Here is a 57,671-nt window from a genome sequence, read left to right as displayed (position 1 = left end):
AAAAGTCTTCCAATTGATGAATATGATGACCTTTCTGATGATGAAATAATTAAGTATGTAAAAGAAAATTCAACTGCGAAAGCTACAGGTAAATACATACTAGATATAACTTTAGATGAATTAGGACAATCTACTCAAGAGATAGAGGTTATTCTGGAGAATGGTAAAATTGAATATTATTATCCGAAGGGATCTAATCTAGATGGCGAGATATTAACAGAAGAAAAGACAATTACTATGGAGACTGATCACTTAGTGACCTTTGAACAAGGGTCGAATAGTCAAAAAATCTTCAATACAACCTATTCAGGTTTAGCATATAACAAGGATTTTAGTTTATTTACTCGTGTAGATGACTCGTTTGTTGGTTTTAAATTGGATGATCCAGACACAAAAAATGAAAAAGTGACGATCGAAGGGAAATAAAATAGGAAGCTGCTGTCTGTATTTACAGGCGGTAGCTTTTTCAAATTAATTGAACTCCATAATTAGTCCTACTTTTCATAAATCTCTTATTTTCCTTGTTCTTCTAATAAACATAACCGCTGCAACATCTAATTTTATGATAAACAAATACCCAATAAAATAGACCTTAACAACATATCTATCTTATTGGGTACATTTTACGTTTGTGCCGGTAGTTTTTTTGTCTTACAAATTATAAGGGCAATTCATATTGATGATCGTGATGATTGTTCTCAAGTTTCACGAGTTGACGAATATTGTACTTTATGCAATCAATGGAGTCCATCTCAGAAGGAGCGGCTATCTGAGGAGAATTGAGTGGTACTAGGCGGCGGAATCTCCTGCCTATATTAAATCCAGTAGAATCGGTAGAAATAAAAGGAAATTCATTTAGCAATACACTTGAGCCTCCAAGCCAATGGAATCCTTGTTGGTCCCCATATTTCGAAAATATCTCTTGAAACAGCTTTCTCTTGGCTGGTGTTGAATGCATAAACACCGTTCCTCCTATTCCAATTAACTGATGCTCACAAGAGTTTACTAACTTATCTAGCTCGTCCCATCCAAAACCTTGATGCCATACAGGATAGGGCGGGAATCCAACATTCGCACTTAAGTATTTCAGGTTACGTTTTGATTTTTCGATATTACTATCTTCGTCTAAATTGAAGTACCCCATTATATACTCTTTAATGCTGATCAGCAGCTCACAATATTGCTTGAGACATATATCATTTATCTTTTTGTCCGGATTTGATTTGTTTGCTTGCCGCATTACGCTGAAGCTTCCAGAATCAATAATCACATTCAATCCAATGTCTCTGCAGTGTCTAAGTGTTGCTAAGAGCTTATCACGCGATAGACCCCGAAGATAATAATTACTCATTAAAATAAACTTACCGCCCTGACTTTGGACGAGCAATCGATCTTTCGCAGAAAGTTCCATCCCCGAAAAATAGTATCTCACACCTTTAATAACTAACCTTAATGTTCGATTAGCGAGCCTAAGTATTCTGGACATATTTTTACTCAGAGCTGCATTCAATACAGCCATTAGATGTGAATTGAAGCTGTGAAACTGCTCTAAATCCTTTCTCGATACATTGCGATGGAATAGAACAAACGCGAGAGCCTGTTTAAATTTCAAACGGTTTAGTTTATGAATAGATTCAGTAGAATCTACTCGAAATATGATATCTGATGAAGTTATCCCAAGTATAGTGATAGTCCGGCATAGTCCCGTTTTAAACGAATGCTGACCAGTACGTATTGATTTTTTAAATGATCTCTCAATTTTCTTTGCTCTATCATAGAACGAGCTTTCCATGTATCGATGTTTCATAAATCCCCCTGAATAGATAAATTGTATATACAGAAGAGTATCATCCTTTATGTAAATGACAACTTTATTGTATTCAAAAGGTTGTTAAAACAAATTTAAATTACCTTTATATATGAGAAGGTAATTAAGACTTATCTAAGCGGAGGAATGACGCTACAGAGCAAGTCCCATTCTTTAATTACGTTTCTCTAATCTAATTTGAATAGGGGAATAATTATATGGCTACTAACTATGAATACAAACAAGTTGAAGGAGCACCACTTTCGGTTTTTTCTCCGTATGGTCCACGTATGAAGTATATCAAAACGAAACTCTCCAACATCAAAAGTGAAACGATCCTAAAACCGATGTCGCAGACTACATTTATGGGTATCAACGGCGGATTCTTCTACCCAGAGAATGATAACTACAATATTCCCCCGCTTGAGGGAAGATCTATCGCATACTCTTCTACGGATACCGGTAATGTCTCTGTAAGCTATGGTTCACCACTTAAAACCCGAACACTGCCAAAAAATTATTTACGGAACGGCTCATCCAATCAACTCTTTGCTCGTAAGACATTAGTAATCTATACAAGTGGAGGGACAACCAAGGCTGCATATATGTATGCCACAAACACAGCAGAGGTTTTTGCCCAGTATAGTAATGTTAAAACAATTATTGGAGGTAACAGTTTTACTTCTTCTGACTGGGGTATTGCTCAATTCAATGTACCTTTGCCAAGAACAGCGATCTCATGGAAAGGCGATGATGTATATCTCATTGCAACACCAGACGCTATCACCATCAATGATCTAAAAGCGTCTATTGAACACATTGGCTTAGATCCTGTTAATACCATTGTTCTTGATGGTTCAGGTTCGTCTGCTATTCGTGTACAAACTAACGGTTCGTGGAGCAACAGCTTTATTGGTGGAGATCGACATATTTATAATATGGTTCGTTTGATTAATGCAACTTAATATAATTGATGCAAGAAAGCCTCTACAAAATGTAGAGGCTTTTTCCAATAAAAGTATGATTTTAACGAAGAATCATATATAATAAAATGAATTGAAAAAAATAAGGTAGGTGCTTCATTTGAACAGTACTAGCCCAGGATTACAACATTTAGGTCGTTTTATCCTCTCCAATGTAATTACTGCATTAACCGCTGCTGTCTTGTACACCATTCTGATTTTTGCTGGACCACAAAGTGATGGTGGGATGGATAGTGCATTCACAACAGGCATATTCTATATATTCTTAATTAGCATTCCAGTTTTTTTACTTTCCATAGTAAGTACTTCGCTAATTGTGTGGGTGAGAGATCGATTGTTTAAGAGGAAAATAAATGGGATTGCCTTAATTCTAATGTATTTGTTGGTTGCCATCGCATTCAGTATTGTATTTTATTTCATCCACCAGTCGTTCTTTGAGACAAACGCGGTTTTGGGAGTATCAGCACTATTACCGCTTTTGGTTTTTGGTATTCTATACGAAAATTACATCATAAAAGCACCTAAAACATCATAAAGCTTTATTTTTTGTAGATTTTAAGGTAAAATGAACCTAATTTATGAAATCTACACTCTTCAATGTATCTGTGTTTATGTACTCAACAAATGAGATGATAAAATTACAGCGACATGATTGGACTGGTAAGCGTTATTTATCAGGATGAAGAAGAACATTGTGAACACTTTTAGTAAGTGAAGACAATATGAACTTGGCGAAACACAGGGAGTCATTCCTTATTAAAGCCATTGTTTAATCAACCGGTTACAGTCTTAAACTAACAACGAATTTAAACTTTTTGCATCCAAAACGCATGACATCGCTTTCGCGAAGTCGTGCGTTTTTTTTATTGCATAAAAATCCAAGGAGGCGTGTAATGTTGATACTTTTTAAAAGAAAGAAATTTGATTGGACATCGGTGACTAATGTAGTACCTGGAATGCCATCTCTTAAGATCACCTTTAATAAGGATAAGCAACAGGAATGTATCTATGTATCTTCTGAGAACAGTGTGAAACATGAGATTAGGAAAGCATGTTCTGCAGCCGATCAAAGCACTGAGGTAATCATTTGGAAAAGGGTAGGATTGGATATGAGCGATGCTTCATGGGACCGTTTATGCTTGGCCATTTATCAACCAAGCAAAGGTCACAAATTGAAGATCCTAATGCAACATGTACTTCAAGGTTTAAAAAAACGTAGCAATCTTTGGAAAGCTTCAGTCATTCGTAACCTTGAACTTGATTCATTCGACATGAAACTGATGTTCCAGGTCTGTATGAAAAAGTATGGCTACCCTATGGGTGTAGACACTTCAGGTTTGATCTCAGATAAATACGGCAAGTTAGTATATAAACAATCAACCCAGTATGGTTTGGTCATTCAAAGTAATTTGTATTGTGTTACTATTCACGAAATTATTAAACATATCGGCTTAACTGAGAGCATACAGCGTTTGCTTAAAGTTAAAGTTGAGATTCCAAAATAAAAAAGGCACGGTTACTTTTTTCAGTAACTTGAGCCTTTTTTGTTAGCCATAATTCGAAAGGATGTTCATAAATGAAAATTCAAATAAAAACTAAATTGTTGTTAGATGGGTTGGTCAAGGTAAAAGAAACATTAGATAAGTCCACAAAATTCCCGATTTGCACTATGATCAAGTTTCATGTCACAAAAAAAGGTCTTATATTAACCACGGATAATACGGTTAACTCAACGGAGCATATTATCAAAACTAAAGACCAGGAGTTAGAGGTTTTTGACATTGGATCAGTCATGATCCCTCCATTAATTATTGATATTATCAAAAAAATGGGATCAGGTGTCTGTATTACTGTCTCTGATCATCCGAACGAAGAAAGCACAGATCAGAGGCTTATCAACTTGCAATCCGTTGATACAAAGATAAAAACGGAGATCAATATGCAGGGTATTAGTGCTGTTGAATTTCCAAAATTCATCTCAAAAAAAGGGAAACCATTGCTGACGCTTGAATCATCGCATTTTATTGCAATACTAAGTAAAACCGTATTTGCAGCCAGTACTGATGAATCGACTCCAATTTTTACAGGAGTGCATATCAAGCAAAATGATGGTGAACTCATATTTTCCACAACAAACCGGCATCGATTAGCAAGAGCCAGCTATAAGACCGATTCACTTGTTGAGTTTGGCAATGGCATGGTCGTATCCGCTGAACCATTAAGCAAGATTTCTAAACTTATTAATAGCAACAAAGTAGATTTATATAATGTGGATAATCGTCTAATTATACAATCAGGTGATACGACATATACCACGACACTGCTGGAGGGAACCTATCCAAACATCGATAGGATCATACCCGTTAATGAGGATTATAAAGCAAGCTTCCTAATTCATCGTACGGAGCTACTCGCTTCCCTGGAGATGCAATTTATTCTAAAAGGGGATAGTAGTAAAGGCGGAATAACAATTATGAAGACCAATCCTGAAGGAAGTATCGAATTAACATCTGACGATACCTCTTTAGCTGCAGGTCGAGGAGAAATCTTCATCAACGAATTTTATGGTGATGAGATGTCCGTATCGATTAATACGAAATATTTCATTGAAGCTCTCAAAGCTTATCAGAGTAAGATGGTTAGGGTCGTGCTAACTGGAGATTTAGGCCCTATATTAATTAATCCGGAAGACTTAAATGGTGATGTACAGCTCATTCTGCCGTATAGAAGCAGTAAGCAAACAAAATAAGAAATGAACAAAAAAGGTGTTTCTGCTGAGTAATGCAGACACCTTTTTCTACTTTCTGATGACAGAGGATGATCTAAGTGAATGAAGTAAAAGTATTATTCGATTTGGAACGTTTTGAGAAAAGACTCACCGAAAAAAGTTTGGATAACAACTTGGTTAAAACAGAGAATGTCTACAGGATCATTGACTACTACTTCTCTGGAGCTAGACTTGTGAAGCATGTCGATTTTTCCTCATTTAACATGAGCGACATCAATCAAGCTTTTGACAGGGCTTTTTACTTGGATTCGCATGAAACTGCTGATTCCTGGGGCTACCAAGAACATGCCAAAAACAATTGGTATAACCCATTTTATGAATACGCCATTATAACTCAACATTGCCATTCATTCGCGTATCACAACAAAAAACTATTAATTCACGAAGACGATTTTATCTAAAGGAGTGTAACATGCTTTTATTTTATGATAACGACGTTGATAACATAAGAGCTTCGATGGACAATCTGAGAATGCTTAAGATTGCTTACGATTTCGGAGTAGATCTTAATCAACTTAAAACAGGAGAAGAACAATGGATTATAGATAACTCATATCATTATGGTGTGGGAGGATCTTGTCTTTTTTTCACTCTAATTAGACTTATGTATTCGGAGATTGGGATTACCGTGGACGATACGAGTGATGATAATAAAGACGAAATTATTTATCAATTCAGTGGAACAATTATACGAGACTTGATGAGTGAAGACGATTTTGGGTCCAATATGAGTTCTTTTCTAACCATTGTACATTGTGACTATAGTCCTTCTCACATGGAAATTAAACTAAGCCAAGATTTTAAAATGATCGTTTTAACAATTGAAGACTATGCTGGATACTTCAGTTTTTATCTGGAGCACATAATTAAAATGGTCGTTAAAATGAAATCCCTAATGGAAAGGAATTCCATCATTCGTGCGTAAATTTAACGTATCCTGGTCTCAACAAAGAGATTTTTCAATTCCAATCTGTCATGTCGAAGTCTCAAATGAACTTGGAGCAGTTTTAGGGGACTATGAGATGACCTTCAACGACTTTGCTGAATCAATTATCGATGCAGAACTTCGAGAGTTGAATGCAAAAACTATTGTGGGCCATCGAACGAGCACTAAAAAATTAAGTATTCATGGTGTAAAGCGCTCCACGCTTATAAAAGAGCGGATTGAAACGCCACTCATGAATAAAGGCTGGATTAAATATATAAGAAACGATAAAACAAATACACATATTGTGGTGTGCGAAGTCCAAAAACAACTTTGGGATATGTATTATTACAAAGATAAACTACAAAAAGTGGGCCATCCTAGGCTTTTATTTATCTATCAAATTGAAGTCAGTGGCAGGATTCAAGGAATGTACTGCTTTGGCGTTCAAGATAAAAACATAACCGGCGAAACAGAACTTTTCAAATACCCTTATGCCAATGTTAGCTTCGGCAAAGTCTGTATGGGTTCTAATCAGTTACCGCAATTAACCAAGCTGGGTCAATGCGTTACTATGCATAACCTTTTCTTCGGATCACAAAGTACGAATTGTTATTATAATGAATCCAGAAATCTATCAGGTATCATTGAATTGAGAGAACTATACAGTAAAATGGAATCTTCTGAATTCCCTGATGAATGGCTTGTGAGTGAAAACATTACCTTAGATTCTTTTTTAACTAAATTCTAAAAAACAACTAGGAGCTGTCGACAAATGACTCATAATTCACACGATAATGTACAAACGGATATCTTTGCTTTTTTATCTCCTGATGATCAGGAAATATTAAAACCCGCGGTACAGCAGCAACATGATTTAAAAAATCGCAAAAATAAACTTGCTCAAAGCAATGCACCGTTCAAAAAGGTGACGGTGAAATACGAAAATCTCAACGTCAACTTAAGTACCTGTATTAAGTATGATGGAGTACTTACACCCATCACAGAGTATTTCGAGACTGAGGAAATCGAGACCGGGATTCGCGTAAGTGATACGGATGAACGGAGGCCAATAAATACGGAAGACCTTAGACTTAAGTTGGCTGAGGAATACGGAGAAATGTGTGATAGTGATTATGTCACTCTTACTATGCCACCGACATCTAACATCATTGTTCCCCAAATTCACGGGCGCAAGAGAGGCATGAGCTTAGAGGACCGGCATGGAATATACGCTTCTCTGGAGCAAGCAAACCTAGATCCGAAATATAATATGTATGTCCCTTCAGCGGATGGATACGTTTATCACATTAAAAATGGAGATCTGTACACATCGTGTTCAAAGGCAGGGCGTGTACCTATTGCTAAACAACTCTATGAGGGGATCAACTTTAATAAACCGTTGATACCTTTCCAGCTACTTAGCGAATTCATAAGCATATCAAAAGAGTTTACGAAACATGAAGTCGAAGTCTATGGGGAGATTTTTTTGTTGGATGGGAACTATACTCTAAGTATACCTCCACAAGAAGCCTCGAAAATGAATGTTCAACCAATTAAAAACAGTATAGCTGATGGTAGTATCAAGGTCATGGAAATACACTCACATCACAATTTCCCGGCCAAACCATCTCCGCAGGACGATGAAAGCGAAATTGGCACTTGTATATATACAATCATCGGAAAATTGGATGAGTTATTTCCTGAGATAAAATGCCGGGTACATGTTAATGGTAAATTCTTATCCATTAATCCTTCTAAAATATTTTCCTCTCCTTTCCTCCAAAACACTTCATCATACCCTCAAGTTAGAGTGGTTAAATCTGACGTAAAACATGAGGATTCTCAAAAATGATTACATTCTCCTCTGATTTCAAACCCTATTTTCAGATTGTACAATTAGGATGTGGAGCAAACGGATCAGCGGTAATACAACAAATTACACAGCTGATGAACATTTTCGGGATCAGGGGATCTTACATGATTGCAGATCCCGATACGGTTGAAGAACATAATCTCAAAAATCAATTGTTCCTTCCTAAGGATATTGATCAAAAGAAAGCAACGGTCTTGGCTCGACGGTATGGGAATCACTACAATGTACCTGTGTTTTCTTACACTCAGGGCTATGTCGATTCAGAGCAGATACTTAGTAATCTGTTTAATGATGACTATCTTAATTTGGGTTTTTGCCAACTTAAAATCCCTATTTTAATCGGATGTGTCGATAATAACTTCAGCCGGCAGCTCATGCATAGATATTTCCTATCTCAAGAAGATCTCATCTATATCGATGTAGGTGTAGAGGGTTCTCGCGTGCCACAAGATGAAAGAACAATGTCTCAATGGACGACGGAAGAGATGACGGATTTTTTGGCCACTGGTTGGACCGGGCAGGTCGTGTGCGGGCTGCGTTGGAAAGGAGAGACTATCCTTGATCCAGTGTGTACCGAATTCCCGGACATGTTAGAAGATGAAGATCCGATAGGACCTTCGGAAATGGCTTGTTCACAACTGATTAGTAAAGAACCTCAAAAACTACTCACAAATAAATATGCCGCATTAGAAGTGGTATCCTATTTCAACTCACTTTTCAGTGAGTTATCCCTTCCAAATCACAAATCATATTTGACGCTAAAACATAAATGTAAAGTAAAGGTCTATCCAGTGGAGTTTTCTAGACTTTTAGGCACGGAATAATAAAGAACACCAAAAAAACGTAGACGACTTATGTCTACGTTTTTCTTATACCAGGAGAGGCGGTAATTATAATGAACAATAATCATTCTCATCAAAATGATGGCGTTGATATATACCAGATTGAAATAGTAAGAAAAGAATTGGAAGCACTAGCTGAAGAACATAACTTTAACTTCCAAAACCAATTTGTAATTCAGAAGTCGGTTGAACTCGATAGACTTCTGAATAGATACAACAAACCGTCCACTTAGTCAGGTTAAACCGTCTCCAAAAGGAGGCGGCTTTTTTTATTGAATAAAAACAGCGAATACGATAGAATAAAGTTAATTATTAGATTACTCTCCTCATTGGTTCACACATATGACATGCACGTTATTACGATGTTGTCTGAAGGGTGAATATAGGACATGATTATAAGAACATTAATTATGGAGCAATGATGAGTTACGCGTACATAGGATTATATGATGGCGTTTTTTAGAACAAAAGGTGATCTATTTTTTGAATTCACAATTAATCATTCCTTTTGTTTGAAGTGTACTAAACGATCTTATCCAAAAATTAAAAAACTTGCCTAGCGCATATATCGAAAAGCGAAATTCTCTTCAGAGGATTTCGCTTTTTTTGCGTTCTGAGCATGAAGGAGAAGCAAATGAAGAAACCCATTGCAGAGAGTTACGTTGTTCTGAAGGTAAATGCAAAAAGGTGGGAAGAGCAATTTAAATTACCGAGCATTGCCGGTTTTTGCTTCCTGAAAACAAATGGATATTTTCGGGCTTATCTGCTCGAGAATGTACGTGTTGATGAGAAGCAAAATCAACAGATTAATTGGAAAGCAGAAGTTGATCTGACTATTGCTTTGCACGTCATCACTGAGGAGAATCTATCTGCCGGGAAAATTCGACACATGAATCCCAATAACGAGAACAAAGTCAGCGAGTTGATTGCAGCCATTGAGAATGACATAAGTTCTTCCAATCTGTTTGCGGCGGACTTTGAGTTAGTATTCTAAAAAAAAGAATCGGAGTGATTTAAATGATTAACGTAGAAGATAAAGAGCTGGATGTTCAATTAAATGATTATAATCAGTATCATATCGGATATAACTATGGAATTGAGGCATCAGATGAATTTGAAAATGATCTAAATAGAAACTTCGAGTTAGGGTTGTATCTGTACAATAACAATTTCATAAGCAAGCGTAAAATGATTGATGACATTGTCATACAAGCACTTTTTAAAGGAACACGATTTGAGGACTGTAGTAACTTTGAAGCTGTGTTGGAAATGAATAATTATGATCGGCAGGAAGTATCGATTCAGATTCTAATTGATGCGCCAGAGTTGGACATAACTGACTCTGGTTTTATTCCACCGGTTTCACTGCGGTGCATTTCCAATCAAGATATTTTTTATATCAGAAGTGCTATGGAAGTTGAAAACAAATATATGAACAATAAACAATATCATCTGCACAGCGTTTCACTTGATGATGTCTTGCCTTACGGTCTGTTAAAGCCAAAGAGTACTCTATTCTATGGCTATGAGGATAACATGCTTTATATTGTCTCAGAGGTTGAAATCGTTTGTCCTTGGGATATCGAAACGACATCTGAAAATGAGTATGTAGATTATTTGCGTCTTTTAAAATATGGCTCAGATATGGAAGCAGAAAAAAGAACTAGTATTGAAGTTCGAACAGATGTATATGATTATCAAGTGGAAATAGAGACCGATCACGTATCTTCACTTGAATGGTTTATATTCTCTAGGTCAAAAATGGCTCAGGCAATCGTATGGGATGATGATGGAAGTAAGATTGATATCGAGATTTATGATAATTACAAAGACATTATTCTTCCAATATGTTATGCAGGAGAGTTCATTTCATCAAAGGATCGCATTAACGGTAACCAACTATCCTCTGATTGTGATACTTGGGGCACGGCAATGAATGCGAGAGCATATACATCCTATGTATTTTATATCGAGGATCAAGAAAAATATGGTGTGGTGACGCATTCATATTATGTATATTGAGAAAATAAAGCCGAACACCACTGTGTTCGGCTTTGGTCTTTACAATACTAAATAAGTGCTGGAGTGATATCTGTGATGAATGTAAATACCAGAGAAATCTTATAAACATTAAATGTAAATCTCAGTGATTTTGAAGAATATATTGAATATCATATTACGGTTTGCTATGGAGTCGAAGCAAAAAGAGACTTCTTAAATCTATGTAATAGCAATCTACTGTAAGCAGTTTATTTATACAATAATAATTACATTAGCAAAGAAAAGATGATTGATGACATAGTTATTCAGTCATTGATGAAAGGAACGCGGTATGAGGATAATTTCGACATAGACTCTATGGTTAATGAATGTTTCTACGACAAAGAAGAGATACGTCTTCAGATCGATTATGAAACTCAAGAGTACCGATACAGTTCTTCAATTATCCCGTTTGTCATAAGTCGTATCTCAAATAAAGACATGTTTATGCTTATGAAAGCAATGTAATTTATATTATTACTGGCCTGGGAAGTAGATATATTGAGGCTGAGTAGTTAGTGGATTAACTAAGTTTATCGTCAGATATAAATTGAGACATAGGAATTTTGAATCAACCTAATATATTTTTAAAAAGAGCTGAACAAATTTGTTCAGCTCAATTATTTTTCGAAAATTCTGTTTAAAGAAATGCTATTAAATTGAATAGGTGTCAGGAGAGATATAAATGGATAAAGAAATGCTTTTTTCATTAATTCCAAGAGAAGTTATCAAAGAAGATGAAATAGTAAAAACAATCGAAGAGCAAAGAAGATTAATTAAAGCTGCTAGATCGTTTGTTTCTAAACTATCGGTGAATCGATTTTTATACAAAAAGTTAGCAAACTTTGACATTGAAGAAATGCTTAGCTTATTTTCAGATTTAACTCATGCTGATTTCGTTATACAGGAAAATGAGTTGTATTTGAGTGAAATTGATATAGACAGTTTTGCTGTAATTTTAGAAGAAGAGTTCAACTTAGAAAGTATGTATGAGCTAGATAATATTTATATCGAGAATCTTTTAAATGGTACAGATATAACAAAGAATGAAATAAATCTTATTGACGAGACCAGACTATTCCAGGATATTCTTCTGAAATTCACGTTTTACAGAAGCGGAATGTCTATGCTCGATACGCCAAACCTATCGTTAATGTTAACTGCAAAAAAAGCGTTACTCAGCTTTTATCTCGCGGAGAAGAATGTTGAATATTTGCTAAACGCTGAAAAAACCATCTATAATACTTCAATTTTAATGTAACCTTAATAACTATGGCAGAGTACCCCTGCCGCAGTTTCCCATGCGGGAGACGCGGGGATACGGTGATTACAATGTAACCTAATACATTTAAAAAAAGAGCTGAACAATTTGTTCAGCTCTATTATTTTACTAGGGGCAGATAAGGAATGATACTAGAATGCAGTTATTGTGGTCTAACCGGGCCGTCAGAAGAAGCCGAGATAGACAGTTATAACCAAGGGTTTTGGTGTGGAAATTGCGATTCTTATACGTATTTTGACCCATCCAAGGCGCATAAGTTTACGTTATTACTTGAAACGAAATCGAAACTTCCCAATATACCACCTGTGGTAAGTAGTGACATCAAGTTCAAAAAGCAATTGTCATGCTTTCGGTATCCAGGCGGTAAATCCAAAATGATACCAATAATTTACTCCAAGATCAGAAAGGAACAATGTAAGCAACTTGTTGGTGCATATGCAGGTGGAGCTAGTGCTGAATTAGCTTTGCTAGAGGCAGGTGTCTTTGAGAAGTTAGTGTTAAATGATTACGATTTTGGAATTTATGCGTTGTATTGGACAATCAAGCATGCACCGTATGACTTGATATATAGACTCCAATCTAGCTCGAGTCCTACAGTTAAGGACTATTTTCATGCGCAAAAGATTATTAAAAAGGATTATCCTAATTGCAATATTTTAGATGCTGCCTGGTATACGCTTATTGTGAACCGACTGGCATACTCAGGCATCTATAAAGCCAATCCACTAGGTGGGAAAAATGGTAAACGATCTGATTTATTATCTAGGTGGAATCCCAATGGTCTAATTAAGCGGATAAAGGAAATCCATGAACTTAGTGATCGGATAACCATTTTGAACGAAGATGCCTGTAACCTCATAGAAGAGTATTATTGGCACGAAGAGACCACAATATTTGTCGATCCGCCATTCGTCCAAAAAGGTGAAGATTTATATCGTTGCTACTATCAGAAACAAGATCATATTGACTTATGCGTCCTACTAGAATCGCTACATAGTGGCATGCCTGGAGCTGATATTATTGTCACTTATGATAACGATCCTTTAATACGAGATCTCTACTATATTCCAGAAACCGAAACGATACATCGATATTATTCCATATAAAACAACGGAGGATTGAAACCTATGAATTTAGTAATGAAAAAGGTCTACAAAGTTACAGAGAAAGCACTCAAACCAAGAGTTTGGATTTACTCTCTAGTGTGTGAATCTGCGGGTTTTTTGCCTGGTCAGAAGCTATACATCTCTACTGATCAAAATGCAAATGAGATTATAGTACAGAATCAACCAGTAACTGAGGATGATCATGTGGTCCACGTATCTTCGAAGAGAACTTCGAAAGGAGCTCAAAGACCAATTGTAGATACTGCTAAGGAAAGCTATAGATCCATTATTGATGTAGATCATAAAGTGGAAATGTGTGTTTATAAAGATAATGACTTAAGTAGAGTGATTATAAAACCACTTGAATTTTCGTTATTCAAGAAAGAATCGATGGTTAGAACGAATGATGAGCGAATTAGTACCTTTACTATCTGTAGTGGCGCGGGGTTTGTAACTTCAGCCTTTCAAGATTCTGGTTATTTCTCTTCCGTTGGAGCTATCGAACTTGATGAAGATAGTGGAGCGGTATACAGACATAACTTTCCCTCAACCTTTCTATTCTCTGGGGATTTACTGGATTGTAATACTGTTACTGAAGCTGATGTGACTGTAGTGACATTACCGTGTAATGAAGCGTCCCCGTTAGGCAACCACGAAGAGGGCACCTTCAACAATCTTTCATTAGCTGCCTCTGAATTGATCCGGGCTACAAAATGCCGAGCGATCTTCTTTGAGAATGTTAATGATTTTTATAAGACTTCAGCATACCAAACGTTAAAGGAACTACTCTCAGACGAATTTCCTTTTTGGAAAGAGTCACATATTGAAGCGATAGACTTTGGTTCAATTGCAAGGAGAAGCAGAACCTATGTAGTAGCCGTTAGAACTGAGGAAGACTTTACTAATTTCTCATTCCCTAAACCGCCAGAACGCATCCGGAGGAAAAAGTTAAAGGAGTATCTGGATGGAAAGCACGTGGCACAACACTGGAAACCTCTAGAGAATTTTATGGATAGCTTTAAAGCAAAAGCGGATAAAAATAACAGTTGGAAGGATCGTAGCCTAAGCAAAACCTTTGTAGATCCTCAAGTGACTGAGATCCAATGTATACCTAAAAGATATCGTGCACAGTCGGCATCAAGTACTTATTTGGTATCCGAGGATAAGCAGTCATTTAGGTTTTTGACGATTGCAGAAATCCGAAAAATACTCTCTGTTCCAGATTGGTTTGAGTATCCCGATTACATCAGTGAAACTCGTAAATACGAAATGATTGGACAAAGTGTGGACTGTAGAGTAATTAAATCTATAGCCAACAATATTGCTGCAATGTTCTTTAAAGGACTGCGAGCACTTCAAGCATCTTCGTTACCTGGCGTGCGTAATAACGCGGTAACAGAGAACAGTGAAGGACAGTTGGGTTATATCTTTTAGGTTTAAACAACTACAACATAAGAAGGCTTGGCATTCAATTGCCAGGCTTTTTCTATTCTTATTTAGAGGAGTGTTTACTATGAGGAATGTAGATGGACAATTATCGTTTACGATTAATGATTGTAATGAAACGGAATACAAGGTCGAAGCTGAGATGATTGTATTGAGGGATCGTGACTGTACTATGAATAGCCCTATAGTTCATGGTAATAAACCGGCACTAATATATGGCCAGAATATTTGCATTCAACCTAGTGTACCCGGAAGAGAAGATACTCCTCATATGAGGAAACACTATCTGGGTCATCTTGATCCGTTAGAATCATATACTACATTCTTTGTATTATTTTCTGGCGGTAAGGATTCTGTAGCATCGGTACTGAATCTACTTGAGACGGGAGTCCCTCGATCTAAAATTGTTCTCATCCATCATGACATTGATGGTGGGTCTGAAAGAAAAATGGATTGGCCGGCTACCAAAGCTTATTGTATAGCCTTTGCAGATGCGTTCGATCTCGAGATTAGATTTTCATTTAGAGAAGGCGGATTTTGGGGTGAGGTGTATCGTTACGGGTCCAAAAAACCGGTCCAGTTCCAGGATGCGGATGGATCAATGAGACGAATAGAACCGGTTGCCTGGCAAAGAAGCCAAGAGCTTAAAATGTTAATGGATTCTGCAGAGAGAGAAGATGATCTGGAACTATTTAAACAGTACGATGAGGAGCTGCGAAGCTACGGCTATCGATTCCAGTTCCCAGCAAAGGGGGCCAATTTACAGACCCGCTACTGTAGTGGAGTTCTCAAGATCGAGGTAGGGTCTGTTGCGATTGCCCATCAAGTGGATACAAAAGAGAACTGCAAGATTATGGTGGTCAGTGGTGAGCGAAGAGGGGAAAGTACTAATCGCTCTAAGTACAACATGATGGAACTCCATAGAACACATGCACCTCAACGACGTAAGCGCATCGTCCATCATTATAGAAATGTGATTGACTTCTCGGAGAAAGATATCTGGGAGGTTCTAAAGCGAAATAGAGTAGTTCCGCATCCATGCTATGTTGTCGGTTGGGGGCGTGCTTCTTGTGCGTGTTGTATCTTTAGTTCTCCATCCCATTTTGCAGGTATAAAAGAAATTCTGCCAAGTTATTATGAGAACATAAGATTAGCAGAAATTGAACTAAACTTTACACTTGATAACAAAAAATCAATTGATGAGTTTGTGGGAAGTGCTAAGAGCTGTGTGGACCACAATGAACAAAAAGCAATACATCAGCTACTTACAGGAGAAATAGGTCCTGAAGATATATTGTTGGATCATGTAGAAGAATGGAAGTACCCCTCGGGTGCATTTCGTAGTGGAGTCGGAGGACCGTGCTGATGTAATGTTATGGCTCGACTCAGATGAGTACTAAATAAAAGCTAAATTCTCAAACTAAATGATAAAGAATTCTAATACAATAGAGCATTCAAACTAAAGGAGAAATATCTAATGAAAACGATAGAAATTGTTGAAAATTACGAAGAAGCAATGAACAAAGCTGCTGTGATAGGATTGGATGTTTCACACTTAGATCCAGACGCTGCTATTATGACGGTGAACAGTTTCTTAGTAATGGATGAAATCACTGTGCCTGTAAGACCGGTTGATATCAGTGCCCTTAAAGAACATGACTTTTTATCTTTAAAGGACCATGTTACCTTGGATATTGAAGAGTATCGAATCGTCAAAATACTTGAAGAGAACCTCAGAAAATATTTAGTCCTGGTAAAGGTTAGCGAGGAGAATGAAACTGAGCACAATTTGTATTTTTATGGTTTTGAAGAGAATCAACATGAGCTGATCATTTTAACTGAAGAAGAGTGGCCAATGGTAGAGATGCTATATGACCTTTCACTTCAGGAGCCAGTAATAGATCTTCAACTAATTTAGGTTCTCTGGGATGAAAAGTAAAAGTTGAGTATTATAAATTGATCGTTTACAATAGTAGTACTAATTACTTTATCAATATTCTTCCTTAAGCAGGCATTCAGGCTGTATACATGAATTGATCATGATGACAGATTTAATATGTACCTGCAGCGGACCCTTTAAAAGGATTGGAAGAATTACGTGTGTACTTACATTCTTTAGTGAGAAGGCACGTTAGTGAGTTAGATTATGGTCTTAAGCAGTAGAACAAATGACTGTTAATACCGACTTTTAACTTTGCTTCTAACCGAATACTAGATTTTTCACAAATTATACTAATCCATATTAGGACTCAAAAGACGCTAGGCTACTGAAAAAGTAGCTGATGCGTCTTTTTTTATATACATAAAAAACCTTAGAAAGAAGGAAAAAAGATGAATAAGCCTATGGATTTTCAATTATTTCTTTGTGATGCTTCAGTCATTTTGCTTCATGGTTTAAGAGACCTTGGATGCAAGACGAATATGTTCGCAATAAAAAAAGAATCAGACAATACCATATGGTATAGCAGCTATCATCCGGAGCTCTGTGATATACAGATCCCTTGGGTAGCTGTATCAACGGATCTGGACCAAATACTTTTACATCCTATAGATCAATACAAGCGTGATCGGGATAAGATTTCAGGCATAAACAGGTTTTACATCCTAGAAATGCTGAGAAGAGGTACGAAAAAAAGAGAAGAATTGAATAACCAACGTGCTAAGTTGATTGAGGAGCAAACCCGTCAACAAAGAATTGATAAAGAAAATCTTAGTAAAACACTTCAGCTTCGTACACGAAATTTAGCATCAAGACAATATAGAGCGTAAGAGGGGTTTCTCAATGAATGATTTTTTTCTGCAATTACAACAATTGGGTTCATTTTCTCATCACGATCTCATAGAAGGATACGAGAATCTAGGACACGTATGGGACGTGTATCCGGAATATAACAATAACGAGCAATTCTTTTTCGGCTGGGTGTATGAAAAACAAAGTGTGAGCGGTTCTCATCGTATCATTCTAAAAAATACAGGTGATAACTGGCTCAGTTTTTTAACGCCATGCAACCCTGAAGCTATGAGTGAGTTTTCTCAGGCTGCCGTGCACGTACTAAATAAAAAAGGGGCCTTATCTCATGTGTATTGATTATCAATTACAAAACTATAATTTCTCTTCACCCTGTCCTATGGATTTTAGGTATTTTCTGAATCATAGGTTTAATTGTTCAGTGTCTGCTAGCCCCGTTTATAAGTTAAAGCTTAAAAATCGGGTACTGCATAAAACATTATTGAAGCTCAGAAACTTAGGAGATCTTTTTTATAAACATTGTATTCTGGACGCTTACGAGGTATCAATCAATGAAGACAACCTACTAATTGAAGAGTTAAATATTGCTGGTGACATCTACCAGATAGTCAATCAGATTGATAGCTATCAAAAAGAAGATTTCTTTAAGATGACGTGTGAAATGTTCAATATCGTTATGTTCGGCAGCGTCAAAACTCATGAAGACGTTATCTGTAGAGATCATTTATTTACTCAACTAAGTGAGATAAATGATCAAAGTCAATATCAGATAAGGTTTTTGGATGTATATCCCAACATCAATCAATTTGTTCTGTGTCGAAGTACAGTAACAGATGTCGTTTTAACATTAGGTGGCGGGCCGGCAACCATTTGCGGAACACGAAAAAAGTACTCTCGGTACCAATGCGTTTATTTTATGCGTCCATTGGAGTCATGGGATGAGAATTCTATTATGAAATCTCATTATACGAAGAAGCATCTACTTGAAGAACAAGCTCTGGAACAAATAGTGCAGAACTTTAAAATTAATTATGATTACTCCAACTTATGGAGTTCAATAAGAGTCAACATTTAGGTGGGTGCATAAGATGCAGCCACTTTTTTGTTTCTAATTTTCGACTAAAGGAGAAAGCAAAATTGTTGAACATATTACAGAACTTAATCATGGCGTTGCCTCAATTAGGTGCAACCGTAGTTGATGGCATAAACACGTACACAATTACTCGCAAACCAATTCAAATCGAATTGAACTTTAAATCCAAACATACAGTCGCTTCCGTTAGGATTACCACGCCAATACATGAGCGATCATTTACAGCGGATGAATCTAATCCTGAACTCCTGATCATGTTGAATGTTGTCCTGGATTTCATAATCTTAGATATTGAGATCTGTAATCATCAAGACATAAAAGAAGATGTTAAAATCGATCACATTCTAGATTGTATCGATCAACATAAGGGGAAACCCACAAAAGATTCTTATCTTAAAAAGAAGCGATTGTTGCAGAGCCATTTGGATCTAAAACATGTAAAAAGGAACCATGAACGGAATCTGAATCAATCGTTGAATCCGCTATTCCATATTAGGGACCTCATTTATCGGAAGCAGTTACTTTTAGACGACATTTATATAACTAAGGTAGATGGATGCTTCAGAGCATATGGAGCAACCCAATCACAATTTTATGGGACGGGTCAATCTGTACCAGCTGCAGTAGAGAACTATAAACGACTGAATAAACCAATTCAGAATAGCTCACCTTTTGAATTTGGGGAGTTAGATGAAAGTGAATTTATGGAAATTTTAGTGGCACCACTATTAATGGGAGGTTTATTCAATGATTAGGACTAGAAGAGGAAAACAGGCTCGACTTAACAAGATGAAAGAAATGAATTTTATGTTAAACCAAATAGGGCAGTGGCTTATGGATCTAGCTCTTGTCAAAAATGATCCAACCTTAGTGAAACAAGCCGAAAACTGCGGTCTTCCAGCAGTTACTTTCTTAATAGAAAATCCGAAGATGCTTTACAGAATGAGCAATGAGGATATTGATTGCATCGTGCAGCATGCTTTGTACAAAGCACGTAATATGGACAACTTGTTGGTGATAGACCTAGCAGAGTTGCATAGATGATTCTCAATATAAACTTAAAGGACAGAGGAGATATCTATGCCAAAGCCTAAACCCATAGTTCTACATGTAAATAGTAAAGGCCGTAAAAAACATCTAATGTTTCAAAAGATCATATCAGGTTCACTGGATTGTTTCTTTCTTTCCATGAACGGCCCTCAAAAAACCGCGATTTATAACCGCGGTTTTTTGGATGGCAGGAAACATTTTATTCAACTAGAGGATGAATTCCCTTTATATGTTGAGGCTAAATCGATATTGATTTTACCTAAGGAATTTCTTAAAGATGGAGTAATCAGTGGAACCTCATTGATAGGAGTTCTTTCTCTTGATAAGTTATTCGTTATTGATAATCAAGAAGCAACTACCTTCTTTGAAGTAGAATGTGGTTCATGTGAATTCTATGGTTCTCACGATTGTTTTAAAAAGTATGATTGCGCGACTGAAGATCGAGAACGTTATAAGGATTCTTCGTGGTTTGAGCATATCAAGTCTCGTAAAAAGGAGCTAAAGCGGAGTAAGGCATTTCCTGTTAACAGGTTGGATGAACAACCTACATCAATGCCACAGTATCCATAAGGATTGATGTAGGATTGGTTCTTTAGTAATCCATAAAACCATTACAGCTGAAGGTAAGGGGATAGAATGCCTTCTAGCAAGTGTAGACGATCTACCCTAAGGTTCGTCTTTATTGGTTGCCCTATTTAGAAACTGTGAGTTTCTAAATAATGAGGGCTAATAAATGCATTTACAAAGCGAAAAAAAGTTCACAGCACTCTCTTTCTTTTCCGGAGGAGGATTGTTGGATTATGGGATGAAAGAATATTTTGATTTCATCTGGGCAAACGAACTTAACCCACAACCGGCACTATGTTACAAACATAACGTCGAGAACCATATTGTTGTTGGAGACATAGAGAGTATCATCGATCATACCCCTTCAGCTCTCCCAGAAGTGGATGTAGCCGTAGGTGGACCACCATGTTTTGATTTCACATCCAACAACACTGCCGGCAAAGGGCAGCAGGGAGAACACGGAAAGCTCATTTGGGCGTATTTTAATGGCATTAAATTAGTTAAGCCCAAAGCGATCATTTTTGAGAACGTTATAGGATTATATAAGAAGCATAGATCTACTCTTGATGAGCTACTTAACTCTTTCCGCGCTATAGGTTATCAAATATCCCTTGGAAGCTTAAATGCTGAAACATTTGGTGTTGCCCAGAGCCGTGATCGATTATTTATCGTTGGTATTCGTAAAGATTTGGGTTTTACTTTTAGGTTTCCTCAACCACCACACGTTCATAAAACGGTTAGAGATGCACTAAGTGATCTACCTGCCCCTACAGCAGTAAACCAACCTATTCTTGTTCCGAACCATGTAGTGACTTGGACAAGTCCAACACCAGAACGTATTCACGATCTAATGCTGCATCCTCGGAATCAGTGGATTGGAGCAAGAAGGTTACAGTGGGATAACGTAAGTCCGATGATCGGATTCAATATAGGTAAGGACGGACGAGCTTTTCTACATCCTGAAGAGGATCGAAAGATTACAGTCCGAGAATTTTTGAGGCTTATGGGCGTAGATGATTCATTTGTGATTCCGGATACCGTTAAAATTACCAATCAGTACAAACTTATTGGTAACGGAGTAGCTGTGCCGGTAGCAAGAGCTCTTGCCGAGACTCTACATCAACAATTAAGAGACGCACTTAGTAATTAAAAAGGAAGAGGGACTTAACATGACTTTACTATCTGGAGTATGCATTATTCTCATATTACGAAAAGTTGCCTCCTGGCATTTTGAAAAAACAATGGATAGATGGAGCTACATTAACACTCATGCTGGAGAAACAGGGTCAGAAATTGCTGAATGTTTAATCCAACGTAATAATATACAGGCTACCCGTGTTCATATTACCGAGGGTGTTAAAACAGGTGCATATAGCCGTTATGGGAAAACCATCTTGTTATCTAAGGATATCCATGATAGTCGTTCCGTAGCTGCTATAGCAATTGCAGCACACGAAGTTGGACATTCTGAATGTGACCGTGATAATGGGTTGATAATGTATGCTCGTTATTGTTTAGTCCCATTTGGTATCATCCTATCAAAAGCTGTGCCTATCCTCCTGATCATGTACTTTTTTATAAATTGGATGGTTTACATCCTTGTAGCTGCTGTGCTTGCCATTATGTGTCTTCAGCTTATGAGTGTATGGATTGAACATGATGCAAGCAGACGTGCCCTGAAAATGTTGAAGAAGGCCAGAAAGTACAATGATAGTGAGATCCGCGCTATAAAGAAGACATTAAACGCTGCATTAATGACTTACCTAGTTAATGTGTTCAATTTTAAAATAGGTTAAAAAGAGCGGAAGTGTGGATTGGAAAAGTCGGGGCTTACACTGAAGATTTAATCGAATCTAGAGTTTTTAGTGATAGTGAGAAAGAAGAAGATATGGCAGCATGGGAGAAGCTTTATGAATCGAAACATGGTGAAAAATTTGAATACAAGGAAATTGAATTTAATTTAGTGTTAGCCGAGAAAGCAATCAAACCCGGCTGAAAACGATCTTCATGTACTCTTGCTTGAGAATACATTTAATTAATTGTATGATAATATCATACTTTTAATTAAACAACTCAAACACAAAATTCCATCTAATCACGTCTGTGATTGAAATTAAGAGAATTTTGATAGGATTTTATTCATTATACCTTACGAAATGATGAATTGAATGAACCGTGAGTTAATGTATGTACATAGAGAATTTCTCTCTAATGAAGATACAAGTGGCGTAAGATGTCTTTAGATGAGCAGTAGCTTCAGCTACCCATCAGTCGGATATTTTAGCTTATAGGCACTACCCTAATAATCCAAAACTTAATCTAGAGTAATCATATCTATAAGAGTTCACCCTTTTCTACAGTGGTGAGCTCTTTTTTTATGCTAAAAAACGGTATTCAGCCTTTAAAGGCTCTATATAAATTAAAAATTCTTGTGGAGGAGGGCTATATTGGAGAATGTTCCACCTTGGGTAGTTTTACTAGCTGCAGGGAGTGAGTTCGAACATCACCTTACCAGATTACTTCATGAAGAACATCTAAATGAAGATGAGGTACATCGCCTGCTAGTTGTTGAAGGAGCGGATTTGGATGTGGAAGAGCTTGAATTGGAACAGATCCGAGTTCTTCTCGAGGAGTTTAACGCAGCGGGCAACATCGAGGAACTTGAAGAAAAGTACGGTGACAATTTGAGTAATGAAAATGTGGCCTATGAACAATTGATGTGCTATTACGATCAACTGTTTACTTACTACACTAATAAAGAAAAATTGGAGGGTTCAAAATGACAATGAATAGAGCTGCGATCCTGTGTATTGTTGAAACAGACGAAGGAATTTCCCCTAAACATTGGACCAAGTTAACGGAGCTGCTACATAAAGAGCCAGAAAACGAATGGATTCCATATGTATTAGATGGAGAAAACAATTCAATTGCATATGGATACATGCTAAATGAGTTATATAGTGATCATTTCCAGAATGAAATGAAGGAAACAATCCTGCCCATTCTGAATGATTCAAATCTTGAGAACAAGGACGATCTGTACACTACTGCTTCTGGCTATATCATTTATTTAGCAAAGCATGTTGATTGTATCATTTCCGGAGAAACCTACACGTAAGGAATTGTTTCGAAAATATCTAAAGTGTAGAATAAAAGAATAAGAGTAAGTACCGAGGAGATAGAAAAGTGGATAACAACCTTAAAGCAGACTTTGTATCAAGTATTACTGATAATGAGTATGATGAATTGTTAGTGCAGTTTGAAGATTGTGATTGGTCGTGGATGGAGATGGAGCGTCCAAGATATCGTAATGTTCGTGAGAAACTGGGCTTAATATTGGAGTTAATACAAGACAGTGATCAAGTTATTAGAGATCAGATGCCACCGCGAACAAAATATGAAATGAACGGTGGAATTAAGATTGCCATTCGGAGAGGCGCGCGGCTTCAGGAGGTAGATGTATACAACCTTTATTTTCGGTTTCGCTCCCATCTTCCTGGTGATGGTCTTGCACTCATGTACAAGTCCCCTCGGACTAATAAAGAAATCATTATCCTGCTTCCAGATAGAACTGAAATTCGAATTGAAAAAGAGAGAATACTTTATAAAGAAGAGGCCCGTAATCTTGTCTTTAAAGGCCTAATGGACCCGGATACTCAAAGTGAATTGCTGGAGAACCTTTCCTTGCTGAATCTACACGAACGTTGTGCACAGTCATTGCAACATGAATATGGGCATGTTCTTAATGTTAGAGCGTTTGAAGCGTTGAATATCTCTCCAGGGGATGAGCAGAATATATACAAGTGGTTCCTAGAATCCGGGTACTTGCATAATGTAGATAAAAGGTATCCTGACTTTGGATCTTTACGTGCTTTAGACAAGCTCCATGTTCTGAAGGAGTCGCTGGTGGAGGACTACCGCATATCATTGAATATTAATGCTGAGCGTGGTAAGTTTATATTACCCAATAAGTATAGCTTCTCAGGTGATTTTCAGAAGCCCTTATTATTAAAAGAAGGAGTGGATCTTATGAAGCGGATGTTGAATAAACAACTTCAAGTCACTGCTCGTCGGCCTGCCTCCTCATCGGACTATGACACAATTAAAGCATATCGATCGGTTGTAAGTCGAAGAGAAAAATTAAACTGGTCAGCTGGTAATCCATCCATTACTGATGAGATTATCAATCGTGACCTGGATGAGCTGAAACATTTGGCCTCGAGCCAAGTTGCTTCAACAAAATAATAGATATGCCTCGTACTCAGTACAGAATAGGTGGTTTTTAATGCTTAGAATATTTCAACTTCACTGGCTGAATGGCGAAATTAATCGCATTAAAGGTGAGACTATACAGGAAGCTTGTATTGCTGCTGGGTACGGATCTGGTTCCATTCGAGCACTTGATTATTATAAGGAAATTGATGAGGTACCTTATAACGAGAAATGTTTCCATTATACAGATCAATCTGGGAAACTTAGTGAAATCATCAATCCTATATTTATGGACCAGATTAAAACTCAAAATCCTTGTGTCGGAGATGAAGTAACAGTTAATTTTGCTAATACGACTTTTAAGTACACTCTTGAAGAGATAACGAAATTTAGTTATCGATTTGGAGAACAGATCATGTGTTTTAATTAACTACAAGACTAAAGCAACGAATAACAACATAAAAGGGGAGGGAGCTCCTACGCAGATAACACATTGCGAGGGCTCCCTCGTTTTGTGTTTCTGCAGTTAGAGCGAGTATAGTGGATAATAGTGAAAGATACGTTTTTAAAGACTCAGTGAGTAAAATAACACCGGTGGAGAACCTAGCAAAACATAATCCATCGTCACGGAAGATTTGGAGAATGTTGAAGAAAAGAAAATGGAACTATTTTGGAACTGTTCGGAACTGGACTTCGGTATTTGAACACTCCGGACAATTTATTACAATTCATCATTTTATCAAAAATGATCCTCTTCAGGAGTTAATGGGCATACCCGATCGAATCCATTGGTCCGAGTTCTTAGATCAATCTGAGTATAAAGAGATCATACTATTCATACACGGCTTGGAAGAACAACTTAAAATGAAATGTATGATTCCTGAGCAAACTTTTGTTGATGCTTTAAAAGACCCTTACAACCCTCTAATGAATTCTCCTAAACATAAGCTTATGCTTTGGTTTACTGGAGAAGAGGTTACACTACTGGTTGAGATATTCTTCAACCCGCAACTATTCCCCCCATACGGCGTTAAAGCCCCAATGAACTGGCCAGATATTTCCCATAAAGTAGAATATGAGACGCAATCCCTATTTGCTGCGTTGGATTACATTGTACAACCTGAGGTTACATCCCCAGACGCGATGACCATAGAAGAGAGTATCAACCCAGATACCCTTCAAACTTCGAAGTTGGCCATTGAACGTATATTTAAAGAATGTACTAAAGTTATCGTAGCATATTCAGGAGGTAAAGATTCTAGCGTTATCCTGCAACTGTGCGTAGAGTTTGTTTTAGAACATTCAGAATACCAGGACAAGCTCTACATTGTTTCAGCAAGTACGGGTGTAGAGAATCCACTTATTGAGAAGCATATTCGGGCTATGCAAGACGTTGTTACGATTAAACTTGATGATTTATTTGAGGATGGTTTCGATGAGAGTCGATTTGTAATTGTTGAACCAAAATCGGATCAGACCTATGTAACGTGTGTGTTTGGAGATGGATTCATTCCACCATCACCCACATTCAAGTGGTGTGTAGAAAGATTGAAGGTTAACCCTGGTAGAGAAGACTTGTTAGAACGGTTTTCTGATGAGGAACTGGTATGCCAAGTCTTAGGACTCCGTACGCTTGAGTCCTCCAACCGGTCCAAATCGATCCAGGATCACTTTGGAGATGATTTGTATGGAATCCATGTTCTACGTGGTTTAAAGACGGCCCCCCCAATCAGACATTGGTCTGGAGCTGACGTGGCTACTTACCTTGCAACTAAGCCATCACCGTGGAATGAAGAATACTCGAACCATAGGTTAATCAATATCTACGGTATGGCATCAGGAATAATGGAATGTCCAATCGGAGCCATGATACAAAACGACAATGATGCGATCAAAAGCTGTTCTGGTTCCTCAGCTCGTTTTGGTTGTTGGGCATGTACAGTCGTGAAGGAAGACCATTCCCTTAAAAATTTGGTGGAGGCATATCCGGATGAGTTAGGTTCTTACTATAAGATGCGAGGTTTACTTAAAGGTGTACAAGATATTCGGTACGGTGGCTGTACTGGGTATTACAGAAATCATGGTGGATTTAGCTCAGGTTATGGAGATTTAACCATTGATGTCCGGATCAACTTACTTCGGTACTGGTGGGAACTAAACATCCCTCTACCGGAAGTAGAAGTAATTGAGATTATCAAAAAAGTAAAAGCTCGTGAGGGACCAGAAGGGTTAGCAGTTTCAAATCGTTTTTGGGATATGGTGTATCGTTTCCTTCCGGTTCATCCAGGTATCAACCACAGGGCGATGTATGATCCCACCTGGGAGCCAAACTATTTACGAAATGAAGATAATAAAAAAGAAAAATTGGTCTCCGTAGGAGTAGATCGAGTAACTCAAAGAGATCTGAGTTGGATTGCCAATTATAGATTCGTAAGTCAACAAATTAAAGCTATAGATATAAATGATCGTGTTGAGATTGTTTTGCAAAATCAAATAGTGCGAGGTGAAATTATTGAGGTTCAGATAGAGAATGGCATTCCTAAAGTTCTAAAGCTTCAAATGGCCAAGCGACTAGTGGAGCTCCCGGTAACTGTTATTAAACAGATCAAGGTTACCGAAAGTCATGCACACAGAGTTTCATTACATCAACAGATGTTAGATTTCAGTCTGTGATTATCTATTTGCAATTACTTGTATTCCCCAGTAAAATTACACTATCAATCTTTTTCTTCTATTTCGTTTTATTTGTAATCCCATGTACACTAAACCAGTGATGATGGTCTATTTCAAGTAATGAAGGACTTGAGAGCAAATGCAATCTGCTCTCAAGGAGAACGGAATAAACCTTGAACATTCAGTTATTCACTGATGAGGAAGGTAGGGTAAAATGTCTGCACTATTACTGAGTCCAACGACTTGTAATTAGTATTACATTGGTCCGAAAAGAAAGAGAGTTTCCTTCAAACATCAATTTAAACAGTCATAGGACTATTTCAAAAGCTCATTATCATTTCGATGATACTGGGCTTTTTTCTGTTCTTGTTGGTGGATTCTTTGAAGGAGAGTACAAAAAGGAGTGATATTTTGAAAGTTGAGCGGACACAGGAAGGTGGACTGAAAAAACAAGAATGGTTTTTTATAATTACGTCGGATCTTAGTGGACACAAAATAAATGTGTCTGTTCGTGATTATTTTTCTCTGAAAAGAGAAAGTAAACGCCATGCTTTTAAGACTTGTGAGTCTTATGAGCAATCCAGGTGGTACAAAACTGGTCCAGATAGAGTGAGTAAGGAGAATGTACCTTTACCACAGGATGTGTTGGACGAGGTAAAGAAAAGGCTTGTTGCAGGCATAACATTCAATGTATCGATTGATTGATCGAACGAACTATTCATGATCATGAATAAGCTTCACCCATATATTAAACCAAACTGCATTCATTATTTGAGTGCAATACGAAAGTCTCTATTTTGGCCATAAGCCGATTTAGGGACTTTTTTTATTTTCTATAAAAGCGAGGGAATACAATGTCCAGAGTAATAACTATTAAAAATTTAGATTCCGTTATGCAGTTAAATGTCACAGGTGACTGGGGACCCGCGGAAAACTCAATTAGCTATCCTGGTAGTCGGGTTGAGTATACGACTATTGAAGGGACCAAACGATATGGTATATCAAAAGGATGCAACGGATTTAATCATGTTCTTGTGACCATGGAAGACAACCTCCATACTTCATTCATTGAAAAGGGCAGACTGAAATTGACAGATGATTCAAATAAACCATTGGAAATTCCTAACGACTGTATTAAGAAGTATCTAAAACTGTATCCGTACATCGGAAACGAAAGTGTAGATGAAATATTATCATACGGCAGGTCATTTCATTATGAGCCTCTGTACTTCTTCCTAAACAAGAAGTATCACATTATTCTACAGAGACCTGATTTCGAATGGTTACAGTGCGCTGCCAAGTTTCCATATTGGCAAAGGATGTTTGAACGATTAACGAAATTCAAATTACCCGATCAATGTACCAGTGATGAGCTGCTTCAGTTAATGATCAATCATCACGAAAAGAATGAACAAATAGATCAAGTCATATTTGACTTAGAGTTCGATCAATAAAACCGTATCGACGTAGAAAACTGATGAAAAACATAGCTGATATAAATGTAACAACAAACGAATGTACTGGGAGATGTTATATGTGAAGGATCAATTACTAATAGAAAAAATAAATGAATTGGAAGGTATCAAAACGAGAGTTCTGAACATGTTTCACTTACATGAATTGTTTGTAGATGATGTTCTAGTCGGGTATATTCGAGCAAAAGATGATAAGGGGATAACGGTCATTCCTGCACATAAGTTTGCAGTAGATGTTGGCAAAAGTTTTGATGTAAGAGCAGAAGCATTTCATCAGATGATTGATAATTTTAGGACTTCAAAATGTCTGAGTCTGTATCCACTCAAAGAAGCCAACTGGAGGTTGAAATGATATGTCAGTAGATTATCAAGCAAGTCCCACTGAGACACTTCAGGATAATTTGCAAATCGTATATAAAGAGTATTTAATGCTGGATAGACTAAATAAATTAAGTGGAGAAACAGCTATACTCTGCTACAAGGATGACTTAGTTGATCTTTCTATACCATTCTCTTTTTTACATATGTGGTATACGACTGTTCTGATGAATTCTAACGTGCCAAAACCTATTAAATTGGGTTCAAAGGATTCTTACCTTATCATCCGAAATTCTATTCATGAATTGATTGAGTGTAACGATAGCTATACCTTCAATTATGTTGGGGGTAATACTTTTTCCAGGTTCAAAAAGGCTCCTGAAGAAGTCTGTTTGGGAAAAGCCAGTTTCTCTTTAGAATCCATTATAGGAAATGAGGAGGGTATTTTCCCAGAGATTGAAGCTGCAGAAGTAGAGATGCCCTTTGAACAAGTGAAAACGCGTCTATTAGGTGCAACAATGAAAATTCATATACCCATATCTGATGACTGGATTCGTTCTATTGTGAGCTTACCCTTCACTCTTACGGGGTTCGAATTAAAAAGAAAAACAATTACACTTCTAGGGACGAATGGGGTGGCTGTTACGTTGAAAGGGTACGCCGGACTGAGGTCATATAGGGATAACGTATGTATCTCAGTGATTGATAAGAAAAAGCGCAACTATGATGTTACGCTGTGTAGCAAATATTATGATCCGAGATAGATGATTTACCACTAGGGGTGCTATTCAACCACAACGGTTGAATAGCACCCTTTATTTTTTGCTTTTAGATCTATCATTTCGTTGGATTTCCCTCAATTCTTTTTCTCTTAATTTTGGTTCGTAGTATGTCTTCATCACAATTTCGTGTATTTTAATATACCGACCAGATAATTTAACCAGCCCGAGATCCTCAAACTCTTTTAACTTACCAAGCTGGCGGTCTTGCTTAATAGTTCCAAGGCGTAATCCCCATTTGGGTTCTGCTTCATTTGTAACCATGACTTTATCCATAGCCGACATACAGTTGAAACATAGTGTCATATGTACAGGCTTGGTTGTCTTATATTGAAAATTCAATAGCGTAGGATCTTCATTTTCTTTAATCCAGTTGTTGCACTGGGTACACTGTTTTTCAGATTTAAGAAATGTAAATCTTTCTAATCGAAATCGCAAATCATTAAGTTCATGATTCAGCAAGCTTTGAACAACATAATTAATTTCTGTAGGGAGTTTGCTACTGATTACTTTATATTCTTCAATTGTAGACTCCATCTCCGTAATCTTTTTCCTCATGTCCTCTACGATCGACAAATCAAATCACCTCATATTTAATGAATTATTCTAATTAGATTATTATTATAGACTAATTGGAATAAAACATTCAATAGCGATGTTTTAATATATTCTTGAGGTTGATATGTAGCAACATAAAAGGGATAGAGTCCTTTTATGTACAGTCGAACTATTAGAAACAAGCTAAATGAGTAAGGAAAATAGAATTTGTGAATATCTCTCTATGTGAATGGATATAAATGAAATTAACTATAACTTAATCATAGGGAGCGATACCAATGGAACAGGAACAACGTAAAGATGCTTGGGATGCTGATGCAGATCTGTACTTAGCGCAAACAGTCTTGAAGCATATTGAATCAGGAAGCACGCAGCTTAAGGCATTCGAAGAAGCCGGCGAAAAGTTATCAAGAACAAGTGGTGCTTGTGGATTTCGATGGAACGGAGCTTTACGAAAAAGATATGAAACAGCAATTGAAAAGGCTAAACTAGTTCGGATTCAAAATAAAGATCAACAAAAGATTATCATGATTAATGAATCGAAGCCTGTACTGGTGGAAGAAACTAAAGCAATAAAAATCGAAAATGGCGTAATTACATCATACCCATCTGATCTAGATATACTATCAGCTGTAAATGAGGCTATGGATCAGGTGAGTAACAGCATGAACATCCTCAGACAGATCATTGATACATTGGAAGGCCGACTCAAGACGGTAACAGATAGAAACACACAATTACAAAGCGAGTACGCAAATCTCCAAAATGAGATAATTAATGCTGTAGATATGAAGGTTTTCTTAAGAATTGCTAATACGTTAGATTCTAAACAATTCATTGGATAATAAATTGATGAAGTAGCTGTTAAGCTACTTCTTTTTTGTTGTATAGATAAATTCATTCCGTATAATATTAATCCGATGTATGTATTACAGATTTGAGTCAGTTTGATTAGGTAAGCATATGAGAGACTGGACACTGGTAATGGATTCTTTCAGGTGTTGAAACTGTCTTTGTTTGAACGGCATGTACATTGCTATAATATGGGTAGAGGATTGACACCAGGGGAGGATTTCTTTTGAATAAACAACAGCTTGTATCAGCAGTATCGGTATTGTTGAATAGAGGGCAGGATGATAACACCGGCATTTTTATTAATAGGAATCATGATAATATGGTTAGAGAACTTCAAAATTACATAGAAATGAACAAAAGCCACCTTGGAGGGAGTGTAATTCTGAATTTTACCCAAGCCATGAATGATCACGGAGTGGATCTCATTCTTGAAATTCCTGATCGCGTGAAGATTGGGTTTCAGATTAAAAGTCACTACGATGTTACAGAGGACAACTTTGCAGCCAACGTAAAACGTCAGTTTGCTGAATCGTTTGCGCATGGTTTGGACAAGTGGATACTCATAATTTGTGCCCCACTTCATGATGGTATTAAGAACAGGGAACCCCGTATCGCTCATCTGATTAACGAAATGAGCATGTTTAAGACTAATATGTTCGCTATCTATAACCCCAGACATGCGGCAGCACTGTTCCAACAAATGAATGCACTATCTGATACTGACTTTAATGCAGAGTATCAGAAATTAGCGAACATAGAAGATTCAGAAGCAGAGACTCTTAAATTGCTTCAAAAACTGCTGAACACAGATCAGTCCACAGCTAGGAGTTACTTATCACGACGGAGCTTAGCCACTGCTACACTGCCAAAGACCCTCTCTAGGATGAACGAGGTACTGAAATGGAATTTGTCAGAAGATGAGTTGAAAATAACTCTAGATTCCTGTATCTCCTACCTTAAGAGATTAGAAAACCTTACCCCACAATCTCGTGAATTCTTGACTGGCTTTTTAGAACGTGCGGAACCGTCTGACGGTCAAAAAATGAGAGCACTAAGTCGTGAGGTCGAGAATCATCTCAGATCCAGCGTGGCTACATGTAAAAAGGAAATTGAAGTGCTTACGCTTAAAGAGATGGCCTATTACGATAATGACTGGGGTCAAGACACATTTGTTAGTGGAGATGGTGGGGTTGGTTGGCCAATCGTGTTTAGTCTCGTAGAATTCGCCCGCCATGAGCAGATATCATTGGATAAGATTTTCTCTGAAATGAACTTTTCATTGTTAGACTAATACTAAATTTTAAATTATCCGGCATTAGTACAGAAATAGTTCGTAGCAGATCGCAACAACTTATTATATACAGGAGGTTTTACCTTGACGTTCGTATCGGTGAATAAAAACTTAATGAATAATCATTTGAGTGAATCTCAGTTAAGGAAATTAATCAATATATATTATGGAGATAAGGTGAAGTATGATGACCTGGGAGAATTTGAACAAGGATTGTATGATTTTCTGAAAGAAGAGTTTCCTTCGCCGGAACGTTTGAAACTTGCATTGGCTGAGGTGACACAATCGGGGGATTTATCAAAAGATTTTTTTGATATGGCTATTGGCTTTCAGAATGCTGCAGTTGAAATTGCTTCATTTCTTTTGGAAGAAAAGAAAAATGCCTATCTAGATACATTTATCTTTCCAATGACATATTTGTATAGACAAGCTTTGGAGCTTCTTCTTAAATCACTTTATTATCAAGAAATCAAAACTTCATCAGACAGAATATCTTTTATACAAAGAACAAGACACGATCTGAGTTCTTTGTATAATGAAATATTAAGCTTATCCATTAATAAAGATCATGAAAAGAAAGGTTATACCTGGTTGAGTGAATTCTTCAGAAACATCAGCATATTTGATCAGATGTCAGACTCATTCAGGTATCCGTTCAAATTTGAAAAGGTAGAAGATGTTTTTGATGAGAAATTAACGATGAAAAATATATTTGAAGAACGTAGAGATGTTGATTTAATTAAGCTATCAAACAAGTTTATCCTTGCGTTCGCACTAATTAAAAGACTATTTGAAGAGACGACTATAACGCCAGATGAGATCTCATACACAGAGAATTTAGAAGATTTCATCGAGAACCCTGGTTATAGTACTGAATTTTTAGAGGAAGGTGGGGGTTATAAGCAAAAATCTGTTTTCGGTAATGACTATAAAAGAATTACCATCAATCGTTTTGCTGATGCGTATAGTGAATGTGCAACTCATCTTTACCAGAAGCATGTAGAAAATTTAGCTGCAAATTCGATCCGTGATTTCAACAGTTTTTTCGCTGTTTGTTATTTATTTCGTAATGCTATAGAGTTGAGTTTAAAAGGACTAAGTATGAAGTTACTAGATAAAGATGAGGCAATTAAGCTGATTCGTAGCAAAAAGCATAACTTATATTGGTTGTGGAAAGCGACACAGACTAAACATTGTGAGGGGCCGATGAGTTCTATTAATATTCCACATCCAGAACAAATCGAATTCTATGTGAAGTTAATACATGAAGTGGACGCGTCATCTTCACGTTTTAGATATCCTGCTGACAATGAACTCAACTCATATTATCCTGATCCGTATCGTTACCACTGGGGTATCCATTATTATTTATTGAGTACATGCTTTGAACGACTCAGAAATACTGAGTATATCATTGATGACGAACTTGAAAGTAGAGAAGAATCACGTAGAGATGTACAAATATAATTAGGATTGGAAAAATGAGCAGGCTGCAAAATTCAATCTAGCAGATGCTCATTTATATTTCTAGTCGGGTAAACGGTGTAAGAGTTGGTTTCTACTCGACATCTTTTTTTTTAATAAAAAATTGGAGGGAATAAAATACGATCATGTATATTGAAGCCATAAGAAATTTTACTGTAAATAGAAGTAATGGTACAACTAGTCTAAAAATAGATCAATTTTCTGATTATGAAAGTATAGAAATCTCATCGTCTATTATTGTGCAATTAAAGTATTTTCTTTTGATTAATGAGTTAGAAGAGAGTTGGAATAAAATCTGCCCACAGTGGATAGCTTTTCCTGAATTAGATGACCTAACTGAAGATCATATGAAAATGTTAGATCAATTAAATCACCCGAAATTATGTTTGAACTTCATGGAAGTAAATCAAGTCCTTGAGAAAGCTAACAGCTACAATCGTGAGTTATACAGTCATTTTCTAGAATTAGTGGCATTATGGCAGGAGGGATATAACATTTTTATTTCTTGATATGTTGATTCGCTGCAGTTGAGAATTTAGATGCTAGTACAACCGGTCTATTTAAAATTGAGGTGATTACCAACAAATGATTAAACACATTACTGTAGATGGTCGAATTTCGCTTCCTAAAGAGCTGCAAGAATTGTACCAAATGGATGCAGATACAGAACTAATTTTAAGTACAGGTGAAGAAAATATTATAATGACAGTTCGAAACAACCGTTGTATTTTATGTGGATCTACAGATAACACTGTCATTTTTAAAGCACATAAGGTGTGCAAGACCTGTGTAGAAAACGTAAAGAAGGAAGCAAGGCTTATACCGAAACCAACTAAAGTTACATACGAAGGCTACCTTCCTCCGAAAGTAAGGGATTATCATAAACTGTTGTTATCACATCCAGGTTTAAAACAAGAAGAAGCAGCAAAAATTTTAGGGGTTTCACAAGCTAGGATATCAAAAATGAAGATAAAACTGATGGAGATTAAGGATTTTTTAGGAATGGAGTGAGTGCTTTTAAGAAATCGAGGGACATAGGTAATAGCTATGACTGCTCCGGATATGCCTTTAAACTTATGAGTATGTAAACAGTGTTTGGGTGTGACAATTCAATGTAGAACATGTATCTACATCAAAACAAATGTTCAATAGAAAACTGAATAATGTATATATCTGAAGCAGGTGGGATAAACTATATTTATGACCATTTTTCCTCTCTCAGTTAATGAGTAAGCCGATCCTTGATGATGTGGATCGGTTTTTTTGTGTTACTTGATGAGGAAGTTTAAATTGATTTCCTGTGTAATTCAAGATATACTTTAATCACACAAACTGAATACGCACATAATATCACTACCGTAGATGCGGCGTGCTAGAGTTCCCTTTTTTATATAGGGCTTCTCTTAGTACGCCGCATTTTTTGATTTTTCGAAAGGAGGTTGATTGTAAACAATAGGAGTTAGCTATATCTTCAACTCTTCAATCAATCAATAAATTATACCGTTGAGAATGAATAGAAAGGAAAAGATATGAAGAAAAAATCATTGATTTTGTTTGTGATAGCGGCAATGATATTCAGTTACTTTCCTCCTCCAACTGCTTCAGCAGCTACATACGCATGGGACACATATCACACCGAATCTTATCAAACTGGTGGTGGTTATTATCAGTCCTATCAGTATTGTGTCCAATACACTCAACCTCCTGGAGGGGGCACTGCAACATGTACGGGATACGCAACTGGACAGCAATGGGTAAGCCCATCTTACTCTTCCAGAGAAGTTTATGATGGGAGAGTAACTGCGCAAAGTAGGAATGCTTACCCTGACAACGGGTACTCTGGAAACACAAGATACGTGTATTATGGAGTCCTCAACAGTAACCCAATAATTCAGATAACTCAGACTAACCAAATCAGTAGTACTGGTGATGTGAGTATAACAGGCACTGTTTCTGATCCGGACAATGATAATGTAGTTGTTTCTGCTTCTCTAAATGGCGTACAAAAGACGATTACTGTCACCGGTACAGCCAGCGCAAAAACATGGTCGTTAACATGGAGCGGGAGTCAGATTGCTGAAGGATCATACACGAATATCGCTGTAAAGGCAACGGACCCTAATGGTGGCGTATCCAATTCAAACTACACGGGGCAGATTTTAATTGATAAAACAGCGCCTACCATTCCAAGTGTAAGTTTATCTGAAACAGGTTGGTCTAAAACCCCGGTAACCGTTACGATTACGCCGGGAACGGACAAAGCCGGTGGAAGTGGAGTTAAGGGAACGGATTATCGACTTAACAATGGGAGTTGGGGTAACTGGCAAGAATACAAAGGCACCCCTTTCCTGATAGATCAAGAAGGCCAAACAACGATAGAGGCAAAAACTACTGATAAGGCAAACAATACAGGAGATACAGCTTCAGTAGTCGTTAAGATAGACCGAATGGGACCATCTAAACCGGGAGTTACAGTAACTCCTAGTGGAGACTGGACAAAAGAAACAGTTTCGGTCGTTCTTACACCAGGGGCGGATGCCGGGGTAGGGACAGAGAAAACACAGTATAAGTTAAATAATGGTTCATGGGTAGATTACAAGGGAACTATTGTTTTGCAAGATGAAGGTACTTATGAGTTGTCGGCTGTGTCTATCGACAAACTGGGGAATGTAGGTACTGAACTACAACAAACCATAAGAATTGATAAGACATTGCCGGGTCGCCCGGATGTGCAGTTGTCCGATGATTCTTGGACTAATAAAAACGTAACGCTTACTGCTTCACATGGCATCGATACAGGCAGCGGCCCGGATTACTCCGAGTTTTCAAGAGATGGGCAAACATGGACGAAGTATCTAGCACCTGCAGTTATTCAAGATTCGGGTGAATGGACATATCAAGTTCGCACCGTTGACAAAGCAGGCAACATTGGAGAACCAACCCAGGTGATTGCTAAAATCGATAAGCAAGCACCAGGGAAACCTGAACTGAATATTACATCGGATAAGCCTACTCAAGATCCAGTGGGCATTACATTAATCGACGGCCATGATGAACTGAGTGGCGTGTCCTATAGCCAAGTTAAAATTGGAAATGGAAACTGGGAGCTATACAAAGGAACTTTTGAAATGGATTCAGAGGGAATCACAGATTTGTGGGGTCGGACAATCGACAATGCTGGGAATGTTAGTTCAGAGGCACATGCGCAGGTATTTATCGATCGAACAGCACCAACACCCCCTATACACACTGTAACAGATACATCTTGGTCTAATCAGGACGTATCATTCGAGTTAGGCGGCAGTCAGGATGCAACAGATGTCACATATGAATATAAAATTGGAAGTGGATCTTACCTTACCGGTGATCGGGGAACTCTGACAGACTCTGGCGAATATGTAATCACTGCTCGGGCCATAGATGCCGTCGGACTTAAGAGTTCGGAGATTGAATTTACTATCATGATAGACAAAGAACTTCCAGAGGTAGTACTGTCGCCTAATGGCCTGAACTGGTCTAAACAGGGCAAAGACGTACAAATTACGCCAACGGATCGTTTATCTGGAGTGGCTGCTCCAACCTATTATGAGATAAGTCAAAGTGCTTCACCAAGTGGTTCATGGCAGACATTGCCTAGCAATGGAATGGTATCAGTGGATGAAGGAGAAGGAACATGGTATGTTCACACAAAAGTGATTGACCATGCCGGCAATGTGGGAACGCATACATCCAATCCGTTTCAGCTACAGGAAATACCAGACGTTCCTGAGCTAACTGCGAACGCATTGAGCGCGTCTGAAGTTAGACTGCAATGGAACCTACCAAACAATCGGTATACAGATGGTTATTCATACACCATTAAAAACTTAAATACCGGTAAGGAAACAACGTTGGTTTATCCAACAAATGAATATATCGATCAGCAACTAGTAGGTGGTGAAAATTACACTTACCAGGTGACAGTAAACAATCATGTGGGTGCGTCTGAAGCCCGCGCTGAAGTGCAGACATATCCGGACAGCCCGATAGTTAATATTAAGCCTGTTTTCCGGACACCTGATTCAATGAATGTAACGATAGAGCCGGTTCAAAGTGCCACGGAATACAGATTGGTACTTACTGATCATCAGGGGCAGGTTCGCCATGACTCAGTGGCATCAGCGACACAGCAATCTTTAACTGGTTTAGAACCAGGGAGTCTGTATACCTTACAAGTTTGGGCAATGAACGCAACAGGAGCAAGCGTCGCAACGAGTACTGGCTTTTTAACCTTACCATCCACTCCAATTGGATTCACGTCAGTGGAGATTAAAGAGAACAGTATTACAACCGAGTGGCAAAGTGTAACAACAGCAACCTATTATGATTTGTACCGTGGTGAAGAGTTGCTGTTCCAAGGATCAGACCAAGATCTCAGTTATGCAGATTTGGGCCTAACAGCTGGAACAAACTATACGTATTCAATCTCTGCTGGTAACGATACAGGGGAGGGCGAATTGTCCAATCCGCTGGAAGTCCTGACTCTACCGGCTCAAATGAATTCTTTGAAATTGAGTAACTACAGCACAATGGGATTCTTAGCTCAATGGCAAAGCGTACAAAGCGCACATTCGTATCAACTGCAGGTAACTGACCCTAATGGATTGCAAGTGATGGAGTACAACGGGGCTGATTTGCAACATGAAGTTACAGGCCTAACAGCTGGCACTGAATATACCGTATCACTTGTAGCTATCAATCATACTGGACAAGGAAAGGCTCAGGAGCTCCGATCGTTTACGCTGCCAGAGCAAGTTGATTCAGTTGAGGTAACCAGTATAGAGGAGACGCAAGCAGATGTACTGATAAGTAATGTTACCGGAGCGACAGTCTATAAAATTGTTTTAAATGATGGTACAGAATATGTTACTACTGATTTGATTTACACCATGACACAGCTTAAAGGTAGTACAACGTATACTGGTACTGTGGTAGCAGGGAACAATTCAGGATTCGGAGCACCATTTTCATTTGGATTTACAACGAAACCATCTCGGCCATCTGGCCTACAGATTCAAAAAGTAGGCGAAAGAGAGCTGGTACTGGGATGGACTGCTGATTCAACAGCCGAGAGGTATTGGGTGACGGATGATCAAGGAAATCTAGTTGAGGTTACTACACCTTCTCTTCGGATATCTGATTTACAGCCAGGTACCGAGTATCGGTTTGCTGTAGCGGCCGAAAATGCATCTGGCTCGGGTAAAGCATCCGAGATTGTCTGGAGCACAAAAACGGAAGCACCTGAATTAATTCAGGTTGATGCAGATTATACTGAAGCTACCCTGACATGGACAGATCCACCAGGTGCTATTCGGTACGTGCTGAAAGATGAGGCGAATGGCTATGTGTACTACAATGGATCACAATCAGCCGCACAGTTAACTCAACTGCAAGTAGGACATGCATATAATCTAACGTTGTATGCGGTCAATAAGACAGGTGACTTATCTAGTGGAGTTCCGGTTCAGCTCGTTACCAAGGCACAGTTAAGCGAAGCTAACGCGAAAATTACGGAAGTTAAGTCTGGATCGGTAACGATTGAGCTGAAAACAGTAGGACAAGAAGTTTTAAAATACGTGATTGAACGTGATGGACAGGAAGTTGCCAAGGTGGACATAGGTAGCGGGGAAGTTATCTATATGGATAAGAATCTTCAACCCGGAACTGCTTACAAATACGAGATTAAGCCAGTTAACCAGGGTGGTGAAGGGCGCGGAATTGAGTTAACCGCAACAACGGCGACAGGTCCCGTATCTCTTAAAGACTTGGAGATAGTGACCGGCACTGATTCGGCTGAAATTCGATTCCCAGAAGTGGAAAACGCTCAAGAATATGTAGTGATTGATGAGCAAGGGACAGAATTGTGGCGTGGAGATAAGCTACCAATCCGAATCGATGGTCTGCAACCTGGAACATCGTATCCAGTGCAGATCGTCGTGGAAAATAGCGACGGTATTCCTTCAGAGAGCGTACGTGTAGAGCTGTGGACATTACCACCAGCTCCAAGCAATATCACAGCGACAAGTACAACACAAACCGTTACACTTGATTTTAAACAGGTAGATACTAAAGGTTATACCCATCTGGTGATCTACCGTAATGGTAAGGAGGTTGGCCGAATTAAGGCCGGACAAACACGATTTATAGAGACTGGTTTGGTTCCAGCAACCTCATATGAGTATAAAATTAAGGCAATGAATCCAGGCGGCTTGAGTCTGGAAGGAACAACGGTGTTAGCTTGGACACAAGCCGAACCAACAGCTTCTAATCCAAATCCACCTTCAAAAACCGAAGAAACTAAAGAAGAGGGAAATGAGATTAAGCCAGAGGATAATACAATCCCAAGTAACACAAATTCAAATACAGGTATCTTCAAAGATATCTCAACTAATTTCGCTAAAAAAGAAATTGAAAGTTTGGCCAAAGACGGGATTATTAAAGGCATTACATTCGAGATGTTTGCTCCTGATAAGCAGATCACACGAATGGAATTCGCTGCATTGATCGTCCGTACCTTGGCCGTGAGTCCAGATGAGTCGATCACCCTGACCTTTAAAGATGTTAACGATGCTGCTTGGTATGCACCAGAACTAAATGCAGCCATCGTTAATGGGATAGCAAAAGGTTTTAGTGCCCTTGAGTTTCGTCCAGTAGCTCTTGTCAATCGTGAGCAAGCAGCTAAAATGTTAATCAATGTTCTATTAAGTGAGGGGGCTAAACCTGAAGCATCTGTACAGCAGTTTAACGATGAATCCGATATTGCGGTATGGGCTGCCCAGGATGTAAAAATGGCTATGGAGGAGCAATTAGTGAAGGGATACCCTGATAATACTTTCCGGCCAAAGAAAGGTCTAACACGTGCAGAAGCAGCTACATTAATATATCGTCTAAGAGAACTTTCACAAAAATAATCGTAATGCCGTAGTAAAAAGAGAAAGTGCTAATAACAGTACTTTCTCTTTTTTTTACAAAAATTGATGGACATACTAAACAGAGTTTCATTCTCTTAAAGGTGGTTCAATTGTCCAAGGAAAACGAAAGAATACTCCAATCTATGTTGTTGATCGCCATGGTTACAACTGTACTTAGTTTGAACCCGATCCATTAATGCTTCAGTAGTGAAATGTGTTTATATCTAAGCACTCAACAACGTCCAAAACCAAAAGTTTGAGTGGAGCAATTTGAGGTGTATTTCCATTTTTTATAATTTAACTCTTTTAACTCACCAAACTTTGGACAATAATGGATATAACGAGTTCATTACCAAAAATGGCTAAGTGATAGGGGGATAGGGAATGGGCAATTACCAATTCATATTAGAATGGTACTCAGCTGGTCAAGATTATGTGGCCAAATCTAAGGATACGGTTTTCCGTTTACATCGTGAATATAAGACATTAAAGAAATACTCAAAAACTCTAGAGTATGCATTCTACAAATTGCAGCAGCGTAAATCATCAAATAACGAGTACCGTGATATGGGATATGAGTTCTACTTGCCAGTACAATTTGATTATGCCGATTTAGTTAGTAAGTACAGCATCGATGGTAAGTATTGGGATGATGCCAATGAGATGATCGATAAAACGGAGGAAATCCTTCTTTGCAATTTCTTTATTGAAGACGACATTGAGGAGCAAAAGAGTATCGTAGAAGTCCCAACAAGTATCCCCCCCATTGCCTCTCGAATGATTGTAAAACAATTAAAACGTAAAGAACTTATATTTGACTTAGACGAGTATGAAATTAGAAGTATTGAGGATATGATCATGCGTGCCATTCAAATTTACCGGTCATACGATTTTTCGGAAATTGTTAATGAAGATGGTCATTTAGATCCTATTCATTTACGCGAATTTGAACTCCATCTTAAAATGTGCATGAGTGAGCCAACTATGTACTTTGTTGGAGGCTGGAGAGAAATCTTTAATGGCCAACGTCATTTACATGATGATGAATGGTTATCGGACTCACTTGAAGAAGAGAGTGAAGAAGAGGATGTTTTGGATACTTCATCGGACTATCAAGAATATCAAACGACGAGAGTGAATAATCACAAACCTAAAACACGCATACCTGTATCTGGTTATATATACTTAGTTAGAATTTCTAAATACAACCTTTATGGTTTTAGAACAACTAAAGGAGATAGCGTCCGTGATACTCTCTTTACACAATATGGACAAATGCATCAGCTAGAGATAGTTTCACATTTCAAGAGTGACGACGTAAATAGAATGTTCAGATTTGTGAAAAAGCAGTTCGAACACAAATTGGTTACTGTTAAAGAAGATGGGCTCTCGGGATTAAGTTGGTTTAACCTTGACCAGGATGATATTTTGACCATTACTAGTTTGGATTTTCAAGAAGACATTCATATAAAACTCAATCAATTGGATAAAGAGCAAGACACCTGCTTGAAACCAGGCGGTTACTTAATGCTTTTTCGAGATAAAAACGGTTCCTATTTACTTAGAACAACAACGAAACGAAACTATCAAAATCTCATCAACAGAGCTCGCGTTTTAGATTTTGCTGAGCTCACAATTGGTTTTCTAACCAAAGATATCAAGAGATTGTTGGATTACTTTGACTCTAACTTCAAAAGCTACCGTGATCCTTCTCAACACGGTTTAAGCAAGAGATACTTTTTTGATGAGCTTGATATCACAGAAAGACTCCAAATATTATCATTGCACGAGCAACTTCAAATTGTTGAGGTTGTTACCGCATAAATGACTGTATGGTTTGTGAATAAGTCGATCAAAAATTATAGCTTCCATACAATTGGTCCCGATTCTTGACTCCTGCAGCTAAGGCCGGGTATCTATTTTCTAGTATTGGATGGGCGTTTATAGACTTTTGAAAATGAGATACGATCAAATAGTGTGTAATCTGTGGCCTACATTCACTACAAGTCCTTATTCTAACTCTGCCATCCTAGGATATAATATGATGATATAGCAGAGAAACGGTTTAATGTTTAATTTAGCTGGAGAAGCTGAGTACTTCATATTCTAAAGATAGGTGAGGAACGCATGAATACAGTGGGATCAAATCAACAATCCGATGACTTACAAAACAGCCCAATTCAACACTACTTAACATTGTCATATTGCCTAGGGGAGATCGACTATCTTTACACAGATATTGATAAAATTTATGCGTCGCGAGAAGAGGATTATTTTGAGGTATTAAGTGATATAGATATATCCTTATCAAGGAAGTTGACTATGCAACCCCTTGTTCAAGTCCATGCTACAATAAAGGCATTTGCGATTACTGCTCTTGCAGCTCACGAGGGAAATTATGATTCATTGTTTAATCTCATTCGAAAAGGGTACCGCAAGGTCTGGGAATATGTAAAGAAAAACAAGGAATTCGATGCTTATAAATATTCAGAGAATCAGGAACAAACTGCTATAAACAGAGATTTAAGTGCAAGTGCCTTCTCGGTTGCAGACTCGTTGTGTTTTCTAAAAGAATATCCTGTATTTATATACAAGGATTTAATGGAACAACTGTATCAACATAGGCAGCTGATTTTATATAACATGTTTACGGTAGAAAGCAAACAAAAGGCAGATCCTGTACACAATCTTCGAAGTGAAAAGTTAATACATTTAATCAAGAACTTACAAAAATCCAAAAGTTTAGAAGTATTTTTTAATTCTGTTACTAATGAATATGAAGGCAGCCTGTTAAAAGGTAGTTCAACCAGGCTATCAAAAAAAACAGGTCAGAGAGAATTCACTCTCGGTTCGTGTGAACCATATATCTCCGTATTACATAGCATGAACTTGAGGTATTTCGGGATAATTGGAATGGAATGGTTTAAGCAGATTCAACCTGATAAACATATGATTGATCATCTCACTGCCTTACTTGAAGAAGCCCAGAATAATCAACGTTGGACAGATGAGCAGTTGGAAATTTTGTTCATCTCATTCCTGTTTTTCTGTGGTATTCATAAGGATTATCAGATCGCTCGAAAGTTAGCCTTAAGTGAATCTCAAGGGCAACTATTGCTAGATATTAAGCATATGCGCGAGGAATTTGATCTCTACAAAAAGGATAACATGAAAGAAAAAAGACAAACAGATTCGGCTGCGGAACAGTCAAGGATCAATACAGAAAAATTAGAAAAGGAATTGCTTGAAAAAGAACTTGAAATACAAGAACTTCGATCGTTAATTAGAGAAACAAAAAGCAATAATAAAGAAGTCATAGCTCTGCGGAAACTTGTAGCCAGTCTAAGGTCTGAAGAGGAAAAGATAGAACCATTAACGATAGATATGGATGAAATGATTCGATTCTTAAGTAGAATTAACGGTGTGATTATCGGAGGGCATCAACATTGGCAACAAAGACTACGCGAGAAACTGACAAATTTTAGATTTGTCCACGTCGTTGAGTTAAACCGAAGTTTTAAATTTATCGAGTCCGCTGATGCCGTGTTTGTTAACACAACTGTTTTGAGTCACAGCATGTACTTTAAGTTAATGAACCACATTGAAGCTTATAATACAAAGTTTTATTTTCTAGGTGAGCATACGAATATCGAGCTCAATGTAGAAGATATCTACAAGTTATATACTACAAAATTCAATTAGTTATGCCTCCATTAATTTTGCACCCTATAGACAACTGGCAGAACGATATCTGTTACTCTAAACTTCACATGGAGGTAAGAACATTCTTTCATCCAAAATCGCTATTATTGCGTTTTTCGTAATATCAGGCTATCCGGTAATTACTGGATGGCCTTTTTTGATGTTTTTTGTTGATGGGATATGGAAAATATAGAAGATTTATGGGGGGATCTCTTCCAATAAAATGTTATCTCGCGATCTCCAAAAAACCATGTTCGAGCTTGTAGTGGCGTGGTAGAACTCGTAGAACAAGCGTAGCTATAGATTTGGAACAAGAATGGAGCGAGAATCAATGAATAATCTGCTGTTCAGCACTCGTCTATAAATTTATATACCGTTTTGAGATTGTGGAGGTAATTCGTAAGAGACATTTCAGTAAAACATGGACGTAATTAATGTAATTCATGTTTTACAATTTTGATGTTTAATGATATATTTCAAATGTACTTTTCAAATAAGGCTGGAGTGTTCTGAGTTGTTAAGATAGTTTCTTAATGAAGTAAGGACTATGACTTCTTCTTTCGAATAATAATTTGATTGAAGGACCAGGATCGGTACATATTAACAATAGAAGATCATAACGAGGGTTGGTCGGATTATAGTGTGATTCTTTGGTGTCGTGGGGAAAAGTAAAACTATTAAATTCAGTGGGGGAAAATACAATTGAAGAATGAATATTTAGCTCCAGAAGTGATCTCTCTTGGGGATAAGGTTATTGAACTCTTATCGAATAATGGAATGGTTCTGGATGACTTATCTCGGGAAATAGGGCTCAGTAATGAAAGACTAGTACCGTTTTTTATGGGTAGCGAGGAAGTAACTCAGGATTTTGCTGAAAAACTTGCTAAGGTGTTCAGTCCGCCGGCTGATTTTTGGTTGGAGCTAGATAAAAAATACCATGAATCTCTAAAAAATGTAGCAACTCAGTGATAGTTCGGTTCCAAAAAGGTGTTGGATTGGAAAATCCATTCTACACCTTTTTAATTACCCGCTCGTTTACGTTGTGTAGAGTTACCTGGACAAGGATGAATTTTGGTTTTGAATTAGATATATATCTAAATTAAATGATATAAAAAAACAGATTTTATAATAACAATGGGATAAAATACCTATTTATTATCCAAAACACATGGTAAAATATCCTTATTATTTACAAGATTAAGTAGCTTTGGGAATTCAAAATACCTGTGTTTAAGAAATGTTTTGACGTTAAGGGAACAATTATTATTTTATAGCATTATTTTAGGGATAATCGTCATTTTAGTAGCGGGAACAGATCAGTTGATAGCATTAAGTGATCATCCGCTTCTAAGCCCATGGTTTGAATCGGGTTAAAGGCCACAGCAGTACTTAAGGTTACAAACTATGAACGAGTTGCGTAAAAGTAGGAATTTAGAGATTGACATAAAGGGAGAACAGGATTCTAGCTTTATGTGAACTTCTAACTAGAAGTTTTCATTAGGTTTACGCAAAACCATAAATGCGAAAATAGAAAAAGGGGATACAAGCAATATGAGGAAAGCGAAATTCAGTAAGTTGTTGTCATTAGTTTTATCAGCTAGCATGTTAGTAGCAAGTGTGCCATTAGCGGAAGGCAAGGTTAGCGCTGCAGAAACGAATACTATCACTTCTGAGGAGGTGCTATTATCGGCCCCAGCTAACTTACAAGTAAAAACAACAGATCATGAGATCAATGCCACCTGGGATGCAGTAGAAGGGGCGGAACAGTATGTTATGACCATTGACGGAAACCCTGTTTATAAAGATAAAGAACCTAGCTTCGTTACTTATAGGGCTCCGAATACATCCTATGAAATCGCAGTTTGGGCCATCGATCTTGCCGGTACACCAAGCGAAAAATCTATAATGATCGTGAAAACTAAAGAGCAGTTAACACCTTCATCTCCGAAGTTTAATGTCACTACAGATGAAACCTCCCTTACTGTAAGCTGGGAAGAGGCAGAAAGAGCAACAAGTTACGTGGTTCATGTAGATAACAAAGAAGTTTATCGTGGAAGTGATCTATCATACACCCTTACAGGGTTAACACCAAAAACGAGATATGTTGTAGATATATGGTCTGAAAATGAGCATGGAACTAGTGGTGAACAACGTGATACTGTAACAACAAAAGATCCAGACAAGCTACCAGCTCCCAAAGGGTTGAAGGTGGAGTCAACTTGGAATACAATCACACTTTCATGGGACCCCGTTGATGGTGCGAATACATACAGAGTAATTAGAAACAATACCTTCCTGTATGAAGGACCGAACACAACCTACACGATAACTGGTTTGGACCCGGATCGTCCTTATTCTCTTTATGTGTACGGGTTAAAGAGATCCCCGTCAAGTGTAACTATAGAGGGAGAACAAGGCAGGATTATGGGGGTAACAAAGAAATTACCAGAACCGAATAATTTTGTAGCCATCCCTAAATCAACTTCAGTTGATCTATCTTGGGATGCAGTTGAAAAAGCAGACGAGTACAAGGTCATGCGTGGAAAATTAATCATTTATGAGGGTCCTTTAACAACATTCGTGGATACTGGTTTAAATGAAGGTGAAACCTACAATTACTCTGTCTTAGCAATGGATGATTTCACCTCTGGTTTACCTGCGTATACGAGTGTAAAAACTTTGATTACACCACAACTTCCGTATCCTGAAAACTTTCGAGTGACGGAATTACAATATAATAAAATTCGTATAGAATGGGACGCTGTTGATGGTGCGGACGAATATGAGATCTCCCGTGACGGGATGACTATCGGTATTCCGATGGGCACATGGTGGACAGAGGATCTTGAAGACATCTGGTCTGGCGCAACTTACACCTACAGAGTCGCTGCTCTTAAAAAAGGTGTTAAAGGTAAAGTAGCGATCAAGGTGGTCACAATTCCGAATGAGCCTGTGCAAGGTCAAGCACCGAGTGGTGATCTGGCCCTGAAAGCGAACAGAGTCTATCACGATCAGGTTGGACTGAGTTGGGCTACAGTCACAGGCGCGACATATTATGATGTATTTCAAGATGACACAAACAAAGTATGGACCGGTTCAATAAATTCAATGACAGTGGGTAATGTGGGTCCGGAAGAAAGCCACACCTATAAAGTAGTTGCTGGAAATGCTGATGGCACATTGGAATCGAACGTCATCGAAGTAACCACTCCAGCAGCACCGCAGCCTATTGTCATCACACCCTCGCAACCGAGGGAAGGAACTATTACTTTTGACTTTAATGCCATCGAGGGTGCTGTAACATATGTAGAGCGAAACCCACAAACCACGTACACACCTCTAGGTGACGGGACCTATCGCAAAACATTTGTTAACTCTGCAACCGGTGAGAGCCGTGACGATGGAATTGTTTCCGCAGTCAATGGCAAGCTGAATTTTAGCGAGACAGGCGTTTATCCTAACAGGACATACAACTATGAGATCGTTGCTGTTGTGAAGAATGCTGATGGAACAGAAACAGTTGTAGCCAAAGAAGAAATCAGTGTCACAGCACCGGCAGATGGTGGAGGGGCAACTGTTCCTGGAACGATTGTTGATCCGGGTAATGGCGGCGATACAACACCAACCAGCCCAGGTTCTGGTAATGGCGGTGGTACCACGCCGACTACTCCGACACCAGGAAATGGTGGAGCGGTTACAAACCCATCATCTGTGGGGAGTACGTCAAGTGATACCAGCACTGGAACTGTAACGGTTCCAGGTCCCAAAGGTGATAGTGATGTTGAAGTTATTCCTGAAGAAGAAACAGAGCCTAGAGCCTACTCTGATATAGATGGTAGCTATGCAAAGGAAGCTATTCTTTCTCTAACTTCCAAAGGAATTGTTAAAGGTTACGCCAACGGGACTTTTGGGGTCAAGAAGCAAGTAACCAGAGCTGAATTCGCAATCATCTTAAATCGTGCCATGGGATACACATCATCATCACCGTATGCTGGAACGTTTAAAGATATTGATCCAGAAGCTTGGTATGTCTCAGAGCTTACCTCGGCCATTGAACATAAGATTACTAAAGGGTTTGATGAAAATACCTATCGTCCAAATGAGGTCATTTCAAGAGAGCAAGCTGCAAGCATGCTTTCAAACGTGTTGTTGAAAAATGGATCAACCCTGTCGTCTGCTGCTCAATATAAAGATCAAGCTACAATCGCGACTTGGGCCAAGGAGAGTGTAGAACTTGTGACCCAAGAATCCGTGATGAGCGGGTACCCTGGTAACAAATTTATGCCAAAACGCTCCTTAACTCGAGAAGAAGCAGCAATGATGATTCACAATCTGATTAAATAACAATCAACAAAGGTTAGGCCGGTTTTCGATGTGCTCCATCGAGCCGTCCTAATCTTTTCTTGTTTTAAGACATATCAGTAGTAGATAATAAATGAAAAAACTTAATCGCAATTAAGAATTCCCATGAGGAGGAACTGCTGTATGCATGTAAGACAAAAGAAATCTACTTTGGAAACTCTCACACGCTATAGTAACGGCGAAACGATCTCACATGAAGTAATGAGAGTTGTTGCTTCCGATATCCTTGAAATGCACAATACTATCTCAGAGGAACTGGCAGAACTAGAAAAGGAATACGATGTATTGTTCCATGTCAAACAGGGTGATGGGAACGGGAACACTGAAATTCAGTCTGATCAGGAAAATCTCTCATTAGATAAGTTACTTGTCTATTTTCCACCAGAAGGGAAAGATTCTTTAGAGTTTTCATTCTTTCTTGAGCATGAGGGTAAGCGATTTTTTCAATATTATCAAGATCTCTATGAACGACATACAGAAAAATTACCGTTGTGTGAATCATACGACCAATATCTCAAACAATTCCTTGAACCGGCAATCAGTAAGTATACAACGATTAGGTTGGGAGTCGACCCATTTGATAGAAAGACTACATGGATGGGATTGAAAGATAAAGATCAATTTACCTTGAATTTTTTGCCTCAAGTCAACTATGATTTTTTTAGTGGGGCAGCCCAATATAGGTCAAAATTATTGAATGTATAAATTTGATTTCTTTGGGGAAATTGAAAAGGTACTGTTGATGAATACATAAAAAATTCAGTAGATAATATATTTGAGTCTATAACTGGAGGTAGATCATATGAAGGCAAATGAAATTTTGAGGGTGCTGGAACAATACCAAAACTCAAGCTATAAGAAGATTCTCATTGATGGCCCATGGGGCATTGGAAAAACGAAATATATAGATGACTTCATAGCAAATCATCCAAATAGTTGTTATGTATCACTATTTGGAAAAAAAAACGTAGAGACTATTCACCAGGAAATTTATTTTAGACTATTAGAGAATGCACCTCGAGAGAAGATCAAAAAATTGGTGAGCATGGTACGTGGAAAAACAAACTCTGTAGATTTATCGATTTCTGGACTATCTTTGTCTATACCACTCATACAGAATACACTAAACACAATAAATAAAGAGTTGAAGGAAAGAGATACATTTGTTATTGTTTTCGATGACTTAGAAAGAAAACATGATGATCTTGATATCAAGGAAGTCTTCGGACTTGTCGATAGTCTCTCTAAGTTGGACAAAATCAAAATTGTATTGGTTGCTGCAACTGATCATATTAATGATGAAGATAATAATAATTATATGAACTTTAGAGAAAAAGCCATTGATAGAATATATTCAATTACTGATTTTGCCGATGAGGCTCCTAAAGCAATATTAGGTAATGATGTTTGGATGGTTGTTGAGAAAATTGCTGCAAATTTCCCCTTTAAGAATTTGAGAACGTATGAAAAACTACATCATTTTATCAATGAGGTAACTCAATCATTGGGGGGGGATGACGTTTTTAACGATAAGTTCTCCAGGGAAGACGTTTATCGTATGTGTTTTTCGACTGTAATCTTTAATGTTGAACATAAAGGTGAAATGCTACTTATAAATACATCTGATGACCGAAAAGACGCTACTACTAAGGCAATGTATGAAGGAGTAAGTAGCGGTAAGACAGCATATCTTTCAAATTACATTTTAAAATACTCGCCACTTACAAATACAATGTGCAGTCTCATTTTTCCACTTATAGATGAATGGTTTGTGACTGGATCTTATAAAGAAGAAGAAATCACAACCTTGATCACCACGATCAATAATTACCAGGAAAAACCCTCTAGCTTCTATTCATCTGAAGACCAGATCGTTGCAATGATAAACAACACAAGATCATACATTCTTGAACTTCAAGGAGACGAGAAAATTGTTGATATTATTGCTAATCTAACCACAGCACTCTCGTGGTGTGAGATCTTACAAATAGATTTCGGAATCGACATCGAAAAAATAATTGAATTGATTCACTCTAATATTTTGTATGAGGTTAATACGATGGACGGCCTCAATTCATGGTATCCACCTGCTGATAGTGAAAATGTTAGAAAGATAATATCAAGAATTATACAGGTGTCAAACAATGAGTACCTAAAAAAACAAGTTCTTGATGTTAAACTTGTTTTTGAAAGTAGAAGATTTGAAAAATACGGAATACTGAATGCACTTCAAGATGCTTTAATGGCAAACCGTGACGAAGCGACACAAAGAGAAGTCGCAGAAACAATTCAGAATAATAACTTTTTCTTTCCAGTACCCGCTGGAATATTAAATAAAGAACATTGGAATTGGTGTCATCTTATCAAGGGGATAATACAACGAATAGAGACACAATGGCAGATAAAAGGGTATTATAAGAAGTTTGAGTTATTTGCTTACTCTTTACATGTTAATGGTGAAGAGAGACTGATAAAACATCGTTTAAACACTCTATTTGGTAAAGGGAATGAAGACAGAACTGAAATTAGTCACTGAGATATTTATAAGTGAACTTAAGTGTATATTTCTGAAAACTACAGATGGATTTAATGAAGTCGCTACTTTAAACAGCGGCTTTTTTATTTGGAATCTAAGAGTGTACGCAAGTAGAATTAGACGATACGTTACTTGGCCGAAGCCCGTTCCCCAGCCGGCACACTGTTGCTGGAAGGACAATTCGCGGATCAGGCGAACAAGCAGTTGGAGATTTGTCGAGGAACAGGAACCTGTACTGACTGACGGAATGGACAAGAACATAATAGCCCTATTTTCTACTAGATACATATCTAATTAGTTTATATAGAAAGTCAGGTTTTATTATATCGATGGGATAAAATGCCTATTTATAAACTATTGTACATGGTAAAATATTCTTAGTGTTGCCAAGTTTTTTTTGATATTTAGGGTTGGTTAGACCTATGAAAAAAAGATACCGGGAAGTGATAGTGAGAAGATGTACATATGAAAAGCAGAGGGAGTTAGATATGAAGAAACTGTTATTAACAGTAATAGCAAGTATGTTGACTGTAAGCATGATAGGTTCGGGAAACGAAGCAGTTGCAGCCGCAAGCCCTCCGAAGCAAGTAGAGGTATTGCTAAATACCGTTAAAATGAAGTTTCCAGATGCGAAGCCATTCCAGGATGGACAAGGTAGTGTTATGGTTCCGATCCGCTTTGTATCGGAAGCCTTGGGTGCAAAGGTGACGTACTCCAAGGAAGGAAAACTTTCCAAGGTTGGGATGTTCGGCAAAGACCATAAGGTAGACATGACGATCGGGCAGACTTCAGCCCTCGTCGATGGCCAGAAGAAAGACTATGGCACGCAAATCATTCTGAAGCAGAATCGTACTTTCGTTCCGCTGCGTCTGGTGAGTGAAGGACTTGGCCAGAAGGTAGAGTGGGACAAGATTGGCCGTTGGGTCTGGATCGGGAACAAAGACTTCCGGAGTACAGATGATAAAGAGTTTAAGGTCACGAAGATGAGTGACTTCAAAGCATACGAAAAGTCAAATTACGTTTTCAATAACATCAAAGATGAAAAATATAATGGAATTAAAGTCATTAAGGCTAGTGATCTTCCTTTGAGGTTGGCTAACGGTCAAGTAATATATAGTTTAGAAATGGTCCAACGAACTGGGGGAAACTACATTGAAATCAGGAGTACTCAGAGAGGAACAACGATTCAATTGTTGGTCAAAAATGAGTTTGCAAAGGTACGTAGCCATGTTGAAAATGCCTTTGTTAATAATGGTGATCAAACTGGTTTGAACTTTTATCCAGAGAACAGCAGTACCGATAAGTTTCAGAACCGCAAGTACATTGATGGATATGATTATACAAACTTTAAATTTAGCCAAGCCGACTATATCTTATTCTCTGCAGCAGAGCTAGAAGATTATGGTGTTGCTATAGTTAATCCATTCAAGTAAGGGGCAAAAATTGAATGTAAAGACAATCAGCTCGATACTGACAACTCGGTTAGCAAGTTTCGTAAAAATGGGAAGACGAGGGGAGAAACACCATGAACGCAAGTAAAAATAGCAAAAACAACAGGCCTAATCGGGGGATCGGATGGAGATCGGGGCGCAGGTGGGCAACCTGTCTGCTCGCCGCGGTCCTGGCCCTTACGGTCATCGTACCGGCTTATCCGGCAGAACACGCATCCGCGGCATCGGCCACGACGGCGTCGCAGGGAGGGTTCACGCAGGATCAACTCGACGGATTGGCATATCTGAACGAGATTAGGGCGAAGGTAGGCGTAGGCCCGTTGGAGCTGGATGCGAAATTGACGCAGGCGTCGCAGGCGCATGCGGCTTATTACAATACCACCCGCTTCGAAGGGTTGTCGGCACATCGGGAGGAGCCGGGTACGTCAGGATTTACGGGAGTGACAGCCGGAGAACGGGGCAAAGCAGCCGGATGGCCAAATACATCGGTCGCTGAAGTCATGTCTTATAATAATGCAACGACACGTGAAGCGATCGATTCTTGGCTAAGCACCGCTTATCATCGCGCAATTATATTGGATGATAAATATACATCCGTCGGCATCGGGTTGCAAGGTGGTACTGCGGTCATGAACCCAGCCTATGTGAAATTTGAAAAGAATGGTCCGGAAGCCAAAGTGTATCCGTATGACGGCATGAAAGGAGCCGACGTTGGATTCTACGGAAACGAAATTCCGAATCCGCTTGACCGCTTCGGTGTTGAACACTCGGGTGGCATTATATCGGCTGCGGCAGGCTTCGCAATCGATTCGTTCGAAGCGAGCATCGTGGACTCGCAAGGGCAAGAAGTCCCGTACAACAGTGAACTAAAAGGCGATACGGTGTTCTTGTATCCGAAGGATGTACTGGACGGGTACAGCGTCTATACGGTGAAGCTCAATTATACGCTTTATCAGGAGTCGCAGCTTCGAAGCAAGTCCTGGTCGTTCACGACAGGCAAAGGGCGCACGTTAAAGGGCTTATCTGCTCAATACGACGAATTGGTGCTAAATCCGGGAAGCAAGTTGCCTATTCAGATCATGGCATCTTACGATGATGGCACATTCGGAACCCCGAAAACGCCGATTACTTACTCCAGCAGTTCGCCTGCCGGTCTGAAAGTCTCGGCGGACGGCACGCTTGAAGGGGTTAAGCCCGGCAGTTATAAGGTGACGCTCAGCTCCGGAGTGGTGAGAGGGACGGTGCCAGTGCGGGTATTCGAGCGCCTCAAGAGCAAGAGCTATCCAGCAACTAATCCGACTAGGGTCAAAGATATCGCAGGACGCGCCGATCAAGCGGCGATCGAGTGGGCACTTCGTTCGGGCATCGCCGTTGCGGATGCAAACGGTAAATTCCGCCCGGAAGATTCCGTGAGCGAAGCGCAGTTCCTCATCATGCTGCTGCGCATCTATAAAGTCGATGATGAATCGTACGCTTCCAAGAAGAAGAAACAGCATTGGGCGGAAGGCGCGTATAAAGTGGCTACGGCCCGCAATCTGCTACTGTTCAGTGCAAGCCCCGGCAAAAGCGACTTCCGGGACAAACCAATTAACCGTTATCGCGCGGCTGGTCTGATCGCGTCGGCGGACGGCGTGAATTACGATTTTTCAGATGCGGTGAACTACGTGCTGGCTCATGGTTACATGCGCGGAACCGAAGGCAATCAGAGCTGGATGTTCGGTTCCAACGATATCGTTACTCGGGCGCAGGCAGCAGTGATCTTGATGCAATTGCAGTCCGGCATGAAACAATTGGTCGGCGCACCTAAGTCGGTCACATCCGAGAAAAAGTTACCTGAACCTCTGTTTCCGGAAGTGTATATCAAACCGGCACTAGGCAGCAAGACGTTGATCGCTGAATTCCGCACGGACGGGACGCTTTCGGTGGAAGGACAATTCGCGGATCAGGTGAACAAGCAGTTGGAGATTCAAATTGATCAACACCAGAAAAACCTGCAAAGTGGGAAGTTGCTGGAGAAAATTCCAGTGCAGACAGATTCGTCGGGGCGTTTCTCTATTTCGGCCATAGGTACGTATGGCGACGAGATCCTTAATGTGTTCCTAAGAACGGAAGGAACGGCATATTATATTGGGGTCAAAAAAGGCACTATGAACGCGTCGGATTATTCAAGATAAAATAAAGTCCTCACAAACTCAACATCAAAGCACAATGAAGCCTCCGACCTGTTACGGAGGCTTTTTCGTGTCCAGAAACCCTTATGAACTGTTCATAAACCGGTAGGCTTCTTAAATAACTTAATCAGGTCAAATATAGAGGCAAATATAAAAATTACCACGGGATATATAAGGTTAAACAATATTATTACCAATCCTTCAGATGGTAAAGGTTTTAAAGCTGGGTTGTTCAGTGGGTACATATACGAAAAAATTTCAATAAAAATATAGTAATATGGAAACCAAATCAGACTAGATAAATATTTTAGTTTTGAATTTAGAAATTTTCTTTGAATAATGAATCCTACTAATAAAAAAATAATAATATAACATGCAGAAATTATTAAATTTGAAATAGTTTGAACTTGCAATTCAGAATATTGAAATATTTCTGCTATTCTGTAGTAATTAATTCTAATCTCTGTGTGAACAAAAATGGAGATAGCAAATAGAATTCCTATAATGTTCAAGAATACAAACTTCTTCAAACAGTATCCCTCCAGTACAAATTTAGTGGATAACTTCATCAATACTAATGAATATATGGATATAATATGAATATTATGCAATAATCATAGCAAAAAATGGGTTGTTATGATATGGTTAAAAAAGGAGGTATATGTAAAATAAATACATATTATAATGGGAGGTACAGCTAATGAAAAGATTTTCATTTTTGATTAGTCTATCAATTGTTTTTTCTTGTGTGTTTTCTGGATCTGCTTTTGGTGAGAATAATAAAAGTTTAGATTTGGATGCAATTCCTGAAACCATCCTAAATAGTCCGATGTATGAGGCAGATCCACTAAGTTCCCTTGATTCACAGGAAACAGATCAACTTAAAGCGCTACATCAAGAGATCATTAATAAAGGTCTAATTACTCTTAATGAAGATGGCAAGATGGTCCTTAATGATGAGACATTTACTGTATTGAAGGTAGATTCGCAATTTGAATCAATCTATGTTGAGAATATCAGCAGAGTAAATATGTTACTTGATCAAGGTGGGGTATATTTAGATAATGATTTTAATCTGCAAATGGGTTCGACAGAAGAAATTGCAGAAGGTATTGCAGAACGTACTTTGGAATTAAAAAAAGAGCAATTGTTATCTCAATTCAAACAGGATCAATTGGTAACTCCATTTGCTGATCCAGGCGCACCTCCATTCCTGTATGCTTACTCTATTTCTTCTCAAAATTATTATCAAATGTATGATATTTGGGCATCACTAGCTTTAGGAATCTATGGAAATCCCACTGCAGCGTTATCATACACTACTACTTGGTGGGTTGATAGAGTGAGACCAGGAGGGATCTGGGATTACAAAGTAGTGAATGGATACAAACCATATAATAAAGAATGGACTGCCTTTGTCAAAGGTGGTAAAACCCAAATTAGAAAAACAGAATGGTTTGGCAATTATAATTACGGCTTTACTGGTAAGTTGCTTTTCCCATTAAGCATTCTATACACAGGCGGGGATGTTGTTTCTAAAATTACCGGCGGTGCACCAGATAGTTTTGAAGATAGAGCAGATATAGCTCAAGGTTATAACGAAAATACGTTGTAATGAAAAATAATTGTTCCTTCTAGAAACCCTACATTCTTTATAGTAGGGTTTTTTCTATGTGTAGTATTCATGAGTAGTACAAATATACAGAATATGACGAGGGACAAGAACATGATCCCATTGAAGTCGCTATTTTAGCGGCTTTTTTATTTTATCGGTACAAGTTCTTGTCCTGAGCCATGGACACGAACTTGTACCGATTGCCGGTATTGACAAGAACATAGTTCGATTGCCGATTAGATGCACATCTAAACAATGATAACATGCCTTAAAGTTTTATTAAGTACCATAATTACATGAAAATGTTCACAATGTTATGTGACAACTGACAAGATGAGATGTTAAACACGGTAAAAGGCGAAATACGGACTGAAAATAGCTGCTGAGGAAAAGAACTTGTACTGGCAAAGGATTCTTCTTGAATACGTCCGGAAGAATTATGGGGATACCGTAAAAATTGGGGCCGGAAATATAGTCGATAAAGAAGGTTTCCGTTTCTTAGCCGAAGCTGGTGCCGATTTTGTAAAAGTAGGAATTGGCGGAGGTGCAATTTGTATTACACGAGAACAAAAAGGCATAGGGAGAGGTCAAGCTACCGCATTAATTGAGGTAGCGAAGGCTCGTGATGAATATTTTAATGAGACAGGAATCTATGTACCAATTTGTTCTGATGGAGGTACTGTA

The 57,671-nt window shown here is 38.2% G+C and carries 52 protein-coding genes and 1 pseudogene (1 of these 53 running past the window's edge); 51 read left to right on the top strand and 2 right to left on the bottom strand.

Annotated elements, in window-relative coordinates; genetic code table 11:
- Positions 1 to 426: the 3' portion of a hypothetical protein gene (locus tag HP548_RS02715; protein ID WP_175380816.1), read on the top strand. The gene continues 255 nt to the left of window position 1, outside the view; the window shows 426 of its 681 coding nt (coding positions 256-681); the start codon falls outside the window, past its left edge; its stop codon occupies positions 424 to 426.
- A gap of 232 nt (positions 427 to 658) precedes the next feature.
- Here the strand turns inward: HP548_RS02715 and HP548_RS02710 are convergent, their stop codons facing one another.
- Positions 659 to 1,519, bottom strand: a complete 861-nt coding sequence (locus tag HP548_RS02710; protein ID WP_175380815.1) for a hypothetical protein — start codon at positions 1,517 to 1,519, stop codon at positions 659 to 661.
- A gap of 506 nt (positions 1,520 to 2,025) precedes the next feature.
- On the opposite strand from HP548_RS02710, the gene HP548_RS02705 reads away from it, so the two are divergent.
- The 34 genes from HP548_RS02705 to HP548_RS02540 all read left to right on the top strand — a co-directional run bounded on the left by HP548_RS02705 (position 2,026) and on the right by HP548_RS02540 (position 29,996).
- Positions 2,026 to 2,772: a hypothetical protein gene (locus HP548_RS02705; protein ID WP_175380814.1), complete on the top strand. Its 747-nt coding sequence runs from the start codon at positions 2,026 to 2,028 to the stop codon at positions 2,770 to 2,772.
- Positions 2,773 to 2,890: 118 nt separating this feature from the next.
- Positions 2,891 to 3,325 (top strand): hypothetical protein, encoded by a 435-nt coding sequence (locus HP548_RS02700; protein WP_175380813.1) that lies wholly within the window; start codon positions 2,891 to 2,893, stop codon positions 3,323 to 3,325.
- Positions 3,326 to 3,683: 358 nt separating this feature from the next.
- A complete protein-coding gene (locus HP548_RS02695) occupies positions 3,684 to 4,295 on the top strand; it encodes a hypothetical protein (RefSeq protein WP_175380812.1) in 612 nt (203 codons plus the stop codon).
- Between the two features lie 71 nt (positions 4,296 to 4,366).
- Positions 4,367 to 5,539 (top strand): DNA polymerase III subunit beta, encoded by a 1,173-nt coding sequence (gene dnaN / locus HP548_RS02690; RefSeq protein WP_175380811.1) that lies wholly within the window; start codon positions 4,367 to 4,369, stop codon positions 5,537 to 5,539.
- 77 nt (positions 5,540 to 5,616) lie between these two features.
- On the top strand, positions 5,617 to 5,979 hold the full coding sequence (locus tag HP548_RS02685; RefSeq protein WP_175380810.1) for a hypothetical protein: 363 nt from the start codon (positions 5,617 to 5,619) through the stop codon (positions 5,977 to 5,979).
- An 11-nt stretch (positions 5,980 to 5,990) separates the two neighbouring features.
- Positions 5,991 to 6,503, top strand: coding sequence for a hypothetical protein (locus HP548_RS02680; protein WP_175380809.1), 513 nt, complete (start codon positions 5,991 to 5,993; stop codon positions 6,501 to 6,503).
- Positions 6,496 to 7,254, top strand: coding sequence for a hypothetical protein (locus tag HP548_RS33885; RefSeq protein ID WP_175380808.1), 759 nt, complete (start codon positions 6,496 to 6,498; stop codon positions 7,252 to 7,254). Before HP548_RS02680 ends, HP548_RS33885 begins: the two co-directional genes overlap by 8 nt.
- A gap of 24 nt (positions 7,255 to 7,278) precedes the next feature.
- A complete protein-coding gene (locus tag HP548_RS02670; RefSeq protein WP_175380807.1) occupies positions 7,279 to 8,358 on the top strand; it encodes a hypothetical protein in 1,080 nt (359 codons plus the stop codon).
- On the top strand, positions 8,355 to 9,203 hold the full coding sequence (locus tag HP548_RS02665) for a ThiF family adenylyltransferase (RefSeq protein WP_175380806.1): 849 nt from the start codon (positions 8,355 to 8,357) through the stop codon (positions 9,201 to 9,203). The genes HP548_RS02670 and HP548_RS02665 overlap by 4 nt, the downstream gene beginning before the upstream one ends.
- Positions 9,204 to 9,274: 71 nt before the next feature.
- Positions 9,275 to 9,454 (top strand): aspartyl-phosphate phosphatase Spo0E family protein, encoded by a 180-nt coding sequence (locus HP548_RS34050; RefSeq protein ID WP_175380805.1) that lies wholly within the window; start codon positions 9,275 to 9,277, stop codon positions 9,452 to 9,454.
- A gap of 401 nt (positions 9,455 to 9,855) precedes the next feature.
- Positions 9,856 to 10,215: a hypothetical protein gene (locus HP548_RS02655; RefSeq protein WP_175380804.1), complete on the top strand. Its 360-nt coding sequence runs from the start codon at positions 9,856 to 9,858 to the stop codon at positions 10,213 to 10,215.
- 23 nt (positions 10,216 to 10,238) lie between these two features.
- Positions 10,239 to 11,243, top strand: a complete 1,005-nt coding sequence (locus tag HP548_RS02650; RefSeq protein ID WP_175380803.1) for a hypothetical protein — start codon at positions 10,239 to 10,241, stop codon at positions 11,241 to 11,243.
- A gap of 703 nt (positions 11,244 to 11,946) precedes the next feature.
- Positions 11,947 to 12,522 (top strand): hypothetical protein, encoded by a 576-nt coding sequence (locus HP548_RS02645; RefSeq protein WP_175380802.1) that lies wholly within the window; start codon positions 11,947 to 11,949, stop codon positions 12,520 to 12,522.
- Positions 12,523 to 12,668: 146 nt separating this feature from the next.
- Entirely contained in the window at positions 12,669 to 13,649 is a 981-nt protein-coding gene (locus HP548_RS02640) for a DNA adenine methylase (protein ID WP_175380801.1), read from the top strand.
- Between the two features lie 21 nt (positions 13,650 to 13,670).
- Entirely contained in the window at positions 13,671 to 15,083 is a 1,413-nt protein-coding gene (locus HP548_RS02635; RefSeq protein ID WP_175380800.1) for a DNA cytosine methyltransferase, read from the top strand.
- A 79-nt stretch (positions 15,084 to 15,162) separates the two neighbouring features.
- Positions 15,163 to 16,461 carry a phosphoadenosine phosphosulfate reductase domain-containing protein gene (locus HP548_RS02630; RefSeq protein ID WP_217504594.1) on the top strand — a complete coding sequence of 433 codons (1,299 nt, stop codon included), beginning with the start codon at positions 15,163 to 15,165 and terminating at the stop codon, positions 16,459 to 16,461.
- 111 nt (positions 16,462 to 16,572) lie between these two features.
- Positions 16,573 to 17,013, top strand: a complete 441-nt coding sequence (locus HP548_RS02625) for a hypothetical protein (protein ID WP_175380799.1) — start codon at positions 16,573 to 16,575, stop codon at positions 17,011 to 17,013.
- Between the two features lie 413 nt (positions 17,014 to 17,426).
- Positions 17,427 to 17,864 (top strand): hypothetical protein, encoded by a 438-nt coding sequence (locus HP548_RS02620; protein WP_175380798.1) that lies wholly within the window; start codon positions 17,427 to 17,429, stop codon positions 17,862 to 17,864.
- 13 nt (positions 17,865 to 17,877) lie between these two features.
- Positions 17,878 to 18,183: a hypothetical protein gene (locus tag HP548_RS02615; RefSeq protein ID WP_175380797.1), complete on the top strand. Its 306-nt coding sequence runs from the start codon at positions 17,878 to 17,880 to the stop codon at positions 18,181 to 18,183.
- Between the two features lie 825 nt (positions 18,184 to 19,008).
- The gene (locus HP548_RS02610) at positions 19,009 to 19,692 is read left to right on the top strand and encodes a hypothetical protein (RefSeq protein ID WP_217504593.1); all 684 of its coding nucleotides are present in this window, start codon (positions 19,009 to 19,011) and stop codon (positions 19,690 to 19,692) included.
- Between the two features lie 34 nt (positions 19,693 to 19,726).
- Positions 19,727 to 19,981, top strand: coding sequence for a hypothetical protein (locus HP548_RS02605; RefSeq protein WP_175380795.1), 255 nt, complete (start codon positions 19,727 to 19,729; stop codon positions 19,979 to 19,981).
- Positions 19,982 to 20,017: 36 nt separating this feature from the next.
- Complete coding sequence (locus HP548_RS02600; protein WP_175380794.1) at positions 20,018 to 20,557, top strand: hypothetical protein; 540 nt, start codon at positions 20,018 to 20,020, stop codon at positions 20,555 to 20,557.
- Between the two features lie 163 nt (positions 20,558 to 20,720).
- Complete coding sequence (locus HP548_RS02595) at positions 20,721 to 21,704, top strand: DNA cytosine methyltransferase (RefSeq protein ID WP_175380793.1); 984 nt, start codon at positions 20,721 to 20,723, stop codon at positions 21,702 to 21,704.
- A gap of 19 nt (positions 21,705 to 21,723) precedes the next feature.
- The gene (locus HP548_RS02590; RefSeq protein WP_175380792.1) at positions 21,724 to 22,350 is read left to right on the top strand and encodes a zinc metallopeptidase; all 627 of its coding nucleotides are present in this window, start codon (positions 21,724 to 21,726) and stop codon (positions 22,348 to 22,350) included.
- 11 nt (positions 22,351 to 22,361) lie between these two features.
- Positions 22,362 to 22,550 carry a hypothetical protein gene (locus HP548_RS02585; protein WP_175380791.1) on the top strand — a complete coding sequence of 63 codons (189 nt, stop codon included), beginning with the start codon at positions 22,362 to 22,364 and terminating at the stop codon, positions 22,548 to 22,550.
- Positions 22,551 to 23,001: 451 nt separating this feature from the next.
- Positions 23,002 to 23,337: a hypothetical protein gene (locus HP548_RS02580; RefSeq protein WP_175380790.1), complete on the top strand. Its 336-nt coding sequence runs from the start codon at positions 23,002 to 23,004 to the stop codon at positions 23,335 to 23,337.
- Entirely contained in the window at positions 23,334 to 23,672 is a 339-nt protein-coding gene (locus HP548_RS02575) for a hypothetical protein (protein ID WP_175380789.1), read from the top strand. Before HP548_RS02580 ends, HP548_RS02575 begins: the two co-directional genes overlap by 4 nt.
- A gap of 68 nt (positions 23,673 to 23,740) precedes the next feature.
- On the top strand, positions 23,741 to 24,799 hold the full coding sequence (locus HP548_RS02570; protein ID WP_175380788.1) for a hypothetical protein: 1,059 nt from the start codon (positions 23,741 to 23,743) through the stop codon (positions 24,797 to 24,799).
- Positions 24,800 to 24,839: 40 nt separating this feature from the next.
- Positions 24,840 to 25,196, top strand: coding sequence for a hypothetical protein (locus tag HP548_RS02565; RefSeq protein WP_175380787.1), 357 nt, complete (start codon positions 24,840 to 24,842; stop codon positions 25,194 to 25,196).
- 146 nt (positions 25,197 to 25,342) lie between these two features.
- Complete coding sequence (locus HP548_RS02560) at positions 25,343 to 27,439, top strand: phosphoadenosine phosphosulfate reductase domain-containing protein (protein WP_217504592.1); 2,097 nt, start codon at positions 25,343 to 25,345, stop codon at positions 27,437 to 27,439.
- Positions 27,440 to 27,850: 411 nt separating this feature from the next.
- Complete coding sequence (locus HP548_RS02555) at positions 27,851 to 28,144, top strand: hypothetical protein (protein ID WP_175380785.1); 294 nt, start codon at positions 27,851 to 27,853, stop codon at positions 28,142 to 28,144.
- A 149-nt stretch (positions 28,145 to 28,293) separates the two neighbouring features.
- A complete protein-coding gene (locus tag HP548_RS02550; protein ID WP_175380784.1) occupies positions 28,294 to 28,893 on the top strand; it encodes a hypothetical protein in 600 nt (199 codons plus the stop codon).
- A gap of 82 nt (positions 28,894 to 28,975) precedes the next feature.
- A complete protein-coding gene (locus tag HP548_RS02545) occupies positions 28,976 to 29,266 on the top strand; it encodes a hypothetical protein (RefSeq protein ID WP_175380783.1) in 291 nt (96 codons plus the stop codon).
- Position 29,267: 1 nt separating this feature from the next.
- Positions 29,268 to 29,996 (top strand): hypothetical protein, encoded by a 729-nt coding sequence (locus HP548_RS02540; protein WP_175380782.1) that lies wholly within the window; start codon positions 29,268 to 29,270, stop codon positions 29,994 to 29,996.
- A gap of 51 nt (positions 29,997 to 30,047) precedes the next feature.
- On the opposite strand, the gene HP548_RS02535 is transcribed toward HP548_RS02540, so the two are convergent.
- Positions 30,048 to 30,548 (bottom strand): hypothetical protein, encoded by a 501-nt coding sequence (locus tag HP548_RS02535; protein WP_175380781.1) that lies wholly within the window; start codon positions 30,546 to 30,548, stop codon positions 30,048 to 30,050.
- Between the two features lie 299 nt (positions 30,549 to 30,847).
- Between HP548_RS02535 and HP548_RS33650 the strand changes: the two genes are divergently transcribed.
- The 16 genes and pseudogenes from HP548_RS33650 to HP548_RS02455 all read left to right on the top strand — a co-directional run.
- Positions 30,848 to 31,414: a hypothetical protein gene (locus HP548_RS33650; RefSeq protein ID WP_175380780.1), complete on the top strand. Its 567-nt coding sequence runs from the start codon at positions 30,848 to 30,850 to the stop codon at positions 31,412 to 31,414.
- A gap of 233 nt (positions 31,415 to 31,647) precedes the next feature.
- Positions 31,648 to 32,715 carry a hypothetical protein gene (locus tag HP548_RS02525; protein ID WP_175380779.1) on the top strand — a complete coding sequence of 356 codons (1,068 nt, stop codon included), beginning with the start codon at positions 31,648 to 31,650 and terminating at the stop codon, positions 32,713 to 32,715.
- A gap of 84 nt (positions 32,716 to 32,799) precedes the next feature.
- On the top strand, positions 32,800 to 34,182 hold the full coding sequence (locus HP548_RS02520) for a hypothetical protein (protein WP_175380778.1): 1,383 nt from the start codon (positions 32,800 to 32,802) through the stop codon (positions 34,180 to 34,182).
- A 143-nt stretch (positions 34,183 to 34,325) separates the two neighbouring features.
- The gene (locus tag HP548_RS02515; RefSeq protein ID WP_175380777.1) at positions 34,326 to 34,709 is read left to right on the top strand and encodes a hypothetical protein; all 384 of its coding nucleotides are present in this window, start codon (positions 34,326 to 34,328) and stop codon (positions 34,707 to 34,709) included.
- Positions 34,710 to 34,785: 76 nt separating this feature from the next.
- Positions 34,786 to 35,211, top strand: coding sequence for a hypothetical protein (locus HP548_RS02510; protein ID WP_175380776.1), 426 nt, complete (start codon positions 34,786 to 34,788; stop codon positions 35,209 to 35,211).
- A 920-nt stretch (positions 35,212 to 36,131) separates the two neighbouring features.
- A complete protein-coding gene (locus tag HP548_RS33880; protein ID WP_175380775.1) occupies positions 36,132 to 41,150 on the top strand; it encodes an OmpL47-type beta-barrel domain-containing protein in 5,019 nt (1,672 codons plus the stop codon).
- A 384-nt stretch (positions 41,151 to 41,534) separates the two neighbouring features.
- Complete coding sequence (locus HP548_RS02500) at positions 41,535 to 42,974, top strand: hypothetical protein (protein ID WP_175380774.1); 1,440 nt, start codon at positions 41,535 to 41,537, stop codon at positions 42,972 to 42,974.
- Between the two features lie 303 nt (positions 42,975 to 43,277).
- Entirely contained in the window at positions 43,278 to 44,852 is a 1,575-nt protein-coding gene (locus tag HP548_RS02495) for a hypothetical protein (protein WP_175380773.1), read from the top strand.
- A 702-nt stretch (positions 44,853 to 45,554) separates the two neighbouring features.
- Positions 45,555 to 45,821, top strand: coding sequence for a hypothetical protein (locus HP548_RS02490; RefSeq protein ID WP_175380772.1), 267 nt, complete (start codon positions 45,555 to 45,557; stop codon positions 45,819 to 45,821).
- Positions 45,822 to 46,403: 582 nt separating this feature from the next.
- Positions 46,404 to 49,196: an S-layer homology domain-containing protein gene (locus HP548_RS02485; RefSeq protein WP_175380771.1), complete on the top strand. Its 2,793-nt coding sequence runs from the start codon at positions 46,404 to 46,406 to the stop codon at positions 49,194 to 49,196.
- Between the two features lie 141 nt (positions 49,197 to 49,337).
- Complete coding sequence (locus tag HP548_RS02480) at positions 49,338 to 49,919, top strand: hypothetical protein (protein WP_175380770.1); 582 nt, start codon at positions 49,338 to 49,340, stop codon at positions 49,917 to 49,919.
- Between the two features lie 97 nt (positions 49,920 to 50,016).
- The gene (locus HP548_RS02475) at positions 50,017 to 51,750 is read left to right on the top strand and encodes an ATP-binding protein (RefSeq protein WP_175380769.1); all 1,734 of its coding nucleotides are present in this window, start codon (positions 50,017 to 50,019) and stop codon (positions 51,748 to 51,750) included.
- Positions 51,751 to 52,238: 488 nt separating this feature from the next.
- Entirely contained in the window at positions 52,239 to 53,183 is a 945-nt protein-coding gene (locus HP548_RS02470; RefSeq protein WP_175380768.1) for a copper amine oxidase N-terminal domain-containing protein, read from the top strand.
- Between the two features lie 92 nt (positions 53,184 to 53,275).
- The gene (locus HP548_RS02465; RefSeq protein WP_175380767.1) at positions 53,276 to 55,375 is read left to right on the top strand and encodes a CAP and S-layer homology domain-containing protein; all 2,100 of its coding nucleotides are present in this window, start codon (positions 53,276 to 53,278) and stop codon (positions 55,373 to 55,375) included.
- 697 nt (positions 55,376 to 56,072) lie between these two features.
- Entirely contained in the window at positions 56,073 to 56,987 is a 915-nt protein-coding gene (locus tag HP548_RS02460) for a polymorphic toxin type 44 domain-containing protein (protein ID WP_175380766.1), read from the top strand.
- Between the two features lie 402 nt (positions 56,988 to 57,389).
- Positions 57,390 to 57,671, top strand: a pseudogene (locus HP548_RS02455) (IMP dehydrogenase); the annotation flags it as partial.

It is taken from the genome of Paenibacillus taichungensis, from assembly GCF_013359905.1.
GTDB lineage: Bacteria > Bacillota > Bacilli > Paenibacillales > Paenibacillaceae > Paenibacillus > Paenibacillus taichungensis.
The sequence above is the reverse complement of the archived record's forward strand: the minus strand, read 5'-3'. Positions and strand labels throughout refer to the sequence as shown.

Coding starts and splice junctions, on each gene's coding strand:
- HP548_RS02630 (WP_217504594.1), top strand. CDS start 15,163: ATGAGGAATGTAGATGGACAATTATCGTTTACGATTAATGATTGTAAT.
- HP548_RS02500 (WP_175380774.1), top strand. CDS start 41,535: ATGGGCAATTACCAATTCATATTAGAATGGTACTCAGCTGGTCAAGAT.
- HP548_RS02475 (WP_175380769.1), top strand. CDS start 50,017: ATGAAGGCAAATGAAATTTTGAGGGTGCTGGAACAATACCAAAACTCA.
- HP548_RS02610 (WP_217504593.1), top strand. CDS start 19,009: ATGGCGTTGCCTCAATTAGGTGCAACCGTAGTTGATGGCATAAACACG.
- dnaN (WP_175380811.1), top strand. CDS start 4,367: ATGAAAATTCAAATAAAAACTAAATTGTTGTTAGATGGGTTGGTCAAG.
- HP548_RS02600 (WP_175380794.1), top strand. CDS start 20,018: ATGCCAAAGCCTAAACCCATAGTTCTACATGTAAATAGTAAAGGCCGT.
- HP548_RS02485 (WP_175380771.1), top strand. CDS start 46,404: ATGAGGAAAGCGAAATTCAGTAAGTTGTTGTCATTAGTTTTATCAGCT.
- HP548_RS02535 (WP_175380781.1), bottom strand. CDS start 30,548: ATGGAGTCTACAATTGAAGAATATAAAGTAATCAGTAGCAAACTCCCT.
- HP548_RS02680 (WP_175380809.1), top strand. CDS start 5,991: ATGCTTTTATTTTATGATAACGACGTTGATAACATAAGAGCTTCGATG.
- HP548_RS02635 (WP_175380800.1), top strand. CDS start 13,671: ATGAATTTAGTAATGAAAAAGGTCTACAAAGTTACAGAGAAAGCACTC.
- HP548_RS02575 (WP_175380789.1), top strand. CDS start 23,334: ATGACAATGAATAGAGCTGCGATCCTGTGTATTGTTGAAACAGACGAA.
- HP548_RS02705 (WP_175380814.1), top strand. CDS start 2,026: ATGGCTACTAACTATGAATACAAACAAGTTGAAGGAGCACCACTTTCG.
- HP548_RS02655 (WP_175380804.1), top strand. CDS start 9,856: ATGAAGAAACCCATTGCAGAGAGTTACGTTGTTCTGAAGGTAAATGCA.
- HP548_RS02510 (WP_175380776.1), top strand. CDS start 34,786: ATGATTAAACACATTACTGTAGATGGTCGAATTTCGCTTCCTAAAGAG.
- HP548_RS02565 (WP_175380787.1), top strand. CDS start 24,840: ATGCTTAGAATATTTCAACTTCACTGGCTGAATGGCGAAATTAATCGC.
- HP548_RS02620 (WP_175380798.1), top strand. CDS start 17,427: ATGAATAAGCCTATGGATTTTCAATTATTTCTTTGTGATGCTTCAGTC.
- HP548_RS02590 (WP_175380792.1), top strand. CDS start 21,724: ATGACTTTACTATCTGGAGTATGCATTATTCTCATATTACGAAAAGTT.
- HP548_RS02665 (WP_175380806.1), top strand. CDS start 8,355: ATGATTACATTCTCCTCTGATTTCAAACCCTATTTTCAGATTGTACAA.
- HP548_RS02550 (WP_175380784.1), top strand. CDS start 28,294: ATGTCCAGAGTAATAACTATTAAAAATTTAGATTCCGTTATGCAGTTA.
- HP548_RS02650 (WP_175380803.1), top strand. CDS start 10,239: ATGATTAACGTAGAAGATAAAGAGCTGGATGTTCAATTAAATGATTAT.
- HP548_RS02470 (WP_175380768.1), top strand. CDS start 52,239: ATGAAGAAACTGTTATTAACAGTAATAGCAAGTATGTTGACTGTAAGC.
- HP548_RS34050 (WP_175380805.1), top strand. CDS start 9,275: ATGAACAATAATCATTCTCATCAAAATGATGGCGTTGATATATACCAG.
- HP548_RS02595 (WP_175380793.1), top strand. CDS start 20,721: ATGCATTTACAAAGCGAAAAAAAGTTCACAGCACTCTCTTTCTTTTCC.
- HP548_RS02495 (WP_175380773.1), top strand. CDS start 43,278: ATGAATACAGTGGGATCAAATCAACAATCCGATGACTTACAAAACAGC.
- HP548_RS02465 (WP_175380767.1), top strand. CDS start 53,276: ATGAACGCAAGTAAAAATAGCAAAAACAACAGGCCTAATCGGGGGATC.
- HP548_RS02540 (WP_175380782.1), top strand. CDS start 29,268: ATGTCAGTAGATTATCAAGCAAGTCCCACTGAGACACTTCAGGATAAT.
- HP548_RS02605 (WP_175380795.1), top strand. CDS start 19,727: ATGAAAGAAATGAATTTTATGTTAAACCAAATAGGGCAGTGGCTTATG.
- HP548_RS02695 (WP_175380812.1), top strand. CDS start 3,684: ATGTTGATACTTTTTAAAAGAAAGAAATTTGATTGGACATCGGTGACT.
- HP548_RS02615 (WP_175380797.1), top strand. CDS start 17,878: ATGAATGATTTTTTTCTGCAATTACAACAATTGGGTTCATTTTCTCAT.
- HP548_RS02460 (WP_175380766.1), top strand. CDS start 56,073: ATGAAAAGATTTTCATTTTTGATTAGTCTATCAATTGTTTTTTCTTGT.
- HP548_RS02640 (WP_175380801.1), top strand. CDS start 12,669: ATGATACTAGAATGCAGTTATTGTGGTCTAACCGGGCCGTCAGAAGAA.
- HP548_RS02710 (WP_175380815.1), bottom strand. CDS start 1,519: ATGGCTGTATTGAATGCAGCTCTGAGTAAAAATATGTCCAGAATACTT.
- HP548_RS02625 (WP_175380799.1), top strand. CDS start 16,573: ATGAAAACGATAGAAATTGTTGAAAATTACGAAGAAGCAATGAACAAA.
- HP548_RS02645 (WP_175380802.1), top strand. CDS start 11,947: ATGGATAAAGAAATGCTTTTTTCATTAATTCCAAGAGAAGTTATCAAA.
- HP548_RS02480 (WP_175380770.1), top strand. CDS start 49,338: ATGCATGTAAGACAAAAGAAATCTACTTTGGAAACTCTCACACGCTAT.
- HP548_RS33650 (WP_175380780.1), top strand. CDS start 30,848: ATGGAACAGGAACAACGTAAAGATGCTTGGGATGCTGATGCAGATCTG.
- HP548_RS02670 (WP_175380807.1), top strand. CDS start 7,279: ATGACTCATAATTCACACGATAATGTACAAACGGATATCTTTGCTTTT.
- HP548_RS02515 (WP_175380777.1), top strand. CDS start 34,326: ATGTATATTGAAGCCATAAGAAATTTTACTGTAAATAGAAGTAATGGT.